Origin of the sequence: Stenotrophomonas chelatiphaga (assembly GCF_001431535.1) — a bacterium.
Lineage (GTDB): Bacteria > Pseudomonadota > Gammaproteobacteria > Xanthomonadales > Xanthomonadaceae > Stenotrophomonas > Stenotrophomonas chelatiphaga.
This window is the reverse complement of record NZ_LDJK01000011.1, coordinates 1-50,570: the sequence shown is the minus strand read 5'-3', so window position 1 is coordinate 50,570 and position 50,570 is coordinate 1. Positions and strand designations below refer to the sequence as shown.

Below are 50,570 nucleotides of genomic sequence, written 5' to 3'. Positions count from 1 at the left end.
AAAGATATTCCCGCGTTGGCAATCGCGAGTTGCGCCGGAGCTCTTTCTCCCGGCCCCCGGCCCCCCGGCCCCCCGGCCCCGATAGACAATCGATAATGAAACGGAATCAGCCGCGACGCGGGGAGTTCTTCCTGCTGCAACCGGACACAACCCGCGACGGTTGATCGCCATCTGCGCGATGCCATCATGGACGCAGGCATGGGGACAGCAAAGCAAACACATGGGGTGTGGTTTACCGATGCGGCGGACATCTGAAGTCACAAAGTCCAAGCTGCAGCATGGTTCAGGCGCTACTAGAGGAGGTCGACCGCATGAAGCGAAAAGCAACGCCCCCGCGGGCTGACAGCGAGTTCTTCATGTTTGGCCCAGAATCAGAGAGCAATAGACGCTTTCGTGGTGCGTACCTTGAGAACATCCAGCAACTACTGACATCCCCACGGCTGATCCTGCGTCCAGACGCGGGGGGATTTCCGCCGCTCAGTGAAGTACCGCGTGTGGTGTTTGATCCATCTGCGGGCCCTGCGCCGCGAGACTTGGAAGGTGGCTTCAGCGGCTACTGGCTGGTGTCCGAGCGACTTCAGCGGGCGATGTCAGCCGTGGATCCTGAAGCGTTCGCTTTTGTTGAATGTGAAGTTCGCCTGGCTGACGGATCAGCCGGACCGCCACGTTTCATGTGCGATGTCGTGCGCGAAGTGGACGCACTCGACGAAGACGCATCTCATCTCAGGATCAAGGTTGATGATGACTACGTCCGGGGGAAGTTCTACTCCCTGGGAGGTGGTGCGAGGCTGGTGTTCAAGCGCGACATGCTGGCGGGTGCGCATGTGTTCTTGACGCCCTTCAATCCGTCCGCGTTCTGCGACAGGAGCTTCCGAAATGCTGTCCAAGCCGCTGGCATCTCGAAGAACGCAGGAGTCAGTGGCATATCCTTCGTGGACGCACTTGATATCTGATTAAACGATCAACGCCCAGCCGTGTCTGGCCGAGGTCCATCGGGGCGTCCGGGGATAAACAGCTCGGCCAATATCGGCGTGTCACCCCCGGGCAATAGGGCTTGATCAGACGGCGATATGCCAATCTCGTTGAGTGCAGCCTGAGAGGTAAAGATGATCACGCACATGTCATCAAGGCGGCGGGATCCTTCAGTGATCGTATGGAGTACAGCCAGCGAGAACCTACGCAGGAAGGAGAGATCGTCTTCGTCGCTGTGCAGATCCTTCTTGAATTTGAGCACGTGCTTCAGCGTCACTGCATGGGACATATCGATGGTATCGATCCACTCGCGCTTGCCGTTCTCCTGCGCAAGTCGGTTGGAGCCGCCGCTCAATCCCATGGCACCGAACCTGTCTTCTCCGCGGTAGAGGAGGAGCTCGTACTGCGCCGGATCACTGCCGTCCGGCAACGGACCCTGCACCCTCATCAGATGAATCCCGATGCCTTGACCATCAGCCGGCTCGCGCAGGCATCGCGGTTTGAAATAGGTGGGCATGGATATTTTTGCCAGAGAGGACTGCCTGATGATCTCATCAAACTCCTTGGAGCGTAGTCAGGGCTGGATTCCCAAAGTGGCCACCCACCGGCAGCCGGCGAGCTGGCGCACCTGCGTGGCCTCAGACGCAGCCGCCCACGCCGGCTGCGTGGGCGCCGTGACAGACACTCAAATCACCTCTATCCGCAACCGGATACCCAGCGCCCGCATCGCGCCCAGCACGCTGTCCAGGTACAGCGGCCGGTTGCCGCTCAACTGCCGGCGCATGACTTCGCTGCTGTGCCCGCATTCGCGCGCGATATGGCTCATGCCATGCAGTTCGGACACCAGCAGAAGGGAGCGCGCGAACGTGGTTTCATCGTAGTTGGCCATGTTCAAGCGGGCATCCAGGTACTCGGCCATCTCGGCTGCACGCAGGTTGCTGACACGCGCATTGGCGAAGCCGCCGTCCGGCCCGCTCAAGACCGGCTCCACATGGCATCCGCCGATGACCGCACCAGTTCCCGTCCGGTGATGATCAGCCCTTCGACGAGGTATTCGCCGAAGCCATTATCGGGCTGGCCCTGCTGCCGGCCGACATGCACCGAGTGCAGCACTTCGAAGATCGAGGCCAGCGCCTGCAGGGTGCGGATCGGCACGGCGACGTCCGCGGTGCGCTGAGGCTCCTGGTGGCAACCGCTGCCTTCTTTAGGTGCATCCGCTGCGGGTTCTGGCTCCACGCGCAGGTGCATCACGCGGTGCTCGTTCGTGCGTGAGGTTTCAAACGCTTCAAGCCTCCGCTCAAGGCGCTCGATGAAGTAGGGCGGGAAGTCGATCATCCGATCGCCCATCAGGGCGTACAGACGCTTTGCGCTAAGAGGGTAGTGCGAATCCATCGGCGTACCTCGCAAGGCTTGAGGCCACCTGCGCCAAGGCGCAAGGTGGCGGGCGATGCGGGTTGGCATACCGGGCTACTGAACCAAAAACCGGCGGATCAGGGATCCCCACGCACCGCCCACCGTAAGATCGATAAGCGATGCAGTGCATTCTCCGCCGTGCCCAGAGGGCAAAACAGAGCAAATAGTCCAAATAGCAACAGGATGCCAATCCCGGCTGGCGCTCTTCGTCGCCAGCGCGTCCATACCATCAGCCATAGGCCATTGCGTACATGGGCGAATCTGCAAAAGTGACACGGCATCGACCCGCGACAAATATGCAGGCGTGTGGCGATCCCGTCACCGACACGGGCGCCACGCGCCCACTGCGAAGGCCTGCAGCGACCGTGAACGCGGCCCTTCGCGACACCCGGCCTCACACTATTTTTGCAACTCATCCCCCGGCCATTGCTAAGTTCGCCTGATAAACCCCCAAGGAACCTGCCATGACCCGGACGTCCCCTCTTGCCCTGATCGCCCCTTGCCTCAGCCCCGCCTTGGCCTTCGCCCAGGCCGACCGCGAGGTGGCCGCTAACATGGTCACCCGTGCCGCCAACGTCTGCCCCGGCCACAGCGCTGAGCGCACCACGCCGACAGTGAAGAAGGTGCCGGTTGGCGCACTGCGCGTCATGATCGACCGCGGCCTGGTGATGTGCCCGGACCGCCGCCTGGATGCCTCCGCCCCGGCCGTGTTCTATGGCCGCGTGGGCGTGTTCGCCTGGAACCCGGAGGCCGCTGACGCAGCGGCAGTGATCGTCAGCAAGATCGATGAGATGACGCGTAAGGACGACTACCCGGTCCAGACGCTGGTATGGGATGCCAAGGGCAACGCGTTGAGCCAGCAGACCTTGCCGGCATTTGAAGCCAGGCCGGGCGCGGCGGTGCTTTACAAGCTGCGTTGAGGTATCAATGCAGACCAGCATCCTGATTTTCTGCTGATGGTGCAGGCTCTTGAAGCCTTCATGGAAGAGCAGGGGGTCGCGCCCTTCCATGAAAAGTACGCCGGTGCGCTCCATGACATGATGTGGAACGCCGGGTGTGCGGAGTACTTCATCAACGCCGTGGCTGCCGGGGGATCACTGCTGGCATTGGTTGAGAACGCTCCGCGTGACGGAAGCTTCAACAGGTTTGAGCTGGTGACGCTGCTGGAATATCCGCAGGGCGTGATCACTGGCTATCCTGTCAGCGCCATTGCGGCCGCCTCTCCTGGCTGATGGAGGCAATGACAGTACTCGCGGGTGAAGTGTCTTGGTGAACGTAAGAAGTCTGAAATTGCCTCAAGGTGCTCGCTAACGATAATGGAAATAGGAGGCCGAAATGCCCGTCTTCTTTCGGGCGCTTTCAAACTCTTCATATGATCCAATCAGCAGGATATCAATACCTCGGCCACGCGTACTCCCTGCGGACCTCGAAGACGGTCGTCCGGGTAGGGAATACCAATACTCTCTCATTCGGGATGGAGAGCTTCTTGTTGGCCTGGGTTGTTATGGCTCTGAGACGATGCTTGGGGAAGGTGTGGATCGCGAATGGGCATACACCATTGATCTGGGGCATGAGCGCCTGATCAAAACCGTCGTCGGATTCAAAAAGCTGTTTGTAGATGAAGCTGAGGATGACTACGCCTTCCTGTGTGAATTTGCTTGGGGATTGGTGCTCGCTTACGCCGGCCGAACAGATAACGACGAAGGCATGAAGTACGCCGCCACGACGACTGCGGAAGCGCTGGCAAACGCAGGCGTCCTCATTTCTGATCAAAAGGCGATAGCCGCTGATGGCGTGTTGATTCTTGCGGAAGCGTCCATTCCAGCGCACGTGCCTGAGGAATAAGCGCCATGAGCAGTCCGGCCTTCGGCGATTATGTATTCACGACTTTAAGCCGCGCAAGGAACTCCGCGGATGGCAGTCCGCTGTCGCTGCAGCAGACGAGTGACGTGGCCGCTTACTTGAGGTCTTCCGGTTCGGGCCAGACGCTGTCACCAGCATCGAGGTCTATTTATCCAAGGCTATGCAAGCCTCGCCTGCTGAACTCCCCGTAGGCACTGAGTACCCAAGTTTGAGCTGGTTACCCTGCTGACGCTTCCCAATGGAGTCATCAATGGGTATCCAGTGAGTGCGATGACGAAAAATGCCAACTAGTGAAGGATGCATGGCACTTAATTTTCAAGCGCGTGAAGGGTCTTCATATGACCCTGGCAGCGGGATAAGCATCCCTGAGCCTCGGACTCTACCGGTCGAGCTGCCAGACGGTACGCAAGGAACTGAGTACCAGTTCGGGCTCTATCAAAATGGCGAGCGCATAGGCGAGCTGGGCTTCTCAGGTCCTGATGAAATCATAGAGTCAGATGGTTGGCGTGAGCATGTCTTCGATGTCTCCATCCCGGCGCGCTTTGCCAGGTGATACAGGTATGCGGATCAGCTTTGAAACAGGGAGGGCTTGCGCTACAGGAAACCCTGCAGATACAGCAGGGCCAGGCACAGCATCAGGACGCGCAGGCGCGCGCGATGGGAATGCGTTAGCGCGCCGTTCCGATCAGAGTGACTCCACCACCGCTTCCACACGGTCAAACCGCCGCTCAGCCAAGTCGCTGCGGCGGATCCAGAACGTCGCTTGCCCGCAATCGCCCAGCTTGAGATCAATCGCGTCGTCGTTGGCCAGCTGCAGCAGGCACACCGGTTCTTCGTCGATCATCGCGCCGGTATTCTGCAGAAGCACTGCATGGCCCAGCATCTGGTGAATCGTAGCCCTGCTGCGCGATCCATAGCCTGCGGCGCGATGTCGGGTATCCTGTTCGAAGGGCAGATGATTCGATTCCATCGCCTGGTAGAGCTCTCGTGGAACCCGCTCGGCGAGCGCGTCTGAACTCGCTGCAAGTGCCACGATCGACAGGGCGCCTCGGGTGAATGCAGACGCCGCGACGTCGCCCATCACGGGCCCTTCGCCGTCCTCTCCGACCAGCCCCACGATCCATTCGCGGAAGGCCAGCGCCTCGTCGGCAGGGCAAGGTTGGTCCGCTCCAATCTCTGCGCCGCGTTGCACCCATTGCGTCGCCTCGCGGATCAGCATCCCGCCATCATCCACATGCTTGCAGCGACACGCCAGAGTGCGGGCGATTTCTTCCATCATGATGCCTGCGTACGGGAAATCCTCCTGTCTGCGAAGCCAGCCCACGGGAAAGATCCAAGGCATGAGCGCGGGGCGCTCCCACGGCTTGGCTGACTGAGCGCCGGGCACCTGCCCGAGTGCTGCGGCAGCGGCCCCCAGCCTGAGCGCGTTGACCCTGCGGCTGTACGCGTCGTAGTCCGGGTCGTTGTCGTCCTCTGGAATCATGTCCCACTCTGGCCAGGTGTCCAGACGATGCGCGACGAGCGGCCACTCGGTGTGCAGGCGTGGTCCGTCCTCGCCTGCCAGTTGCGGCCGCGGATAGGTCGACGACCTGTCGCTGGCCACGGCCGACAGGATGGGCTGCAGTGCGGTGGGGTGGTCCGTCAGCGGGGTGTCGTCCGGCACATCTTCCGCGTAAAGCACCCGCACGCTGGCTCCAGCCTCGTCGCTGTCCCAGATCTGCTCCTCTGCGTTGACGGCGAAGAAGAACAGCATGCCTCTGTCAGGCATTGCGTCATCCACGCGCGGCAGTTCAGCGCAATCGATCTGCGCAAGGAAGTGCATGGGCGTCTGCTCGCCGTAATGCATGCCCCACGGCCAGTCCAATGTCGCTGGTAATTGTGGCCTTCCGCCTAATCGGCTTCGCACCTTGGGGAAGGCGCTGGGAGGGTAGGGGCGCTGCAGCAGGATGCCGGAAGCGCGGTGACCGGCGAGCAGGCTATCGAGGGCTCCTTCACCGCGGAAATCGCGTGTGTCGGCGTCAAATGGTGAGGGTGAGATAGCGGTCATGAAACAGCCTCCTGGCGTTTTCGTGCGAATCTTCGGTGTGATCAGCCGCTGCCCCACCTGGGCAGGGGGGCGACGCCTCACAAGCGGTTGTCCGGTTGGAAATCGTGGCCACGCGGGATACCCAACACGCCCCTCAGCACCCAGCCCAAGCCGAAGACGAAGGCCCAGAATGCAGCCAGGTATGAGACGAGACGGAGGCCTTGGCGCTTTAGCGCAGTCAGGCGTGCCGCGTCGTAGATCCTGTCGATTTCGGCACCGTCGGCAGCGGGCAGCTTGAAGTCTGCGTGGATCGCCTTCTTGTAGGCGCTGATCTCTGCACGGTAGTTGGTCGCGCTACGCACGCGTCCATCAGGGTCGCGCTTGAACGGGACCGCGGCTTCGTTGGTGCCATTCGCATTGACGATGTTGACCGGCATCAGACAGACATGCACATGCGTGGTGCGACCTTTGGGGGTCTGCGTGTTGAAGTACGTGGACACAGCATCCTTGATCGGGCAGTCCGCCGTGGTGCGCACGAACGGCTCGCCGGGTCCGGCGAGGCGATAATGCGTGGCCACGTAGGGCTTGCTGGACAGCACGCTTGCCACCGCAACCACGACGGCTACTGCCGTGACCAGCAGTGCGATGCGTCGCCCGCCTTCGAACAGGTTGAACTTCACGCCATTCCCTGGATGAGGAGCCTGTGGGAATCCTAGCATCGTGGATTCACAGCGCGCCTTGGTGAGGGAAGGCTGCGTTCCTCACCTTCCCCTGAGCCACTTCCCTTATGCTCGGCTCAGCAAGGAAACCAGACCGCCCGCCAGCCCTTGCGGGTATGCCTCGAACAGGGATGCATCATGCTGAATCCGACACCGGGACGTCTCCGAAATGCCGCGCTGGCTGTGGCATTGGCAGCGCTCGCTGGCTGCAGCGATCCTGCCCCTGCGCCGCCGACCGTGGCGCCGCTTGATGCCGCGCAGGCCGCCGCACGTACGCAGGTGCCGCTGACACGGCCCGTGGCGCTGGACAAACCGGGTGTGATCGCGGATCTGGAGTTTGATCTGCCACCGCCGGGACCCTCTGCGGATTCGACGCTGATCGTAGGGGTCAGGATCGAAGAGCAGAAGGCCAAGGCCATGCTCGCTCGTTCTGGCATGATCGCGAAAGGCGGGCTTCCCGCAAGGATCAGGCTGCAGAATCTGAGCGGCACGCATCTATCGGACATCATGCTTACGCGGATTGGCGATGATCTGAACGAACGAGTCCCTTTAGGTCCCGACGGTCTTACGCCCGGTGTGCGGCAGGAGAGCGTAAATGGCGCAATGTTGCGGGACGTTGGACTGATCAAGCCGGGGACCATCTACAACGTCCTTGCATTCGGATTCGCGGTAGCTCCTCCGCCCGGGAGATATCAGCTGAGTGTTGAGTTGCTGGAGAAGCGACCCCAGCTGAAGGGCCAGCAGGCCGAACTGGTCATCGCCTATAACGGGAAGTCGAAATAGTCATGGACAAGAACCAGCCCTATACCGTGACCATCTACGTAGCTGCCCCAGGAACAAAGCTGCTCGATCCGAAGCAGCCGGATGTCGTTCGAGGAACTTCGATGACAGGCCACATGTACCTGGAGACGGCGCACGGCAATGATCGAGCAAGTGCCGGCTGGCAGCCGGACGGCCCCATCCCGGGTGGCGGCTTCTCTGGGGCTCCTGTCACAAGCGATGTGCGTACCTACGCCGATCCCTACTACGCCCGAACGATCGAGGTGACACAGGAGCAGTTCGACAAGATACGGGAGTTCTCGGCTTCCCCTCAGGAGCATGGATTCGATCCTTCGTATAACGCTTTCACGAACAGCTGCGCCGATTTCGCATGGGGCGCTCTGAACCACGCAGGACTTCACGCAAATGTGGGTCCTGTTTCCTTCGAAAAATTCGAGGGCGTCATGCAGCCCACGAAGAACATCCCCGCCATCGAAAGCATCAAGGCGCCGTTCCCGGAGAGCGACCTGAACAAGGTCGAGCGCAACCCGATGCCGGAACGCGACTGGAAGCAGTTCCTGCTGTCCGACAACGACCGCGCAATGATGGACCAGGTGAGCCGCGGCGTGGCGTCTCTGGATGCTGCCCACGGGCGCACCCCCGACGAAACCAGCGAGCGCATGTGCGGCAGCCTTTTCTGCCTGGCCAAGGAGAATGGCCTGTCCCGCGTGGACCACGTGCTGCTCAGCCAAGCCAATGAGCAGGGTCATGCCGGCACCAATGTGTTCGTGGTTCAGGGCGATCCATCAGACCCTGCCCACCTGCGTGCCAGCATGCCCACGGCGGTCGCTGCGCAGACGCCGGTAAGTGAATCGATGGAGCAGGCGCAGCAGATCAGCCAGTCACAGCAGCAGGTGGCCGTGCAGGAACAGAGCCAGGTGCAGGAACAGCAGGCGGTAGTGCAGCGGATGGGGTGATCCTGTAGAGCCAACTGGAAGCGACAACGTTTGCCCTGTCGGGGACAGCCCTGCAGAAGCCAGTTCCGATAGCTCTATTTTTCGCCCTTGCCGGTCTTGCTGAAGCGCCCGGAGACCCATGGGACGCACACCAGCGCGGCCAACGTCAGCAGGATCAGTAGGCCGTATAGGTACGGCGCGTACGGTTGGAGCTGGGGAGCGCGAGAGGCCCACGTGGCACCGATACCGACCGCGATCATCGAGATGATCAGGACGGCGAACAATCCAGCCGGTGATGTTCGGCGGTTTCCGGAAGCCAAGGCGTATCTCCAAGGGAACTGATGGGCCTAATGTAAGCCATGAATCGACTTTCATCACGGCTGCGCCTCAGCGCTGTGGCATGAAGCGCGACGCTCATCACCCTCCGCTGAGTCGCTTCCCTTATGCTCGGCAAGACAGGACACCTACCCCGCCCGTCCTACAGCGACGGCACACCACGTATAGGTATGCATCATGCTGACATCGGCACCAGGCCGCCTTCGAACTACGGCGCTCTTTGTCGCACTGGCCGCCCTTGCTGCCTGCAGTGGATCAGCGCCCGATGCACCTGATGTGGCGCCGCTTGATGCCGCGCAGGCCGCCGCACGCACGCAGGTGCCGCTGACGCGGCCCGTGGCGCTGGACAAGCCGGGTGTGATCGCGGATCTGGAGTTTGATCTGCCGCCGCCGGGGGAACTGGCGTGGTCGTCGCTGATTATCGGGGTACGAATCGAGGGAACGGAGGTGAAATCCTTCATTGCCTACTCTGACCTGATCGTCCGCGGCGGTCTGCCGGCTCGGGTCCATCTTCAGCGTATCGAGGGTGAGCAGAGGAATGATGTTCCACTGCTGCGTATTGGGCCTGATCTGCGGGAGCGCATCGCCATTGGCGAAGACGGATTCACGCCCGGTGTCAGGGCGGCGGGTCTGGACGGGACGATGCTGTACGAGGCGGGTTTGGAGCGCGAGGGGATGCTATCTGACGTCCTTTCGTTTGCCCGTGCTTCGGCGCCCGCACCCGGCAGGTATCACCTGCGCGTGGAACTTCTGGAGCCGAGACCCCTGTTGCAGGGGAAACCTGCCGAGTTGATCATCGGCTACAACGCAAGAGCGAAGTGAGTAATGGACCAGAGCGATCGCTACACCGTAACCATCTACGCTGCCGCGCCCGGTACGCCGCTGATTAATCCCGAGCGTCCGGATGCGCCGCGCGAGACGTCGTTGACGGGCCACATGTACCTTGAGGTGTCCCACGGCGAAGAGGCTCGCAGCATGGGCTGGCAGCCGGGTCTCCGTACGCCGGACGGTTACCTCGGGAAGGTCTCTCCTGACGACGTGGCGAGCTACGCAGATCCTTATTACGCACGCACCATCGAGATCACGCAGGAGCAGTACGAGAAGCTTCAGGCGTTTGGCAGGGCGCCTACCCGCTTCGGCTTCGACCCGAAATACGACGCCTTCTCCAACGGCTGCACCGATTTCACCTGGGGTGCGTTGAACCATGCCGGACTGCACATGCAGGTCGGGCCGATCCCGATCGAGCGACACGAGGGCGCACTGAAGCCCTTGAACAACATCCCCGCCATCGAAAGCATCAAGGCGCCGTTCCCGGAGAGCGATCTGAACAAGGTCGAGCGCAACCCGATGCCCGAACGCAACTGGAAGCAGTTCCTGCTGTCCGACAATGACCGCGCAATGATGGACCAGGTGAACCGCAGCGTGGCGTCTCTGGATGCTGCCCACGGGCGCGCTGCGGACGAAACCAGTGAGCGCATGTGCGGCAGCCTGTTCTGCCTGGCCAAGGAGAATGGCCTGTCCCGCGTGGACCACGTGCTGCTCAGCCAAGCCAATGAGCAGGGCCACGCCGGCACCAATGTGTTCGTGGTCCAGGGCGATCCATCAGATCCTGCCCACCTGCGTGCCAGCATGCCCACGGCGGTCGCTGCGCAGACGCCGGTAAGTGAATCGATGGAGCAGGCGCAGCAGATCAGCCATTCGCAGCAGCAGGTGGCCGTGCAGGAACAGAGCCAGGTGCAGCAACAGCAGGCGGCCGTGCAGCGGATGGGGTGAGCGGGCCGCGCCTTTCGGCTGTCGCTACGCGTTCTATCGCACCTCATACCGCTCGATCAGTGCATGCACCCCATCTTCCATGTGCTTCCAATCTTTGAGCCACGACCGCTGGTAGCTCATCTGGATGAACAGCTTGCGGCCTGGATCGATGAAATAGTGGATGCAGTTGGCGAGCTGGGCGGCATCGCTCGGTGCAGGATCGCCAGCGGGCTGACCGCCGGATACTGGCAGGGCGGTACGCGTTCGGTCGCAGGAAATGAACGTGCCAACCCGACCATTGGCGGCACGCGCGATGTACCAGTCGGGCTCGAAGGCCGGCAAGCGCGGCAGCGCTTTTCCGTAGCGGGTAAGGTAGTCGCGCGCATAAGCGTCCATCAGCTGCTCATCGATGGTGGACGGTGAAAGCCCCCACTGTTCGGGCTGTTGCACCCGCAGCTCCAGGCGCTCGCGAGGATCACGGCGCTCCAGCGATCCGACCACACTGCGATCGTCATTGACCAGCTTGCGTTCCAGCATCGCGTTCACCGTGATGGCCTCGGGTGATTCGATGGTGATGGGCACATCGTGCAGCATCGCCTGCATGCTTGACTCGCCCCGCGTGCGAATGCCTTCGGTGCGCGGCGTCATAGAGGGTGCCAGCAGGCTCAACTCCACCGGTCCGCGTGGGGGCGGCCCGTCGGGTCCATCAAGCTCGATCAATGGCCAGCGGTAGACGTGCGCGCCGAGGGTTACCTCGGCGGTGCCAGGCGGGCTTGCCGCATAGGTCATGGGACTCAATCCAGCCACCAGGATCGGGGCGAGCAGCAGGCAGGAACTGACCGATGGTGTAGCCATGAAGAATCTCCGCTCAGGTTGGGCGGTCGGACTATGGTCATCCCTGCATGGACGGGAACCTGACTGATCGTCTGGCGAGCCGGAAGCGGGTGGGGAGCGTCGCAGTCGCCATTGGCCTTGCGCGAGCGGCTGTGCGGATGCCGCGAGCAGGGAGCTGGGTTACCATGTCATCCTCAGCCAGCCTGCCCACGCCGTCGTCGTGTGGCCGGCCGCTTCGGTGTTTCTGCACTGCATACGCGGCCGCGCGAGCCAAGGATCTCTCCTGACTCACACAAGGACGCTGGAATGAATTCGACCTTCTCCAAGACTCCGGGCATGGCCCGGCGCTGCACCGTCGCTGCTCTGGCCGTGGCGATTGCCATCGGCATGGCCGCACCCGCCGCCTACGCCGCCACGCCGACCGCCAGCAGTGCCGCCGCCGTACAGCGCAATGCCGTGGCGCAGGGCCTCTACGAGCTGGCCTACAGCGCCAGGCAGAACGCGGTGTATGTGGCCTCCTCCGGTGGCTTTGGTGATGGCGCCGGCCCGGCCCAGGTGCTGAAGCTGGAGCCGGACACGCTGGCCGTGCAGGCCACCATCCCGCTCGAGCGCAAGGGCTTCGGCGTGGTGCTGGACGATGCCAACGACCGCCTGTATGTGGGCAACACCGTGGACACGTCGGTGACGGTGGTCGACACCGCGCAGGGCAAGGCGATCGGCATCGTGCAGCTGATGGAAAAGAAGGTCGGCAAGGACGGCAAGGCCAGCTACACCCATGACCTGCGCGAGCTCGTGGTGGACGGCGCCAACCATCGCCTGTACGTCACCGGGCACTCCGGCGAGGGCAGCGTGTTGTTCGCGGTGGATACGCAGTCGTTGAAGCTGCTGGATACCATTCCCGGCCTGGGCAATGCAAAGGCCCCGGGCCTGGCGCTGGACGCGGCCAGCAAGCGCGTTTACACCAGCAACCTGCTCGGCGAAGTGGTAGTGGTGGGCACCGATACCGGCAAGGTGGAACAGCGCTACAAGGTCACCGCCGAGCAGCCGATGAACATCGCACTGGATCCGGCTGGCCCGCGCCTTTTCATCACCGACCAGGGATCGGAGATGATCCGCAAGTACCAGGGCAGCAGCATCGAAGGCTTCGCGTCCACGCACCCCGGCAAGCGCGTGCTGGTACTGGACCGCAGCACCGGCAAGGAACTGGCCAGCATCCCGGCCGACGCCGGCACCCTGGGCATCCTGCTGGACGCACCGCGCAAGCGCCTGTACGTGACCAACCGCGAAGCCGGCACCGTGACCGGCTACGACAGTGACAGCTACCAGAAGATCGGCGAGTGGTCGGTGCCCACGCACCCGAACAGCCTGGCACTGGATGCCAGGAACAACGTGCTGTACGTAAGCATCAAGAACGGCGACAAGGAAGAAAAAGGCGCGCAGGAAAGCGTAGCGCGCATCGCCCTGTAACCCGGTAGTGACGGCCGTTGGCCGTCAGGCTTCCGCGCGTGATGCTCGAAGAGGGGTGGGTGACGACCGTTGGTCGTCACTTATTCCGGATCCCACAACGGCAACGGCCGCATCATACTTCGCGCGAAGTGTCCGAAAAAGAAAGCCAGCTACGGGTAGACTTCAACGGACAGCTCAAGTGACAGCTCGGCCAGACGCTTAATATCGGCCCCTGTGAGCGTGAAACCGCTTGATCCTTCAACAAAAACACCCACGTAGAGTTCGCTGCGTCCGCCTGTACTAGCGATCTGGCGGAATGCGTCCTCTTTCCCATCCAGCTGATCGAGTAGCGGCGCGAGTGCTTCCGTGAAATCGCCGAAGCCCTCCCTTACCATGTCAAAACAGCAATAGCTTGTTGGATAGAATCCGTCGAGAAGCTCTCCTGATGGATTCGCTCTCCTTGATCCTACGCTGCAAGCTATTTCCGGCTGCAATCCAATTTTCTGAATAAGGGCGTCGGCGGACATGGCGGGATGCCATGTACGTAGAGAAATTGAGAAAGATTCATTATTCATCGTCCACCCGGTAAGTAAGGGCCATAGTGGCCGTGATTTTCGTCTTCTCCACCAATGCCGCCGGTCCAGACACTCCCATCCGGGTCAATCCCAGTCCAAGTCCTAGCACCAGCGCGAATGGGCCGCCCCAGATGGTCGTTGCGGATGTTGATCACGTTGCCGTTGCGCACCCGGTATCAACGGTCACAACGGGTGGGTGACGACCGTTGGTCGTCACTGATCCCTCCGGCGCCCGTTCAGCAGCTTGTACACCTCACCCTCACCATAGAGGGGCCCTCATTGATCCTTGATGGATCAACTGCGTGAATCGCCGCATCTGATCTCTGAATAGTTCGCATGCAGGTGAGCGGCAACCGGCCAGCATAGCGAAAGGAAAGCTGCCAGTGAGAATGCGACGACAAGCCAGTCCTTCGCGACTGTACCTAGAACTATCGGAACGCCTAAGACGGCAACTGAAATGTGGACGTAAACTATGAGTAAAACGTATCTCCCGTAGTACACTTCCGAAACAATTTTCTCACCGCAGGCCGAGCAACTCGTGACCTGGGATCGATTGATCGCCAACAATACGCCGAACCGCTGCTTACGTGTTCCGCACGACGGGCAGGTGGTTTTGAAAAGCGAACTCATTGGCAGATATCCTCACCGACAACACTGCAGGAGTAATTGCATCTGGCGGTCGACTGGCAGCTAACGGTCATGCTGCGTGCACCGCTGGGCGCTGCACCATGGTGGTCTAGCCCCCACGCCTATTGAGAAAGTTAACCAGAGAGAGAACCGAGAGAAGAAGGGAAAAGAAGCCCAGATAGCCTAGTAAGTAGTGCCGGAAGAACAGTTCCTCTCCTTCCACAACCTTGACGGCCATCACTGCGGCGCATACGGCGAAGATTGCGAAAGTCACCATCGCGTTTACGAGATGAATGCTGTTCTTATTCACTGCTATCACCTTCATGTGCAGGTCTGGGGCTGTGTGAAGTTGAAGCTGTCGATCCAGCCACCTACGGATAGAACTCTGGAGTCACCCGTCTTGCGCTGACGCTATGTACGGCTTGCGCTTCCAGGCCTATTGCTTCGATCAGCTCCTGGGCAGTCATCACTGGATGCCAAGTGGGCAAAGAGATCGAGTGGGTTTCCTCAAGGTGCATCAGAGATCATTGGTTGCCGCTGCGGCCCTATCGTCAGCAAGTTGATGAGCCCGGTAGTGACGGCCGCTGGCCGTCAAGCTGGGGAGCGCGTGCAGGGTGGCCTCTCAAGATCACTTGGCCAAAAAAGGTGCGGTAGATGGTAGTAGCCGCTACGAGCCCAAACAGCGCGGCAGCAATGCCCATGGCGTCTTCGGCCACCAGAGGAACGTCGTAAGCCAATTTGTAAGCAAAGCTGAGAGCGACGTTGATGGGAAGTAAGCTCATTCCAACTATTGCCATCCAAAATACAATTTTTAGAAAGCGTCTCCTGATCATATGGTAGGCATTGCTCTAGGGCTCCAATTAGATAGCAATACGGCCGCTGGCAAGGCACGCAATCTCGGCTCCTGCCGATACCTGAATCAGGATCACCGTCCTGGAATCTGCAAAAGTTGAAGCATTTGCGCTGTCGATGTCAAGGAGCTGGCAGGCGCGCTGATACTCAAATGACGTGCTCTTTTCATGGAAAACGGATGCGTCGAGGATGATGTTCTGTAGAGAGAAGCCGTCCACATACAGGTCGACAATGTTCACCAGCACGAGGTCAGCACCCCGCTGGCCTTCAGCGTCGGTCAGGCTCACTGTCAGCGTGTTACTTGATTCGTTCAAGTGCAGCCCCGTGATGCGGTGATCGTGCAAATCACGCATTGGTGTTCTCCAGTCCGGTCATTCATGTGCACTCCAGTTGCGTGCGTTCCCTCGCCCCTAGGTGCGTATGTCGCGTCCCTTGGCCGTGCTTACGGCCTCTATCGCCCGCCAGTGTTGCGCTGCTCTACTCGAAGATATGCTTGTACCAATATCCCCGCCTGTCGCGAAGGAACTCGAACTGAGATCCATCGGAAAAAACGCTGAGCTGCTTCATATCTATCCCATACCTGTAGAACAGGGCGAGAAGTTCACGCAGGTCATACTCGTTCATGGCTGCGGGATTCATCACAATATCTAGGCATCTGCCGCTCCCACGTACCGAATGAACAAAGGTCATGGCTTTCAGCCAAGTGAAAAACGCTGACTCGTCGCCTGGAGAATAAAATACGGTTGCCTCAGCTGTCAGTGTGATCTTTTCGTCTTTCATCTAGTTCTTTCACCGGAAGGATAGGTGTCTGCGCTTGAGAGGCTCCAGCCCATTCGGGAGTTCCCGACCTGTGCCACCGCTCTTTCCTCAAGGTCCACAGCTTGCCCAGTTCGGTCAGGACTAGCGCCGCGACCATGATCTGGACGGAGCCTGTCGTGGACCCGAGGTAACCGAGGAGCGGCACCGAAGGAATGACCAGTGCAATCCGGAACGGTGCCTGTGCAATGGCCAGGTAGCGCCCTGCAGGTCGGTTGCATACAAGCAGATAGCCTGTTGCCAACAACGAAAGCACGATGGCAGTGTGGATGCAGGAGACGACCAGTGGTAGCGAACTTCCGTACCACTGGAATGTCGTCAGGGCGTCTGCAACGTCATCCCAGAGCGGAAACCTGCCGTTCACCACGCTGGCCATCATGAGCAGCACAACGGCGACGAGATCCAGTGCGCCCCACGCACGTGTCCAGAGTGTTGCTCGGTCACTGCGCTTCGTAGCGTCGATCACGTAAGACATCCTCAGACGCCGCCGCTTGTGAGGAAAACGATGAGCACGAGAAGCATCGACTGCAGCGCACAGGAGAGGATGGCAAGGATTATGGGAACCCGTCTCGGCGCAAAAGCAGATAGCAGGTTCAACCCGACAAAGAGACCCGGCGCTATGACGCGGAACTCAAGATCGGTGAGGTACGGATATGGGAAGCTCCTTGCGGCGTCTGGATAGCTGTGCTCGGGTACGATGAAGAAGCCGATGATTCCCAGGGTCAGCACCCCCAGCCATGCAAGCGTCAGCAGGGAGAATGTGAGCCTTCTACGCCCGCCCGCACTGAGACGAGGGGAACGTACGTCGACGCATTCCTCTTTCCAGTTCCATTTCTTCAACTTCAACAGAAGTCCGGGAGCATCTGCCGAAAGGAGGAGCACCAGGAACCCAGACATCATCCAGTACAGATCTGCGTCAATGGACCCGGGCAAGGTGGCGCAACTCGATACCACCTCCCCTGATCCGGCCAGTTCGTAGCACTGCCGCGATAGACGATAGTTCGCCGCCGCGGACAGCTTCCCGTGGATGAGCATGCCGACGCCACAGGCAGACAACGTGCGTATCAGGGCCGGCCGCATTGCGTATCCTTGCAGAATGAGTGGCACGAGGCAGATTGTGTGCCCCAGCAGAAGCTACCAAGCTTCGATTGCTCGTTCGCCGCGCCCCTGCATTGAAAGCCGATTAGTTCCATTCGTCTCGTCCCCCGAGTGATACGCCTGACGCGCACTGCCTTCCACGCTACAGAAGGCGTCAATCCAAACCTGCTTCGGCGCGCCTCCAATGGGTGCTCACGGTGGCAGGGGATGCTGCCGTTCAATTAGTCGAGATACAGCAGGTAGGCGCTCGTCCTGCTCGCGCCTTTTGTCGGGCTGTAAGCATGGATGATTCCAACTCAAGCGCCATCCACGGGTCGGTCGATCGTAGTCTGATGGTGTGGAGGATGATCAACTTCTTGCGAGCCAGGATCTAACGGAGCGAGCGCAAACTTTTAAGTTGACTTGACCTAGAAAAACCAGGAAGAACCCAAACATAATCATTCTAAGTTCGCCGTCTATAGATGCGTCTAATTGCTTGCACACTTCGGCTACTGATTCTCTGCTTGCCTTCTCGACGCATGTTCTCAGGTGCGTGTAGCTTCTTGAGGCGGCGCTGCATGAGCCCAGTGCACAGGCCAGCCCAAGTGCGCGAGCTAGAAATTGAAAATTCTTGGCAAATTTTGTATTCATCATAAAATGCTTATTCGCATTTTTGAATGGAGTCTTCAGAGATGATTTCTCCATCAAAGTCTCTCAATGTGTAATCGACAGAGTACCCGCCCTGCGGTAGGACTTCGCTCCCACGAGGAAAACGTCGCCGCGAGTCAGGCGAAGTCCGTTCACTGTCAGTCTTGGGGCCGTCGGATTTCTTCCGCCATTTCCGTCAAGCCGTGAGCGCGTTCGAATTCCCTTTGCAGTATCCATATCAGGCGATGCGCCCAAGGCTTGGCGTGCCAATGACAACATTGGTCCTGGCACGGTCACGCGCGCGGACATCCACGCTCTCTTTCCAGACTCCATTCGTCTCGTCCCCCGAGTGATACGCATGGCGCGTACTGCGCCTTCCCTGCGCTGTTGAGTGCCTGAATATTATGTGAACTTCTGGCGAACTCCAACCCCGTGTCAGTTTGTCTAGCTTTGAAGGTCGTGAGCAGCGTCAAAAGCGACACATGGAACGGTCGCGCTTGCGTATGAGTGAAATCTGCCAACTCTTCCGCCTCTGATCTAAGGCTTCAGTTGTCCACTTAATACCGGAAGGAGCTATCAGGTTGGGTAGAGCCGACTTCAGGTCGGCTCGGCTGGGAACGTGCGAACCCGCAGCCGCTCCTGTCCCGCATGACGGCCAGCGGCCGTCACTACCGTTCCCGGACAATGGGCTGCTAAGCCATCACCCGCGGCTTGTGCTCGCACCGCGGATACCCCGAGCACGAATGGAAGTCACCGTACTTCCCGGTCTTCTTCACGATGACGCCCGTCCCGCACGCCGGGCACCGACGCTCCTTTACCGGCTGTCCATCCAGCGTGGTGACCTGCACCGCGCCGTCCCGCTCCAGCTCATCCAGGAACGCCGAGCGCTTTCCGGAAACGGTGAACATCGCCACCGACCGCCGGGCACGGGTGAGTGCCACATAGAACAGTCGGCGCTCTTCTCCCAGCGGATACGTATCGCCATCGGGCATCGCCAGCGACAGCACGTCATCGTCCGCGCGCAGGTTGGGGAAGGCGCGGTCCAGCAGCGCCGGCAGGATCACCACGTCCGCCTCCATGCCCTTGCTGCGGTGGGCGGTTAGAAAGCTGACCTCCAGTGTCGCGCCGAAGCGTGCGCGCCAGTTGCCGGGCAGGTAGGCGCGGTCGGCGTTGTAGCGGCCCAGCACGAACACGCTGAGCTTGCCGTCGCGGCCCGCCGGCATCGCACCGCACAGCTTCGCTTCGTGCAGCTGCTGCAGGTACTGGCTTACGGCATCGGTGAGCTGATCACGCGCGGCGACCTGGAACCCCTGCAGCACCGGCCCATGGCTCGGGGTGCTGGACCATACGCGCTTGCGGATCTGCGCCGGGTTGGCGCTGATGAAGCGGCTGGAGACATCGCACAGGGCCTGCGGGCAGCGGAAGGTCTGCTCCAGTCGCAGCACCTGTCCATGACCAAACCATTCGTTGAAGCGGGTCATCACCGAGACGTCGGCACCGGCGAAGCGGTTGATCGACTGCCAGTCGTCACCCACCGCGAAGAAGTACGTGCCCGGCTGCTGCACCAGCGCACGGCACAGGCGTGCCCGTGCCCGTGATGCATCCTGGAATTCGTCCGCCATCACCAGCGTATAAGGCGCTGCATGGCGGCCTTGTTCCAGATGCTCGGCGGCCTGGTTGAGCATGTCCTCGAAGTCGATGGCGTGCTCGGCATCCAGTGCATCGTCCCAGGCCTGTAGTACCGGTCCGGCGATCTCCAGGAAGCGACGGTAGCGCTCCTTGAACTGGTCCTCGGGCAGGTCGCGCAGCCGCGCGGCCATGTCATCCAGGCCCAGGCAGTTGCTCTTGGCATGGCTGATGAAGGTGCGCATCAGGCTGATCAGCTCGGCGTCGGGCATCGGCTTCTGGCCGTCGTCCGGGATGTCGCGGTCCGGATTGGGATCCACCGCCACGCCACCGGCGGCGAGTGCCTGCTCGAGGTCTTCGAACGCCCAGCCCATGCGCAGGTCGTACGAGCTGGTATGCAGATGGCGGCCGTCCTTGTGCGGGAGCGGATCGGTGTCCGCGCCGCCATGCCGATGATGCAGTCCGGCATCGGGGTAATGGAACTGCGTGGACTGTGCGTGGAAGGCGTCCTCGCCGGCGTCGAAGCGCTGGCTGCGGTCGTACGCATAGCGCACGCCGTTGTAGAACAGCCAATCGGCCAGGATGCAGTCTTCCACGCTGCGCACGCGCTCGCCCTGCAGGGTGCGCACGTAGCCGCTGCCGTCCTTGTCCCAGCCGTCGGCATCCATCGCGCCGCCCTGCGCCGGCAGGTCGCGGCCGAACACCAGCCGGAACATGTCCCAGCGCGTGCGGAAGGCGTGCGAGCGGTCCTTCAGCTGGTCGATCAGGTCGGCCAGCCGATGCAGGCCGAGGCTGGCATCCACCGCCCAGTCGGGCACCTGCGGACGGCGTCCGGTGACGCTGGCGATGATCGCCAGGCCTAGCGCGTGGAACGTGCGCGCCTGCACCACGCCCTCGCCCATGCCGAGGCGGGCGAACGCGCGATCGGTGCGCTGCTGCAGTTCGCCGGCCGCTTCCTTGTTGAAGGCCAGCATGACGATCTGGCGGGGATCGGCGTAACCGCGCTGGATGGCATAGGCGGCCTTGGCCACCATGGTGGAGGTCTTGCCGGATCCGGCAGCGGCGACGACCTGCACGCGGTTGTCGAAGCAGATCACCGCGTGCGCCTGTTCGTCGGTGAGCGGGCGGCTTTCCACGCGGTCCAGCAGGGCGCGCGATGCGCTGCGTTCGGCGGCGAGGATCTGCGCGTTGACGGCGTCGCAGGCGGCGCTCCAGTCCTGTTCCCACAGCTCCAGTTCGATCAGCGCCGATTCGCGTTCGTCTTCATCCAGCGGCAGGCCGGTGTCATGGAACAGGGCGTGCAGGGCAGCGGACGCCATGTCCAGCGCGGGGCGCGCATCCAGCAGCGCCTGCAGGTCGTCGTGGCTGATCCAGTGCCGTTGCGCGCGGCGTTCAGTCAGCAGTTCCTCCGCTTCGCCATTCCATTGGCGCATCAGGTCAAGGATATGCAGGAAGACGGGGCCGCGCTCGCGCTGGTCCTGCGCCTGTTCGGCCGTGTGCAGGGCCTTGGTGAGGGTGCTGGCGTCGGCGTGGGACAGGCCGTCCAGGGTGATGGTCGGGCCTTCGCGGCGCTGTACCACCACGCTGGCCCACAGCAGGCCGCGCTTCACGGTCAATCGCGCATCGAAGCCGAGGGTGAGCCGGTGGATGGCGTCGCCGAGGTGGATCACCACGTCCTCGCCGTCCAGGTGCAGTTCCCATGCGGCAGAGCGGGGCAGGGCGAGGGCCAGGCGCGAAGGTGTCCAGTGCTGCGTCATGCGTACTGCGGTCCTGCGGGATCGGTGTTTCAACGGTGTTGTCATGATAGGGCAGCGTGGGGGCATGCGCGCGATGCGGGCCATCCGGGGCGCCGAACCGCGCCGTGCAGGCCATGTCACGACCGCGCCGCGATCTTTCACGACGAGCCAAGCCCCGGCCCCTTAGCGTTGACCCTCCTTCCCCTTCCATGGAGTTGCCATGACTGCGTCCCGCGTCCGTCTGCACGTTGAAGATTCCGGTGGCACTGGCCGCCCGGTTGTCCTGATCCACGGCTGGCCGTTGTCGGCTGAATCCTGGAAGGCCCAGGTGCCGGTGCTGCGCGATGCCGGCTACCGGGTGATCGCCTATGACCGTCGCGGCTTCGGCCGTTCGGACAAGCCGGCTGACGGCTACGAGTACGACACGTTGGCCGCTGACCTGGCCGGTGTCATCGAAGACCTGGACCTGAAGGATGTCTCGCTGGTCGGCTTTTCGATGGGCGGTGGCGAGGTGGCGCGTTACATCGCCAACCACGGTGAGGAGCGCCTGCACAGCGTGGTGTTCGCCGCTGCGGTGCCGCCGTACTTGCTGAAGACCAGTGACAACCCGGACGGCCCGCTGACCCAGGAAGCCGCCGATGAGATGGCCGGCGCCTTGGCCAAGGACCGTGAAGCCTTCTTCGATGACTTCACCAAGAAGTTCTTCAGTGCCAATGGCAAGCTGAAGGTGACCGAGGCACAGCGTCTGGAAGCGGTGGCGCTGGCCCACCAGTCCGACCAGACTGCTGCACTGGGTTGCCAGAAGGCCTTCGGTACCACGGACTTCCGCGAGGACCTGAAGAAGGTCACCGTGCCGACGTTGGTGCTGCACGGTGACAGCGATGGCACGGTGCCGTTCGAAGGCTCCGGCAAGCGTACCCACGAGGCGATCGCGGGCAGCGAAGTAGTGGTGCTGAAGGATGCGCCGCACGGCTGCAATGTCAGCCATGCCGATGATTTCAACCTGACCCTGCTGAACTTCCTCAAGAAGTAAGCTGCGCCAGTTGCCTGCAACGACGCCCGGCTGCCCTGCCGGGCGTTGTTGCGTCCACGCTACGGGAATCTTTCATGCGCAAGTCGACCACGCCGCCCTGGAAAAAGCCCAATCCCAAGGGGCAGGCATCGCGCCCGCTGACTGACGCGCAGAAGGCGGACGCGCGGCAGCGGGCGGAGGAGAACGGGCGACCGTATCCGAACCTGGTGGACAACATGTGGGCGGCCAAACAGCGGTAGAGTCACGGGCTGCTCGACTACCCGTGCGCCGTGGCCCCGATGACCTTGATGACCTCACGTTTCTTTGCGTTGCTGTTGCTTGCCATCGCCGGTGTCGGCCATGCGGCCGGGATCGACCGCCGTATCGCGGTCACCATCGATGACCTGCCATGGGCGCGGCTGGACGAGATCCAGCCGGCGGACCTGCAGGCGCGCCATCAGGCGTTGCTGGGCCAGTTGAAGCAGGCGAACGTGCCAGTGGTCGGCTTCGTCAACGAGAACAAGCTGGAAGTGGACGGCGTGGTGCAGCCGCAGCGGGTGCAGATGCTGCGCGACTGGCTGGATGCGGGCTATGCGCTGGGCAACCATACGTGGTCACACATGGATTTGAATGCCGAGGGCGTGGAGGCGTTCCAGCAGGATTTCCTGCGCGGTGAGCGGGTGCTGCGCCCGCTGCTGGCCGAGCGCGGGCAGGTGCCGACGTGGATGCGCCACCCGTACCTGCGCGCCGGCCGCACGGCGGAAGACCGTGCGCGCATGGACGTGTTCTTGGCCGAACATGGCTACCGCATCGCGCCGGTCACGGTGGACAACGGAGAATGGGTATGGGCCTTCGCCTATGCCAATGTGCTCAACGAGCAGGCCGACACGCCGGCGCGCGAGGCCCTGCTGCGGCAGCTGCGCCGCGGCTACGTGCCGTACATGTTGAACAAGCTGGATTACTACGAGGCGCAGTCGGTGGCGCTGCTGGGCTATGCGCTGCCGCAGGTATGGCTGATGCATGCCAACGAGCTCAACGCGGCGACCTTCGCCGAGCTGGTGGCGGCGACGCAGCGGCGTGGTTATCGCTTCGTCAGCCTGGACGAGGCGATGCAGGATGCTGCGTACGCGCGCGGCACCACCGGGTATGACGGCCGCTACGGGCCGAGCTGGCTGCACCGCTGGGCGATGGCCGAGAAGCAGCCGAAGACCTTCTACGCGGGTGAGCCGGAAGTGCCGGCGTGGGTGAAGACGTTGGCGAAGGTAAATTACGAGTAACCGCCGAGCCGGGCAGCGTGGCTCTGGTAGCGCCGAGCCACGCTCGGCGAGCGCGCAGCGCGGCATGTGTCAGGCATCGCGTTGACGGCACGAAGAGCCGCCGCGCATGGCGCGGCGCTACCGGGATGCAGCATCAGGACGCCACCGCCACGCTGTCCTTCGCCGCGCTCAGCGCCTTGTCCGCGCGCAGGAACACCGCCGACGTAGGCTCGCCGCTGTCGGTGCCCGCGCTGCCCATCAGCAGCGATGCGCCCAGCGTGTGGCGCAGGTCCTGGGCCACCTTCTGCAGCGCGGCCAGCGTATCGGCGTCCTGCTCCACGCCCAGCACCGCGATGAACTCGCCACTGCCGGTGACCCGGTTGATGCTGTCGCCGCGTGCGGGCTGCAGGCACTGCTCCAGCTGCTGATCCAACTGCTGCAGCTGGCGTTCCAGTGCGCGTTCGCCCAGCCGCGCCGACAGCGCATCCAGATCCTGCAGCTCCAGGATCACCACCGAATACCGGCCCGCCGTTTCCGGTGCCGAGCCCGCTTCGATCTCCAGGCCCTGGTTGAGGATTTCCGCCACTGCCTGTTCGCGCTCGCGGCTGCGCGCTTCCATCAGCGCCATCGTCAGCCGCGCCAGCGCCTTCAACGCCTCGCGCTGGGTTTCGTTGAGCTCGCGCGGGTTCAGGTCGACCACGCACACGCTGCCCACCGCAGCGCCGTCGTCGGTGACCAGCGGCATGCCCGCGTAGAACCGCGCACCCATTTCCTTCAGCACGGGGTTGTCGGCGAAGCGCGCGTCCTGCTGCAGGTCGCCGATCTCCATCAGGTGTTCGGGCTGGCGGATGGCATGGTCGCAGACGGCGACGTTGCGCTCGGTCTGGTGGCCCTCCACGCCGGTGCGCGCCTTGAACCACTGGCGGTCGCGATCGATCAGGGTAACCAGCGCCATCGGCGTGCCGCACACCGCCGCCGCGACCTTGACGATGTCTTCGTAGGCCGGTTCGGGCAGGCTGCCGACGATGTGCAGCGCGTCCAGCGCGCGCTGGCGTTCGGCTTCATCGGCGGGCTGGGCATGGGCGTCGGTCATGGCGTGCTCTGTAGCGATGGTGTCCTGCCAAGATTACGGCAGGATCCGACAGCGAGGTTAACGCGGCCCAAGCGGGATGCGGCGCAAGCGTGTTCGTGATCGGCCGCAGGGACCGCGGAAGCCTTGATGGACAGCGACGCCGGCTGACGCAGGTGGCACGTGCTGATCGGTTTTCGGCGTGCAGACGCACCGCGATCCTAGAGTAGGCGGCTGTTGGCGCACGACGGCGGAGTCGGGATGCTGCACCGGACGCTGTGGCGATCCATCGTGAAGGGCGGCTGGGTGCTGCTGGCGCTTGCCTGGCCGGTGCTGGTCGGCGCGGCGCATCCATCGGCCTGCAGCGGACTTTCCACGAACCGCATGTTGCCGGATGCGCGGCTGTGCCGCAGCCGCCTGTTGCCCGCCACCAGCGGCACGCCGGCGGAGGGCGTGGCGGCATTGCTGGCAAGCGCCGGCGAGGCGATGCAGGGCGCGCGCGATGCGGAGGCCGAGCGGCTGCTGGACTGTGCCGACGCGGTCGTCGACGACATGGGGAGCGGCGCGGAGGTATTGCGTGCAGCGGTGTCCCGCCAGCGCGGTGTGCTGGACTATCGTCGCGAGCGGTTGCCGCAGGCAATGCGTCGGTTTGAATGTGCCGCCGCGTGGTCGCGGGCGGCCCAGGACACGGACGGTACCGCCCGCGCGCTCAACAACCTGGGCTCGGCGCAGCGTCGGATCGGTGACTTCCGTGGGGCGCTGGGCAGCCTGACCGAAAGCCTTGCGTTGCGGCGTGCGCAGGGAGGGTCGAGCAACGCGGTGCTCAACAACATCGCCGATGTGTACCGGGCGCTGGGTGAACGCGAGACCGCGCTGCGTTACTACCAGCAGGCGTTGCAGGCAAGCCGTGCGACCGGCGACGGCGTCGAAGCAGCACACGTGCTGGAATCGATGGCGGAGGTGACGCTGGACGCCGGGCATCCCGTACAGGCCGCGGCCTGGCTGCGCCAGGCGCTGCACGATTACCAGCAGGCGGGCAACCGGGTGTATGCATTGCGCGTGCACGATGGGCTGATCCGGGTGGCCCTGGCGCAGGGGGATGTGGGCGCCGCGCGCGATTGGCAGGAAGCGGCGCTGGCGCTGGCCCATTCCTGGTCGCTGCCACTGCCGGCGGCCCTGCAGTTGCAGGTGGCCCGCGTGCAGCGGGCAGACGGTCGGCTTGCGCAGGCCAGGATGCAGCTGGAATCGGCATTGGCGGCGCTGGCTGACCGCGACCCGGTGGAAGTGGATCTGCTCAAGGAACTGGCTGCGGTGCAGGGCGCCAGCGGCGAGGTAACGGCGGCGAACGCGACGTTGGAGCGTGCCAACGAACGTGCGCTGGCGCAGGCGCGTGCCCAGCACGACCAACGACTGGACTGGATGCGCGTGCGCTTCGAAGCGGAAGAGGAGCGTCGGCTGCAGGCAGCTGCGCCGCCCTCGCAAGGGCGCGCAGTTGGCCCCGTTGCTGCGCTGCTGGCGATCACGCTGGCGGTGCTGGTCGCGTTCGTGCTGCGGCGTCGCCTGCGTCGCCGGCGTGCGCCAACGTGCCCGACGCCGGTGAAACCGCCGCTGCCAGCTGCGCCCCGGCCGGCGGTCGCACCGCCGCCGCCACCCGAAGCGCCTGTGGGCGTGCCAAGGCAGGCCGATCCGCAGGCGTTCCGCAGCGAGCTGGTGGCGTTGATGCTGGCATCGGTGGAGGCCTGGGAGCGTTGTACCGGCAGCAGCCGGCTGGAGCTGGCAGAGCGCAGCCGGCTGTGGCGGGTGAACGTGGATGACGGGCGCCTGCGCGCACGCGCGCTGGAACGCTACCTGTCCGTGGCGCGGTTGCCGCGGCAGCCGCGATGGCGCAGCGTGGTGCGCACGGCCTACTACGTGCTGGCGCAGTGTCCGGCCCTGGACGCGGCCAGCCGGCAGCAGCTGCAGGCTGGCGTGGACGGGGTGCTGGCCCATGCGCGCAGTACGGCGCTGCAGGCGGAAGCCGGTGCGTGATCAGCGCGACGGGCGCACGCAGACCGCGCAGATGCCCGTGATGCCGTCGTCGATGCGGTAGCGCGCATGGTGGTCCTTGTCGATGAAGCTGGACGGCCCTGAAATAAAGGGCATGGCGTCCTGGCGCGGCGCCACGATCCTGCACCATTCGCCCATTGCGTTGGCGACGGTGTGGAAGTGGTCCTCGCCTTCGAGGATGCCGCACTTGGCCATGACATCGCGGATCTGGCCGCCATCGAACTTGAACGAGGCCACGCGTTCGGGCTTTGCGTTTTCATCCACGCACCAGTCCGCGGGGACGATGTCGTGGGCGACGGCAGTGCGGGCGCAGGCGGTGAGGGCAAGGCACAGCAGGAAGCAGCGGATGGGTGACATGGCAGGAACCTGCGGGGATGGGATGGACGTCCATGCTGGCGCTGGTGGCCGCAGCAGGACAGGACGCGGCCGGGAACAAACCGGGAACGAATCGCGCCAACCCGTTGATTCTTCGAAGCCGGCCCGTGCCAGGGTGAGTCCGTTGCAGCGCCGGGCCCTGCGCCGCAGGAGCCTGCAGGCAACGTCTGCGAAAGCGTCCCGGCGTGGCCCGGTTCGACCCTTGAGCGGCGGCAGGGCGCTGCCTAGCGTGGAGACGGTGCAGCGGACATGGCGTGGCAGCCAAGGCCTGGCGTGGTTCCTGCACCTTCCAACCACTGACTGAAGGATCCACCATGCGTTACAAGACCCTGATCGCGTCCGCCCTGCTGCTGGCCGCTGGCTGCGGCGGCAGTGCATTCGCCGCCGGCAACCCGCAGGACCGCGTCGGCGTGCAGCACAACATGTACCTGGACTGCCTGCGCAGCAACCGCGTACCGATCGAAGACATGCTGGACTACCTGGTCGGCCAGTGCGGCTACAAGCCGGAGATGTCGATGGAGCAGTTCCGCAAGACCTTCGAATGGACCTACGATCTGGATCCGACGCTGCCGCTGGCCAAGCACATGGACCCGTACCGCACGCAGTTCAGCGAACGCGAGTACCGCTTCTTCCAGCGCATCGACGAAGTGAACGCCAAGGCCGGCAGCCTGGAGAACGCGGCGGCGCTGTACGAGCGGCTGGAGCAGGAAGCGGTGGCCACCCTCGACCCGCGTTCGAAGGGTGCGGCCAACGTGCTGGCCAGCCTGAGCGTGGGCCGCCATTCGCTGGCCTATTGGACCAAGGTGGAGGGCGAGAGTGGCGCTGCCGGCAATGGCCTGGTGACCACCGCACGCTGGGGCTGGGGCAAGGTGCTGGCGGTGGTGGGGGCCGATATCGCCGGCGCGGCGATCACCACCGGAATGGGGCTGGCACCGGCAGCCGGCGCGGTGGCGGCCGGCGCATCCAACGCGGTGTCGCAGGCGATGTAAGGCCATGCGGACAGGTGTTGGCCAAGCGCCGGCACCTGTGCCGTGGCAGCAACCGGCTCAGCCGCGATAGGTCGCCAGCACGCCGTCCAGCGCGAGTTCGGCCTTGAAACCTGCTTTTTCCAGCCGCTTGGCGACTTCGCGCGGCACATCGCGGCCGCTGGTCAGCTTGTTCGGCGCGCCGGTGTAATGGAACAGCTTGCCACCGCTGCGGATCACCCGTGCAAGCTGGTCGTAGAACACCTGCGAATACAGTTCGCCGGCGATGCCGAAGCGCGGTGGGTCGTGCAGGATGGCGTCCACGCTGTTGCCCGGCAGCGCAGCGATTTCTTCGGACACGTCGCCCTGCGCCAACTGCAGCCGGCCACCGGCACTGTCCGCGTCCGGATCCGGTGACCACGGGTTGAGCGTGCGCAGCCACAGCACGTCCGGGTTCTTTTCGAACGAGCGAACCTGCGCCACGCCGGCATCCAGGCAGCAGGCAGCGAAGTACCCCAGTCCGCCGCAGGTATCGAGTACGGTCTTGCCCGCCGGGGCGATCAGGTCCACCTTGCGGCGCGCATCGTCGAACGGCGACAGCTTGGCGCTGGGCAGCATCTTGATACCGTCTATTTCGAAGGTCGGCGCGCCCCATTCGGTGGGCACCAGCTTGATCAGTGATGCGCTGAAGCGCGAGATCGGCAGGAACTCCTCGCCATCCCAGTAGTACAACGTGCGGTCCTTGACCTTGCCCGGCCACGGGTAGGACTGGCCGCGGAAGACGAAGCCATCCGTAGACAGGCCGACGGCTTCTTCGCTGCGTCCCAGGTCCAGCGAACCGGTCCAGCTGGATACGCCGGCAGCGGCCGCGCGCTGCAGGGCAGTGGCGGATTCGCGGGTCAACAGGGGGCCGGAATAATGGGGCACGGGTGCGGTCGCGTGGCAATCAGGGGCCGCTAGTGTAGGACGCAGCGGCGGATCGCGTTACCGGTGCGGGGCTCAGTGCAGGATCATCGACACCAGGAACAGCGCCAGCGGCACTGCGGAAAAGGCCGCACCGGCCAGTGCCAGCCACGGCCAGCGCTCATCGCGCACGCGCGAGGCCAGCACCGCGCAGAATCCACACATGGCCGCGGCCAACACGCCCACGGCGGTTGCGCTGTTGCCGCTGGCACCCAGCGCGCGGGCCGCCTGTTCGACCAGCACGCCGATCACCATGCCCAGCCAGCTGCACAGCCCGAACCAGGGCACCACGCCGCGTTTGATCGCACGTCCTCTTGCTGACATTGCCTGCGCTCCGTTGCCTGCACGGCCAGATGGCCGCCGCCTACAGTAACCGCTTGCTCAGCACTGGCGGTGACGACGGCGCGCGTTCCACAGGTGGGTGGCCGCCAGCAGCAGGCTGCCGGCCACCGTAACCACCGTTTCGCTGTCGTGGCTGGGGAGCTCCAGCGCGCCCGCCAGCAGCAGGGCCAACCCGGCTGCAGCGGCCAGCCAGGTCGGCGCCGGCAGCGGGTGCTGGCGGTGGGCGCGCCACAGCGCGAAGCCGGTGATCGGCAGCGCGATGGCCACGAACACGGCGTGCACCCACTCCGCTTCGGCCCAGGCGCCGAACAGCGGAAGCGCAGCGGCCAGCAGCGGCAGGGCCAGGCAATGCAGCAGGCACAGGCTGGACAGGGCGACGGCGCTGGCGTCGAGCAGGGCGGCTTGGCTGGATTTCATCGAATGCGGATCAGGAACGTGGTGTTACATAGTAACACTATGCGCGTGGGCGTCCTTTCACCACGGCCGCAGCGTCCAGTCGGTTTCGTTCATCAGCAGCACGTGGGTGGGCTGCATGGCCTGCAGCAGTGCCGGGTCATGGCTGGCCATGACCAGCGTGCCGGTGAACTGGCCGAGCAGGGTTTCCAGTGCATGCAGCGCGTCCAGGTCCAGCGCGTTGCCGGGTTCGTCCAGCAGCAGCAGGCCCGGGGCGGGGTCGGCATACAGGGTGCACGCCAGCGCTGCCTTCAGCCGTTCGCCGGCGCTCAACGTGGCGCTGGGCCGTTCGATGCGCGCGGCATCCAGGCCCAGCAGGGCCAGCCGGGTGCGCAGGTCGGCCACCGGTATGGCCGGGCAGGCCGCCTGCAGCGTCGCCAGCGCGCTGCTGCCCGCGTGCAGCGTGGCCAGCGCCTGGTCCAGCAGGGCGGCCGGTACGCCGATGTCACAGCTGCCGGCACGCGGCGCCAGCTGACCGGCCAGCACCCGCAGCAGGGTCGATTTGCCGCTGCCGTTGTCGCCCATCACGGCCAGCCGCTGGCCGCGCTGCAGGATGAGGTCCAGCGGTGCACGGCAGCCGTGCGGCAGCTGCAGGCCCTGCAGCCGCACGACCCGCTGGCTGGCGTGCGGGCTGGGTGGTGCGAAGGCCACCAGCTGGGCGCTGGCGGTGACGCCGGCGCTGGCATCGCGCAGGCGGCCCGCACTGTCGGCAAGGCGCTGCGCCTGCAGCTGCGCAGTGCGACCGGCGCTGGCTTGTGCGCGCTGTTTCTGCAGTCCCAGCAGGATCGGTGCCTGGTTGGCATCGCGTGCGCTGCGGGCACCGCGCGACTGCCGTTGCTGGGCGCGTTCGTGCAGTTCGCGCGCGTGCCGTTGCTGCTGCCGGTGCTGCTGCCGCGCATGGTCCAGCTGCGCCTGCGCGGCGGATTCGTGCACCGCCTTGGCGTGGACGTAATCCGTGTAGCCGCCGCCGAAGCGCTGCAGCCCCTGTGCGTCCAGTTCCACGATGCAGGCCATCTGGCCCAGCAGCTCGCGGTCATGGCTGATCACCAGCAGCCCGCCGCGCCAGCGCTGCAGGGCGTCGCGCAGCTGGGCACGCCGTCGTGCGTCCAGGTGGTTGCTGGGTTCGTCCAGGATCAGCCAGTCCGCGCCACTGGCCCACGCGCCGGACAACGCCACCTGCATCGCCTGCCCACCACTCAGGCGCGCGGCCGGATCTTCCGGTTGCAGGTCGGCGGGCAGTCCGCTGTGCTGCCACTGCAGGCGCAACTGTTCGCGCAGGTCCCAGCGCTCCCCGACGCAGTTGAAATCCTCGTCGTGGACCTGCCCTGCGGCAATCCGGTCCAGCGCATCCAGCACCTCGCCTACGCCGGCCAGGTCGGCCACGCGGCCCTGTGGCAGGCCACTCAGCGCGGGCAGCAGGAACACCCGTCCGCCGCCGTGGCAGCGCCCGGACGTGGGCGGCAGCGTGCCGGCCAGCAGCCGCGCGAGCACGCTCTTGCCGACCCCGTTGGCGCCCACCAGTCCGGTGGCGATGGGGTCGAAGGTGAAGGACAGATCGGAAAACAGCGCGCGCCCATCGGGCAGGCGGAAGGTCACGCGTTCAAGCGTGAGCGGATGCGTGGTCATGCAGACCTCCAACAGATGCCATCGACTCCCCCTGCGCGCAGGGGCGGGAGAAGAATCAGGCCGTCGACGAAGACGGCGGCATCAGTGGCGCATTGGCGTAAGCCTCCAGGTGGATGGGCCCAGTATAAGCGGGCCGCATGAACCGCACGACGACGATCAATGGCCCGCCTGCCGCCGCGTGTTCTGCATGTCTTCGCGTGCCGCGCCGTACAGTTCCTGGCGGCGCCGATGGAAGGCGATGAATTCTTCGCGTGGCAGCGCCTTGGCGAACAGCCAGCCCTGGCCGAACTCCACGTGGCGGCTGTGCAGGTAGGCCAGCTGGTCTTCGGTTTCCACCCCTTCGGCCACCACGAACAGCCCCAGGGTCTTGGCCATGTCGATGATGTGGCCGGTAACCGGGCTGGTGGCGCTGTCGGTGCCGATCGCATCGATGAACGACTTGTCGATCTTCAGTGCATCCAGCGGCAGCTGCTGCAGGTACTGCAGGTTGGAATACCCCACGCCGAAATCATCGATGGCCACCGCGTGCCCGGAATGCCGCGCGGCCGAGATCACGGCGCGGGCCTTTTCGATGTCCATGAAGCCGCGTTCGGTGGCCTCCAGCCAGATCTGCTGGTTGGCGATGCCGGTGCCGGCCAGCTTGGCGGCGATCACCTTCAGCGCGCGGCCGCTGATCATGTCTTCCGGTGCAAGGTTGATGGCGATATGCGCGCTGCGGTCGCCGACCAGCAGGTCGCGCATGTCCACGATCACCCGTTCGATCACTTCATCGGTGATCGCCCCGATCAGTCCGCTGGCTTCGGCCAGGGGAATGAACAGGTCCGGCCGCACCTCGCTGCCATCGGCACGACGCCAGCGCACCAGTGCTTCGGCACCCACGCAGATCCCGGTTTCCAGTTCGATGATCGGCTGGTAGACCACGTACAGTTCGTTGCGGCGGATCGCATGGCTCAGTTCGCCCTTCAGCGAATAACGCCGCCGCGACAGCCCCAGGGTGCCGGCCATCGCCGCCGCGCCCAGCAGCAGGCTGACCGGCACCAGCAGCCAGGCCTGCTGCAGGAAGATCCCGCTGATGCCGGTGCGTGGCGTGGTCACCACCGCCAGCCACGCTTCGCTGCGTGCACTGGCGAACAGCAGCGTGCCGTCATCACCGGTGCGTGGGTCGCGCAGCAGCGATTGCAGCAGCGCCTGGTCGGGCAGCGACTGCTGGGCGATCAGCCGGCCATCCGGGGTGGCGATGGCGATGCGGATGTCGCGCGCGCCGATCAGGTCGACGAAGTGGTATGGGTCCGTCAACGCTTCGTAATCGTCCAACCGCAGGGACAACATGCATCGCCCGTACGGTGCGCGCGGTTCAAGGTCCAGCTGCAGGATGGCGCCATCGGCGGTGGTGTGGTCGGGCTGGCTGGGCGCGGGCACGTCGACCGGACGGCCCCACGAGGTGCAGCGCACGCGGCCCTGCTGGAAGTAGCTGATCTGGTCCACCGACGAGGTGGTGACCACCCGGGTCTGCATCAGCTGGATGTGCTCGGGGCTGCAGGGCGCCAGCGGGCTGTGCTGCATGGCCTGCAGCGCGGACAACGCCTGCTGGTAGGAGCGGTCGGCGCGCTCCAGGGCGCGTTCTGCGGTCTCGCGCAGCTGGGCCTGTGCGGTGTTGGCGGCGTGGTGCCAGCTGAGCCAGGTCATCATCGCCAACGGCAACGCAGCGGCGAGCAGGCCCACCAGGGCCATCAGCAGCTGCATGCGGATGCGATTCATCGACGGCTCCGTGTCCGGGGGCAAGGCGTTCGGCCGCGCGCTGCCTGCCGGCGTGCCTTGCCCAACAGCGTAGCTGAACGCTGTGCTGGATGGGGGCGCGGCCGGCGCGGGCGCCCCACGCGTGGACCGCCTGCTACGCAGGGCAGCGGCGCAGGCGGCCAGAAACGTCAGCCGGCGTCTTCACCGGGGATTCCGCGCCCGCGGCACACCATGCCGCCGACCTCCCTGCCGATGCTCCTGCCGATGCGCGTGCCCGCCTGCTTCTGTGTACTGTTGCTGGCCGTGGCCTGGGGGTCGGCGCAGGCGCGCACGGTGTACCGCTGCGTGCAGGGCAACACGGTCAGCATGGCGACCGCGCCGGAGCCGGGATCGCGCTGCACGGCAAAGGAAATCGATGACAGCGCGGTGCAGGCGCCCAACCTGTGGGGGAACATGGGGGTGTTCAGCGGCACCCTGTACGAACGCGAGCAGGACGGCAGGCTGGTCTATTCCACCCGCAACCTGCCCGGATCGCGGGTGTACCTGAAGTTCACCGTGGCCACCCCGCCGGGGGAGCCTGCGCATGCCGGGCTGGGCCGCGTCGGCGCCGCGCAGCTGGCACCGCATGCGAAACAGTTCAAGGCGGCGGCCAAGGCCACCGGCGTGGAAGACGCCTGGCTGCGCGCGATCGCCCATGCAGAGAGCGGCTTCGATGCGGCCGCGGTGTCGCCGAAGGGCGCGCAGGGGGTGATGCAGCTGATGCCCGATACCGCCAGCGACTACGGCGTGCAGGACCCGCTGTCGGCCGCGCAGTCCATTGACGGCGGCGCCCGCCACATGCGCGCCCTGCTGCGGCGCTACAAGGGCGACCACGTGCTGGCGGCAGCCGCCTACAACGCGGGCATCGGCGCGGTGAGCCGCTACAACGGCGTGCCGCCGTATGCCGAAACGCTGGCCTACGTGGAGAAAGTGATGGCCTTGTACGCGCGTTACCGCGAGGCGATGGGCATCCGCAGCGAAGTGCCCGCGCGCTGAGCCTGCCGCGGCGCGCTGCCTTGGCGCGCGTTGCGGCAACGGCTATCGTCCTCGCTGCGAAAAGAACGAAGGGATGCAGATGGTGCGTGTGCGATGGATCATCGGGGTGGCCGTGGCAACGGGGTTGGCGGTGGCAGCGACCTTCCTGCCACGAACGGTCACCGAGGCCGTACCTGCAGGACCGGCACCGACCACGCTGGGCTGGACCGCGCAGCTGCAGCCGCTGGCCGGCGATGGCGTGCCGGGCCTGCGTGATGGGGCCGCAGCACAGGCGCGTTTCTCCGATCCGTACGCCCTGCTTGCGCTGGACGATGGCAGCCTGCTGGTGGCCGACGCCGGGGAAAACAACCGCATCCGCCGCGTGGCCGCCGATGGCCGTGTGTCCACGCTGGCCGGCAGCGCTGAAGGACTGGCCGATGGGCCGGCGCTGCAGGCCCGCTTCCATACGCCTTCCGGGTTGGCGCGCGATGCGGCCGGGGTGGTGTACGTGGCCGACACCGGCAACCATGCGATCCGCCGCATAGGGCTGGACGGCCAGGTCACCACGCTGGCGGGCGGAACCCGCGGCTTCGCCGATGGCCCTGCCGCGCAGGCGCGCTTCGACGGCCCGATGGGCGTGGCGGTGGATGCGCAGGGGCGTGTCTACGTGGCCGATACCTGGAACGACCGCATCCGGGTGATCAGCCCGGATGGCACGGTGCGCACCCTGGCCGGCGGCGGCGAGCCGGCGCACATCGATGGTTTCGCCGGCGTGGCCCGCTTCGATACGCCGGTGGCGCTGGCGTGGGACGGCGACGGCGCGCTGCTGGTGGCGGACTTCCATAACAATGCGATCCGCCGGGTGGGCATGGACGGGCAGGTGGATACGCCGGTGCCGTCTTCCAGCGTGATCAACGGTCCGCTGTCGCTGGCGCGCAGTCATGACGGCGTGCTGTACGTGGGCGACCGCAGCGGGCGCATCGTGCAGGTGTCCGCGCAGGGCCACCAGATCGCCCTGGTTGGCACCGGGCAGGTACCGCGGCTTGCCCGCCCCAGCGGCGTGGCGGTGGCCGCCGATGGCAGCCTGCGCGTGGCCGATGCCGCGGCGTGGCGCCTGCACCGGGTGGTTGCGCTGGATCCGGGCCAGGCACCGGCACCGGCGCTGGTGGGACCGGCCGTGGATGCGCCGCTGCCGCGCACGGAAGGCCGCTGGCCGCTGGCGCCGCAGTTGGGCTGGCACGAGGTGGTGGGCACGCTGGGCGAGGTGCGCGGCAACTTCAAGGGCGAGAGTCGGCACCACCTGCATGATGGGTTCGACGTGCGCGGCGATGTCGGCCAGACCGTGCTGGCGATCGCCGATGGCAAGATCGACAGCCCGTTGTCCAGTTGGACCGTGGGCGGACAGGCCGAAGGCCTGGAGGTCGGGCCGCTGCGTTACCTGCACATGCGGGTGGGCCGCGATCCGCGCGGGGTAGCCTTCGACGAACGCTGGCAGCAGCTGTTCGATGCGGATGGCAAGCTGGAGCGCATCCGCCTGCGCCGCGGAACGCGGATCCAGGCCGGCGACCGGCTGGGCAGCATCAACAGCCAGGCGCACGTGCACCTGAGCGTGGGCAGCAGCGGCTTCCAGCGCAACGCCGCGCTGCTTGGGTTCAACGGTTTCGTGGATACCGTGGCTCCGCGCATCACCGACGTGGCGCTGCTGGATGATGCCGACCAGCCGCTGCGCGCCGATGCCCAAGGGCGCGTGCCGGTATCACGTAGCGGGCGCGGCGTGCAGATCGTGGTGGAGGCCTGGGACCAGGTGGACGGCAACCTGCCGCGGCGCCGGCTGGGGCTGTACCAGGTGGGTTACCAGATACAGGATGCGGCCGGGCAGCCGCTGGCCGGCTACGAGCAGCCGCGCTGGAACATCGTGTTCAACCGCATGCCGCCACAGCAGCAGGCGGTGCGCGTGGCGTATGCGCCGGACAGCGGCATCACCGTGCACGGCAGCGCGGTCACCCGCTTCCGTTACCTGGCGACCAACACCGTGCGCGATGGACTGATGGCGGTGGGGCGCTGGCAGCCCGCCGCCTTGCCCCCGGGGGAGTATGTGATCCGTGCGCACGCGCGCGATCACAGTGGCAATGAAGCCCTGGGCGTGCGCGACCTGCGCGTGCTGCTGGTCGACTGAGCCGCTGCAGGCGGCAGGTGGGGCGGCGCCGGTTCAGGCGCCGACGCGCAGGCGCTCGGCATCCAGGTCTTCCAGGGGCCGCACTTCGATGCTGCCGAAGCGTGCCCAGGGGAAGCCGCGGGCGATGCGCAGGGCGCTGTCATGGTCGGGTGCCTGGATCAGGTTGAACCCGGCCAGCAGTTCGCGGGTTTCAGCGAAGGGACCGTCCAGTACGCGCTCCTGGCCGCTGCGTACCCGCAAGGTGCGGGCCTGTTCGATCGGCTGCAGTTTCTGCGATGCCAGCAGGGTGCCTTCGGCCTGCAGGGCATCGGCATGCTGCAGGCACGCGCGCATCAGCGCATCGAACTCCGCGCCGGGCAGCGCGCCGAGCAGGGCGGGGTCGATATAGATCAGCAGGGCGTACTGCGGCATGGGAGTGTCCGTTGGCGGCAGGTGCCCATGATGGCGCAGCGCGGCGCTGGGCCGTGCTGCGGCGCCGCATCAGGCGGCCCTGCGCGGTGCCTGCCAGTGACCGGATCGCCGGCGATCCCCCGTTTGCAGGAGCTGTCGATTTCCCTGCCCGTGGTTCGTCGACATCATGAAGGCCGGGCAGGACCGGCCGCTTTGGGAGCGCAGACATGAAGGTGATGGTTTTCGTCAAATCCAACGCCAGGATCGAGGCGGGCACCCTGCCCAGCACCGATGACATCATCGCAATGGGCAACTTCAACGAAGCACTGGTGCGGGCCGGGATCCTGCTGGCGGGCGAGGGGCTGCATGCCAGTGCCCGCGGCAAACGCGTGCACTTCGGCGAGGCCACGCCGCCGCAGGTCGAAGCCGGTCCGTTTGCCGATCCCGGATCGCTGGTGGCCGGCTTCTGGCTGTGGCAGGTGCGCTCGCTGGACGAGGCGCTGGAGTGGGCGCAGCGCGCCCCGTTCGCACCGGGCGATGTGCTGGAACTGCGGCCGCTGATGGCCGAAGAAGATTTCGGCGAGGCCTTCACCGCCGAACTGCGCGAGAAGGAACAGCGCCTGCGCGAACAGAGCGCCGCGCGCTGATGGGTCAGAGTCCGGATTCTGCCCCCTCCTTGCTGGACGTTCGTAACCACCTCTGCACGGGAGTACCGAAGATGAAACTGATTCCATTCCTTGGCTTCAAAGGCCAGGCACACGACGCGATGGCGTTCTACGCCCAGGCGCTGGGCGGCAAGGTCACTGCGGAAATGCGCTACCGCGACATGCCCCCGACCGACGGCTCGCCAGGCTGCAATGAGATGCCGCCGGAGACCCTGGACCACGTGGCGCATTCGCAGCTGGAAGTGGGCACGGCGGTGCTGATGGCCGCGGATGGCCCGGGCGAGGACGGCGGGGGAAGCACCACCATCAATGTGGACGTGGACACGCCGGAGGAGGCCGAGCGGGTGTTCGCCGCGCTGGCCGAAGGCGGGGTGGTGCACATGCCGATCGGCGAAACCTTCTGGGCGCATCGCTGGGGCATGCTGCAGGACCGCTATGGCAAGCCGTGGATGGTGAACTGCATGAAGTCGCCCTGAGCATGCAGGAGCGGCTGCACGCACTGTGGCGGATGGAGTCGCCGGGATTGATCGCGCGCCTGGCACGGATGCTGGGCGGTGATGTCGGCCGTGCCGAGGAGCTTGTGCAGGACTGCTGGGTGGCCGCGCTGGAGCGCTGGCCGCTGGAGGGCATGCCGGACAATCCAGGAGCCTGGCTGATGACCGCTGCGCGCAACCGTGCCATCGATGTGCTGCGCCAGCGCCAGCGGATTGCCGGGCAGCATGCGCAATGGGGCGAGGTGCTGCATCCGGCCGCGCCGGCGCCGCCGGACGACAGCGAGGCACTGGGCGATGACATCGGCGATGACCTGCTGCGGTTGGTGTTCGTGGCCTGCCATCCGGTGCTGCCGGCCGATGCACGGGTAGCATTGACCCTGCGCCTGCTGGGCGGGCTGACCACGCAGGAAATCGCCCGTGCGTTCCTGCAGCCCGAGCCGACCATCGCCCAGCGCATCGTGCGTGCCAAGCGTACCTTGGAGCGCAGCAACGTGGCGTTCGAGGTGCCGCGCAGCGCCGAGCTGCCGGCGCGGCTGCAGTCGGTGCTGGAAGTGGTCTACCTGGTGTTCAACGAAGGCTACGCGGCCAGCCATGGCGAAGACTGGATGCGCCCGGCGCTGTGCGAAGAAGCGTTGCGGCTGGGGCGGATACTCGCGGTGCGGTTGCCCGCGCATGCCGCGGTGCACGGGCTGCTGGCCTTGATGGAACTGCAGGCCTCGCGCGGTGCGGCGCGCACCGGGGCAGGCGGGCGTGCGGTGCTGCTGGAGCAGCAGGATCGCGCGCGCTGGGACTGGCTGCAGATCGAGCGCGGACTGGCCGCACTGCAGCGTGCGAAGGAACTGCGCGGCGACGACGACCGTTATGTGCTTCAGGCCGGTATCGCCGCCTGCCATGCACGAGCGCGCGTCGCTACGGACACCGACTGGGCCGCGATCGCGGCGCTGTACGACCGCCTGCTGCGGGTGCAGCCGGGTCCGGTGGTGGCCTTGAACCGGGTGGTGGCGTTGCTGCGCGCGGAGGGTGCGCTGGTGGCCTGGGGACAGTTGCAACCGCTGTTGCTCGAGCCGCGGCTGCAGGCGCACGCGCCGCTGTGGGTGGTGCAGGGGGAGGTACTGGCGCGGCTGGGGCGCACAGCGGATGCGCGCGCTGCGTTCGTGCACGCCGCTGGGTTGAGTGGAAACGCGCGCGAACGCGAGGCGTTGCTGGCGCGGGCGGATGCGTTGCGGGGACGCGATGATTGACGGCCAGCGGCCGTCACTACCGGTGCGCGGGGCAGGAGCTGACGGCCAGCGGCCGTCACTACCGGGGCATGCAGCGGCTACACTCGACGTCTTGTCGCAGTCCCTGCTGGAGAGAGCAATGAAGCGAGTGGTAATGAGCGTGTTGGCCCTGTCGGTGTCCACCGCGGTGATGGCGGCAACGCCGAAGTTCGATGGCGCGCGGATCTCCGCCGACGTCAAGGAACTGGCCTCCGATGCCTACGAAGGCCGTTCCCCGGCCACCGCCGGCGAAGCGAAGACCATCGCCTTCCTGAGCCAGCAGTTCGCTGCCGCCGGCCTGCAGCCCGGGGGTGATGTGCAGGACGGCAAGCGCCTGTGGACCCAGGCCGTGCCGCTGCTGAAGGGCGACATCGTCGGCACCCCGCAGTTGGCGCTGCAGCAGGGCGGCACGTCGCTGCCGCTGGAACAGGGCAAGCAGATCGCGGTGCGCGCGGCGATGAACGGTGCCGACCAGGTCGACATCAGCAAGGCACCGCTGGTGTTCCTCGGCTACGGGGTGAAGGCACCGGAAAAGAACTGGGATGACTTCAAGGGCGTGGACCTGAAGGGCAAGATCGCCGTGGTGCTGATCAACGACCCGGACTTCGAAACCGGCCAGGGCGACTTCGATGGCAAGGGCATGACCTACTACGGTCGCTGGACCTACAAGTACGAAGAAGGCGCACGCCAGGGCGCGCTCGGTGTGCTGATCGTGCACGAGACGGCACCGGCGTCCTATGGCTGGGCCACCGTGGCCGGGTCCAATACCAACACCATGTTCGACGTGGTGCGTGACAGGCCGGCCGACAGCCACCCGCTGCTGGAGGGCTGGATCCAGCGCGACCTGGCCGTGGACCTGTTCCGCTCGGCCGGCCTGGATTTCGAGGCGTTGAAGCGCCAGGCGCAGCAGCGTGATTTCAAGCCGGTGCCGCTGACCGGCGCCAGCCTGGATGCGAAGTACGCAGTGAAGACCGAGGTGATCACCTCGCACAACGTGGCCGCGCGCTTGGAAGGCAGCACGCACGCTGATGAGACGGTGGTGTACAGCGCGCACTGGGACCACATCGGTGTGGGTGAGCCGGATGCGCGCGGTGACCGCATCTTCAACGGCGCGCTGGACAACGCCAGCGGCACGGCGTCGCTGGTGGAACTGGCGCGTGGCTTCGCCAAGGCGCCGAAGCCGCAGCGTTCGCTGCTGTTCCTGGCCGTGACTGCCGAAGAGAAGGGGCTGCTGGGTTCGGAGTACTACGCTACCCATCCGCTGTATCCGCTGGAAAAGACCGTGGCGGTGATCAACATGGATGGCATGGCGCCGTTCAGTCCGTCGCGCGATTTCGGCATCTACGGCACTGCACGCTTCGAGCTGCTGGACCAGCTGAAGGCCGTGGCGCAGCGTTGGGACATCCGCTACACGCCGGATCCGAAGCCGGAGGCGGGCCTGTTCTTCCGCTCCGACCACTTCCCGTTTGCCAAGCGCGGCGTGCCGGCGTTGTCCTGGTCGGCCGGGCAGGATTGGGTGGACGGTGGCATCGCGGCGGGCAAGAAGGCATCGGACGATTACACCGCCAAGCGCTACCACCAGCAGGGCGACGAATGGCAGCCGGACTGGAAATTCGCCGGCGCCGCGCGTGACCTGGAGGTGCTGTACACCTTGGGCAGCGAGCTGGCGAACTCCCGGGCGTGGCCGAACTGGAACGCGGAAGAAGCGTTTCGTGCGGTGCGCGACCAGAGCGCTGCGGAGCGTCGCTGAGGCGGGGCGTGACGACCAACGGTCGTCACCCACCGGGGCTGGGTTGACGGCCAGCGGTCGTCACTGCCGGGGCGGGGTTGGTCGGCGGATTCAGGGCTTTCGTCGCCCGGTGCTTGCGGTGGTGGGCTGGCGCACTATGCTCGGCCCATCCTTTCGTGAAGGCGGTTCCCGTGTTTCCCAGCGTCTCCCTGATCTTCCGACACCTGTTGGCCTGGACGGCGGCGCTGATCGTGGCCGGCATGGTCTGGAGCGGGCTCTTCAGCGGCATGAACGATGGCCCGGGCTGGGTGTTCGGGCTGCTGGCGATGTTCCTGATGCTGTCGGCGCTGGGCAGTGCGATCACCCACGTGCGGCGGGTCTGGCTGGTGGCCGGCAAGCTGGACGGCAGCACGCTGTCCAGCCGCCAGCGGCGGCAGATCGAGCTGCCGATGGACGCCGGCCCGGCGTTCGCGCTGCTGGAATCGGCCATCGCCGAACTGCCGCGGGTGGAGGATATCGAAAGCGCATCGGGCAGCCTGCAGGTGCGTGCCTACGTGCGCCGGGTGGATCCCTGGAATGGCCGCCAGCCTTCGCGCTGGAACCTGCCGGCGCGGCTGGCGATCAAGCGCAACAGCATCCTGGCCACGATCACCCCGGGGCAGGGCACCAGCACGGTGACCCTGTTGTTCGAACCCGATGCCGGCTGGTGGGCCGACCTGCTGGCGCTGGACGAGGGCAGCAACTACGAGAACGCCGAGGCGGTGACGCGTGCCGTCAGCCGCCGCGTGGCCGACCAGCGTCGCGACGAACAGGCCGCCGCCGAACAGACCCACGTGGAAAAGGAGCTGTCGGTCGCACGCTTGAACCTGCTGCACGCGCAGGTCGAACCGCACTTCCTGTACAACACGCTGGCCAATGCGCAGGTGCTGACGCGCACCGATCCCGCACGTGCCGACGTGATGCTGGGCCACCTGATCCAGTACCTGCGCAGCTCGCTGCCGAGCATGGACGAGTCGGTGTCCACGCTGGGCGTGGAGCTGGAGCGCACCCGTGCCTACCTGGAAATCCTGCGCATCCGCATGGGTGCCCGGCTGGGCGTGGAAGTGCAGGTGCCCGATGCACTCCATGGCGTGCGGCTGCCTTCGATGGCGCTGCAGACGCTGGTGGAAAACGCGGTCAAGCATGGCCTGGAACCCAAGCCCGGTGGCGGCACGATCTGGATCATCGCGCGGGCCTTCGATGACCACGTCACCGTGACCGTGGCCGATGACGGCCTGGGCTTCGGCCATGGCACCAGCGGCACCGGCATCGGCCTGAAGAACCTGCGCGAGCGTCTGCGTCTGACCTGCGGTGAGCAGGCCGGCGTAGCGATCGTGGCCAATTTCCCCAGCGGCGTGGCCGCCACCATGACCCTGCCGCAGGCCGCCAAGGAGCCCCGTCATGCCGCTTGATGCGTTGATCGCCGAAGACGAAGAGCTGCTGCGCAGCGCGTTGGTGGAGCAGCTGCGCCGGCTGTGGCCGGAGCTGCGCATCGTGGCCGAGTGCGAGGACGGCGCCAGCGCGCTGGAGCAGCTGGCCGAGAAACAACCGGACATCGCCTTCCTGGACATCCGCATGCCCGGCATCAGCGGCATCCAGGTGGCACGCGCGCTGGGCGAGCTGAGCCCACGCACCCAGGTGGTGTTCGTCACTGCCTACGACCAGTACGCCATCGATGCCTTCGAACAGGGTGCCATGGACTACCTGCTGAAGCCGGTCAGCGACGAGCGCCTGCTGGCCACGCGCGAGCGCCTGCTGGCGCGCCTGCCGGCGGCGCGCAACGACGATGCGGTGCTGGAGCGCCTGCTGCAGCGACTGGGCACCGGGCAACCGCGTGCCGACACCCCGCCGCTGGCCTGGATCACCGCAAGCAATGGACGCGATACCGTGCTGATCATGCTCGAAGACGTGGTGTATTTCCGCGCGGACAACAAGTACACCACGGTGGTGACTGCGGCCGGCGAAAGCCTGTTGCGCACGCCGTTGCGCGAGCTGCTGGAGGCACTGGATGCGCGCCAGTTCCGGCAGGTTCATCGCTCCACCATCGTCAACATGAAGGCCGTGGCGGCGGTCAGCCGCGATGACACCGGACGCGGCGTACTGCGCCTGCGCGACCGGCCTGAAACGCTCTCCGTCAGTCAACCGTTCATGAGCCTGTTCCGCGGCATGTAACACCGCGCCGGGCCAACCAGGAAGGACCGTGCCATGCGTTATCTCACCACCGTGCTCAGCTGCCTGCTGTCGTTGTTCGGTTGCCAGGACAAGGTCACCAGCACCTCGATCACCCGCATCAGCGAACAGGGCATCGACCAGCTGTTCAGCCGCACCTCGGTGCATGCGGAAAGTGCGTCGTTCGAATGCGTGCGCAGTGCCAGCGGGCGCTGCTATTACCAGGTCTTCAAGGAGACCTGCGACGGCCAGCACCACTGCGAACGCGGCCTGCTGCAGGCGTTCGACATCCGTGCCGGCCACACCCAGAAGCGCGCAGGCCTGCCCACCGGCTTCAAGACCTGCGTCAGCAACAGCACCACCGCGCCCTGCCAGTAACCGTGAGGAAGGGACGGAGGGGATCCGTCCCGTTCCTGGTCAGAAGGCGGGCTGCAGGGTGAGGTCGCGGTGACTGCTGGTTTCGCCGACATGGTTGAGGCGGCCGACCAGCTCGCTGTGCTGCCGCATGCGCCCGATCTCGGTCATGATGCGGATGTCTTCGTGGCGCAGTTCGCGCTTTTCGGTGACGGCCTGCTTGTAATCCAGCACTTCCGGATAGTGTTCGGCCATGCCCAGCGCATCGGCCACGCATTCCACGCTGTCGGCACTGGAGGTGATGCGCGCGCGGCTGTTGAAGGCTTTCATCCAGCGTTCGAAGCCGGCCTGCTGGTCGAACATGTTGGCCATGAACCAGATCACGAACAGGATGGAAACCCACGAACCGATGATGATCACCACACGGGTGAAGGTGATATGGAAGTCGTCGCGCCACAGGTAGTTGGCGATCAGCCCCAGGATCAGCAGCGAGGCGGCCTGCCAGCCGACGATGGACGCCATCAGCCATTGGCACTTCGCCTGCGCCAGTACAGCCACCTCGTCGCGGATCTGCTGCTCGCTCATGCCGCGCCAATGGGCCACCTGTTTTTCGAACGGGCTGTGGTACAGCTCGTTGTCGCGCAACAACAATCCTAGACCTTTGAACAAAGCAATCATGGCGGGCTCCCTGTTGGAACGTGCGGCGATGCGTTGGACCGGTGAGGCGGATTCAGTTCTAGCACTTCCAGCGGGCGGCGCAATAAGGGCGGTGCGAAGACCGCGTGTGCGCCCGGGATGAATACGCCGGCGGTGGAATCGTGTGATGCGACGCAGCATCCGCTGGACGCCCTGCGACAAGATGTCGCAGTGTGAATCGTGCTGCGGCCGCACATCCGTGATCGCGGTGATGCAAGTGAGGTGCCCGGTCATCGCCGATGACCCACAATGGGCCGGAAACGCGCAATCTGCGCCAATCCAGAATCCAGGTCCGCCGCATGCCTTCACCGTTGAATCCGCTGACCGCTCCGATCCGGCGCTGGGTGCTGGACGCCTTTCCGCGCGGCCAGAGTGGCATCGACTATGACCACCCGGCCGGCGATCCCGGCTGGTTCGGACCGGACAGCATGACCTGGCGGGTGCATGCGGAACTGCCATCGATGCTGGCCGGCGGGCTGTGTGCGTTGATGCTGCAGCTGCTGCATCCGCGTGCGCTGGCCGGGGTGTATGACCATTCCAACTTCCGCGAGGACCTGGTCGGCCGGCTGCGCCGCACCACCGCCTTCGTGGCCGGCACCACCTATGCGCCTGCGGCCGAGGTGGAAAAGCTGGTGGCGCGGGTGCGGCGCATCCATGCCAGCGTGCGCGGCAGCGTGGATGGGGTGGCCTATGCGGCGGATGATCCGGAGCTGCTGACGTGGGTGCACGTGACCGAGGCCTACGGGTTCCTGCAGGGTTTCCGCCGTTACGGGCGTGCGGTGCCCGGGCCGCTGGCCGACCGTTACTACGATGAATACCGGCGCGTGGCCGAGGCGCTGGGTGCCACCGGCGTGCCACGCAGCGAGGCGGAAGTGGATGCGTGGTTTGCCCGGCAGCAGCCACAGCTGCGGCTGGACGGGCGGGCCCGCGAGGTGCTGCAGGTCCTGCAGTCGGTGCGGCTGCCGGTACCGGTGCCGGGCGTGTCGCGCGACGTGTTCCTGGGCGCGGCGGCGGCACTGCTGCCGCCGTGGGCAGGGGAGATGCTGGAGCAGGGCACGCGGCAACGGCTGCAGGCACGCGCGTCGATGCGGCTGCTGCAGGGCGCAGCGCCGCTGTTCCGGCGTGCGCTGCCGGATGGCCTGGCCAGCCGCGCGTGTGCGCGGATGGGGGTTGGGGTGGGGGTGTTGAAAGCATGGCCGCAGGGCAGTGACGACTGACAGTCGTCACCGACCTGCGCCCGCGTGTTACCAGACCTTGACGCGTTTTTCCGGTGCCAGGTACAGCTTCTGGCCTTCCTTGACCTCGAAGGCCGGGTACCACGCATCGAGGTTGCGCACGGTCAGCGCACGGAACTGGCCGGGTGCGTGCACGTCGGTCAGCAGCGAATTGCGCAGTGCCTGCTCGCGGCTCTTGCTGCGCCACGCCTGCGCAAAGCCGAGGAAGAAGCGCTGGTCCGGCGTGAAGCCTTCCAGCGTCTGGCCGGGCTTGCCCTGCAGCGACAGCTGGTAGGCATCGTAGGCGGTGCCGAGGCCGGCCACGTCGGCGATGTTCTCGCCCAGCGACAGGCGTCCATTGACGTGCACGCCGGGGAACGGCTCGTAGCTGCTGAACTGCGCTGCCAGCGCGTCACCGGCCGCGTTGAACTTCTCCAGGTCCTGCGGCGTCCACCAGTTGTGCAGGCGGCCGGTGTCATCGAACAGGGCGCCGGCGTTGTCGAAGCCGTGGCTGATCTCATGGCCGATCACCGCGCCGATGGCACCGTAGTTCACCGCATCGTCGGCCGCACCGTCGAAGAACGGCGGCTGCAGGATGGCGGCCGGGAACACCAGGCGGTTTTCCAGCGGCACGTTCATCGCATTGATGGTCTGCGGCAGCATCGCCCACTCACCATGGTCCGGCGCCTTGCCCAGCTTGGCCAGGTTGCGCTGGTATTCGAACTGTTCGGCGCGTTGTGCATTGCCCAGCGGGTCGTCGCGCTTGATCTCCAGGCCGCTGTAGTCGCGCCAGCTGTCCGGGTAACCCATGCCGACCTTCAGCCCGGCGACCTTGGCCTTGGCGCTGGCCTTGGTCTGCGGCGACATCCAGTCCAGCGCATCGATGCGCTTGCCGAACGCGGCGATGATGTTCTTCGCCATCTCGTCGGCGCGCTCCTTTGTCCTGGCATCGAAGTGCTTTTCCACGTAACGCTTGCCGATGGCCTCGCCGATGGCATGGTTGGCATCGTCCACCGCGCGCTTCCAGCGATCACTCTGCTGCGGGGTGCCGCTCAGCGTGGTGCCGTGGAAGGCGAAGCGCGCATCGGCGAACTTCTTCGGCAGGTACGGCGCGGCGCGGTCGAGGGCGTGGAAGGTCAGGTAGTCCTTCCAGGCGTCCAGCGGCTCGGTGGCGACCAGCCGCGACAGGCCGGCGACGGCCTTGGGCTGCCAGACGATGAAGTCCTGCTGCTGCGACAGTCCCGAGGCCTCCAGGAAGGCCGCCCAGTCCATGCCGGGTGCCTTGGCGCTGAAGTCGTCGCGCGTCCACGGGTTGGCGCCCTTGGCCACGTCGTTGGTTTCTTCCTGGGTGGCGTGCGCCTTGGCGATCTTGGTTTCAAGCGCGACGATGCGCTGCGCCTTGGCGCCGGCATCGGCAACGCCGGCCAGCGTCAGCACCTGGCCGATGTATTCCTGGTACTGCCTGCGCAGCTCGGCCATGCGGCCATCGCCCAGGTAGAAGTCACGGTCGGGCAGGCCCAGGCCACCCTGCACCAGGTAGGGCGCGGTGCGTGCCGGCTGCAGCAGGTCCACCGATACCCACAGGCCGAACAGGCGGTCGGTATAGAAATTGGTGGCGTTGAGCAGGTCCACGTCGGCGCGCACGTCGGCGCCCAGCGCGCGGGCCAGGGCAGCCTTGTCGGCCAGCGCGTCGATCGCCTGCAGCTGCGGCTGCACCGGTGCCAGCCCACGCTGCTCAATCCCGGCTTCGTCCATGAAGGCGGCGTAGTAATCGCCGATCAGCTTGTCTTCGCCGCTGGCCTGTGCGTTGTTGGCCGCGCCTTCCAGGATGGCGCGGGTGTCGGCCTGGGTCTTTTCGGCGATCACGTTGAAGCTGCCGAAGCGCGAGCGGTCGGCCGGGATTTCGGTGTTCTTGACCCAGCTGCCGTTGGCGAAATCAAAGAAGTTGTCACCGGCGGCGATGCTGCGGTCCATGCCGTCGGCGTCGAAACCGAAGCTGCCCAGCTGCGGCTTGGGCGCCTGCGCGGCTTCTGCCTGCGGGGGGGCCTCGGGCGTGGCCGGGGGAGCATCGCCGCCACAGGCCGCCAGGGAAAGGGACAGGCTGGCGGTGATCGCCAGCAGCAGGGGAGCGCGACGCAACGTAGGCATGGAGTACTCGGGCGACGGGAAACGGTCAGTCTAATCCCTGCCGGCGGGGCTGGTTGCAACGGCAACCGTACCGAAAGCGGGGGTCGCCTGTGCCGGATGTGGCTGAACAGGGGCGGACACTCTTCCTGTCGTCATCGGCGTGATGCATGCTGCACGAGGGGGCCGGGAGGAAGCGCGTTCGACGCGGAACCGCCGGCGAGAAGACAGCACGGTCAAGAAAGTCGATCCGCGGCCGCTTAGGTGTGGATCACAGGAAAACGTTCGCGCATGAGAGCACCTGGCCACCACCGCCGACGTTGCCATCGATGGCCGCACTGAGCCGCATGCTGGTTCGGCCGCAGCGGGCCCTGTTGTGGGGGGGAATGCTGCTGGGCCTGCTGTTCGCCGCCGGGCTGGCGACGATGCTGGCCAGTGACTTCCAGCGCCGCCTTGACGTTGCCCAGCGCCAGAGCCGCACGTTGGCGGTGGGCAGCCAGCGCCTGCTGTGGCTGGAAATGCGCAACCTGGAACGGGCGATGCAGGGCGTCGGCGCGGACGCTGCACAACTGTTCCGCAGCGTGCCCGCACAGGCACCGGACCTGCTGGACCAGAACATCGCCGGCGTGCTGCACCGGCATGCCGAACTGGACAGCATCGTGGTGGTGGACCAGCACGGCCGCGCGCTGACCAGTGGCGTCGGCGACCTGCAGCTGCCGCTGTGGGTGGACGGGCAACGACGTGGCCGCGGCAGTGACCTGTACCTGGGGCCGCCGCAGCGACGCGATGGCCTGAACTGGGTGCTGCCGCTGGCCCTGCAGCTGGAACAGGACCGCTGGCTGCTGGTGCGCCTGCATACCAGTGAACTGCAGCGGATCATCGGCGGGCTGGATATCGGTACGCGTGGGGTGGTGTCGATCAGCGATGTGGAAGGCCACGTGCTGGCGCGATCTCCGATGGACGGCAACGTGGTGGGGCAGCAGTTTCCGTTGGCCCACCGACAGGCGCTGGGCAGTGACGCGGTGCGTTCGCTGGGCGTGGAAACGAGCCCGGTCGACGGGGTCGCGCGCATATCGGCGATGAGCACGCTGCATCAGTATCCGCTTGCGGTGTATGCCGGGCTGGGCCGTCGCGAAGTGCTGGCCGCATGGTGGCCCTACGTGTACGCCTCGGTGGCGATGTTCCTGCTGTACTGCGGGCTGCTGGCCGGCCTGGTGTGGGGCATCGGCCGCGCGGCGCGGCGGCAGCATGTGCTGGCCGAAGAACTGCGCACGGGCCACGCCGAACTGCTGCTGGCCCATCAGGTAGGCCATGTCTGCACCTGGCACGTGGACGAAGACGCCTGCCAGTTGCACTGGTCGCCGCTGGCACGCGAGATTTTCGGCGTTGACGTCGATGCGCTGCCCTTGTCCGAGTTCTTCCACCGTGTGCACCGCGAGGACGGCGTGCGCATGCAGGCGGCCTTCGACCGGGCCTTCGCCGGCGATGCCGTGCTGGACGAGGTGTTCCGCATCGTGCTGCCGGGCGGCGACGTCCGTTGGGTGTCCGCGCGCGGTCGGCGCGTGGTGATCGGTGATCGCCAGCGGCGGATGATCGGTGCGATGACCGACATCAGCGAGCGCTACCTGGCGCGCGAGCGGGCGGACCAGGCCGAGCGCCAGTTCCGCCTGCTGTTCGACCGCAATCCGGCGCCGTTCTGGGTGTTCGACCCGGACACCTTGCAGTTCCTGGAGGTCAACCAGGCCGCGATAAGCCAGTACGGCTACACACGCGAAGAATTCCTGGCGATGAGCATCCTCGATATCCGGCCGCGCGAAGGCTGGGACGAGATCCGCGGGGCGATCGCCGAAGCCCGCGTCGGCGAGTCCCAGGATGCCAAGATCCGGCTGCACCAGCGCAAGGATGGAACGGTGTTCGAGGTGCGTGCGCATCTGTCGCGGCTGGATTTCGACGGCCATCCGGCCTGCCTGGTGCTGGCCGAGGATGTCAGCGAGCGCCTGGCCTACGAGCGCGAACTGGCCTACCACGCCAGCCACCACCCGCAGACCGGCCTGCTCAATACGCGCGCGTTGGCCGAGGCGCTGGACGAATGTGCCGGCAGCTACACGGTGGCGTTCATCCAGCTGCGGGGCCTGCGGCTGATCTCCGATGCGCTGGGCAGCGACATCGGTGATGCCGTGCTGCAGGCGATGGCCACGCGCCTGGGGGGACTGGGCGCGCGGTTCGGCTGGCTGGCGTTCCAGCCGGCGGAAGATTTCGTGTTCGCCTTCAGCGATGCGCACGATGCGAAGAACGCTTTGGATGCACTGGTGCAGATCGTGTCCGAGCCGGTGCGCGGGCAGGATTCGCTGCACCAGTTCGAGCCGAGCATCGGCGTGGCCGTGCACGCGCCCGGCGACGGGCTGCTGGCCGCGCAGGTGATCGGCATGGCGGCGCAGGCGGCGCACAGTGCGCGTGCCGAAGGCGATGTACTGGCGCGCTTCGACCCCAGCGTCAACGCACGCCTGGCCGAGCGGTTGCGCCTGGCCGGCCGAATCCACAACGCCATCGATGCCGAATTCGAGCTGTATTTCCAGCCGATCTGCCATGCCAGCGATGGCACGCCGGCCGCGCTCGAGGCGCTGCTGCGCTGGCCGCAGGCCGATGGCAGCTTCATCCCGCCGGGCGATTTCATCCAGCTGTGCGAAGACACCGGCCTGATCCTGGCGCTGGGGCGCTGGGTGATCCGCGCGGCCGCGCAGGCCCAGCGGCAACTGGTGGATGCAGGCTGGGCCGACCTGCCGATCGCGGTGAACGTGTCTGCAGTGCAGTTCTTCAACAGCGACCTGGTCGGCGAGTTCGGCCGCGCGATGGAGGAGTTCGGACTGGCACGCGGTGCGTTGCAGGTCGAGCTCACCGAAAGCAGCCTGATGCGCAAGCCGGCCCAGGCGATGCAGACCATGCAGCGCCTGCACGAACAGGGCATCTGCGTGTCGCTGGACGACTTCGGCACGGGGTTCTCCAGCATGTCCTACCTGCAGCATCTGCCGCTGGACATCCTGAAGATCGACCGCAGCTTCGTGGCCGATGTGGAGATCAACCCGCGCAACGCTTCGATCTGCCGGGCGCTGCTGTCGCTGGGTCACAGCATGGGCCTGACCATCATCGCCGAAGGCGTGGAGACGCCGGGACAGCTGCAGTGGCTGGCCGCGCATGGCTGCGACCAGGTGCAGGGCTACCTGCTGGGCCGGCCGGCCCCGTTGAAGACGGTGATCGAGCAGTTGGACGCGGTGGAAGTGGTGCTGTAGCGCCGGCAGTCTTCAGCGCGCGCCCCGCGTGCTCGACCTGTCTCTCTACCCATCTCCCAGGCCACGAGACGGCCTCCTACGTC

General features: G+C 65.5%; 49 protein-coding genes. 26 read left to right on the top strand and 23 right to left on the bottom strand.

Going from position 1 to position 50,570, the window contains the following annotated elements:
* The first annotated feature begins 311 nt into the window (after positions 1 to 311).
* Positions 312 to 953, top strand: coding sequence for a DUF1629 domain-containing protein (locus ABB28_RS04040; RefSeq protein ID WP_057507405.1), 642 nt, complete (start codon positions 312 to 314; stop codon positions 951 to 953).
* An 8-nt stretch (positions 954 to 961) separates the two neighbouring features.
* On the opposite strand, the gene ABB28_RS04035 is transcribed toward ABB28_RS04040, so the two are convergent.
* From ABB28_RS04035 to ABB28_RS04025, 3 genes are all read right to left on the bottom strand, one after another.
* Positions 962 to 1,489: a hypothetical protein gene (locus ABB28_RS04035; RefSeq protein ID WP_152983387.1), complete on the bottom strand. Its 528-nt coding sequence runs from the start codon at positions 1,487 to 1,489 to the stop codon at positions 962 to 964.
* Between the two features lie 168 nt (positions 1,490 to 1,657).
* The gene (locus tag ABB28_RS04030) at positions 1,658 to 1,951 is read right to left on the bottom strand and encodes a helix-turn-helix domain-containing transcriptional regulator (protein WP_057507395.1); all 294 of its coding nucleotides are present in this window, start codon (positions 1,949 to 1,951) and stop codon (positions 1,658 to 1,660) included.
* Positions 1,948 to 2,364, bottom strand: a complete 417-nt coding sequence (locus ABB28_RS04025) for a hypothetical protein (RefSeq protein ID WP_152983386.1) — start codon at positions 2,362 to 2,364, stop codon at positions 1,948 to 1,950. Before ABB28_RS04025 ends, ABB28_RS04030 begins: the two co-directional genes overlap by 4 nt.
* A gap of 485 nt (positions 2,365 to 2,849) precedes the next feature.
* Between ABB28_RS04025 and ABB28_RS04020 the strand changes: the two genes are divergently transcribed.
* The 4 genes from ABB28_RS04020 to ABB28_RS18105 all read left to right on the top strand — a co-directional run bounded on the left by ABB28_RS04020 (position 2,850) and on the right by ABB28_RS18105 (position 4,801).
* On the top strand, positions 2,850 to 3,305 hold the full coding sequence (locus ABB28_RS04020) for a hypothetical protein (protein ID WP_057507393.1): 456 nt from the start codon (positions 2,850 to 2,852) through the stop codon (positions 3,303 to 3,305).
* 36 nt (positions 3,306 to 3,341) lie between these two features.
* The gene (locus ABB28_RS04015; protein ID WP_057507392.1) at positions 3,342 to 3,617 is read left to right on the top strand and encodes a hypothetical protein; all 276 of its coding nucleotides are present in this window, start codon (positions 3,342 to 3,344) and stop codon (positions 3,615 to 3,617) included.
* Between the two features lie 103 nt (positions 3,618 to 3,720).
* Positions 3,721 to 4,230, top strand: coding sequence for a hypothetical protein (locus ABB28_RS17950; protein ID WP_152983385.1), 510 nt, complete (start codon positions 3,721 to 3,723; stop codon positions 4,228 to 4,230).
* A gap of 319 nt (positions 4,231 to 4,549) precedes the next feature.
* The gene (locus tag ABB28_RS18105) at positions 4,550 to 4,801 is read left to right on the top strand and encodes a hypothetical protein (protein ID WP_161809852.1); all 252 of its coding nucleotides are present in this window, start codon (positions 4,550 to 4,552) and stop codon (positions 4,799 to 4,801) included.
* Between the two features lie 132 nt (positions 4,802 to 4,933).
* On the opposite strand, the gene ABB28_RS04005 is transcribed toward ABB28_RS18105, so the two are convergent.
* Together ABB28_RS04005 and ABB28_RS04000 are read right to left on the bottom strand one after the other, a co-directional pair.
* Positions 4,934 to 6,295, bottom strand: coding sequence for a DUF1963 domain-containing protein (locus tag ABB28_RS04005; protein ID WP_083491914.1), 1,362 nt, complete (start codon positions 6,293 to 6,295; stop codon positions 4,934 to 4,936).
* Between the two features lie 77 nt (positions 6,296 to 6,372).
* Entirely contained in the window at positions 6,373 to 6,954 is a 582-nt protein-coding gene (locus ABB28_RS04000; RefSeq protein WP_057507389.1) for a hypothetical protein, read from the bottom strand.
* A 177-nt stretch (positions 6,955 to 7,131) separates the two neighbouring features.
* Between ABB28_RS04000 and ABB28_RS03995 the strand changes: the two genes are divergently transcribed.
* The 4 genes from ABB28_RS03995 (at position 7,132) to ABB28_RS03975 (ending at position 10,817) form a co-directional block, all read left to right on the top strand.
* Positions 7,132 to 7,776, top strand: coding sequence for a hypothetical protein (locus ABB28_RS03995; RefSeq protein ID WP_152983384.1), 645 nt, complete (start codon positions 7,132 to 7,134; stop codon positions 7,774 to 7,776).
* 2 nt (positions 7,777 to 7,778) lie between these two features.
* A complete protein-coding gene (locus tag ABB28_RS17945; protein ID WP_152983383.1) occupies positions 7,779 to 8,729 on the top strand; it encodes an XVIPCD domain-containing protein in 951 nt (316 codons plus the stop codon).
* Between the two features lie 492 nt (positions 8,730 to 9,221).
* Positions 9,222 to 9,866 carry a hypothetical protein gene (locus ABB28_RS03980; RefSeq protein WP_152983382.1) on the top strand — a complete coding sequence of 215 codons (645 nt, stop codon included), beginning with the start codon at positions 9,222 to 9,224 and terminating at the stop codon, positions 9,864 to 9,866.
* Positions 9,867 to 9,869: 3 nt separating this feature from the next.
* Positions 9,870 to 10,817, top strand: coding sequence for an XVIPCD domain-containing protein (locus tag ABB28_RS03975; RefSeq protein WP_057507385.1), 948 nt, complete (start codon positions 9,870 to 9,872; stop codon positions 10,815 to 10,817).
* 33 nt (positions 10,818 to 10,850) lie between these two features.
* Here ABB28_RS03975 and ABB28_RS03970 read toward each other — a convergent pair whose 3' ends face one another.
* Positions 10,851 to 11,585: a hypothetical protein gene (locus tag ABB28_RS03970; RefSeq protein ID WP_152983381.1), complete on the bottom strand. Its 735-nt coding sequence runs from the start codon at positions 11,583 to 11,585 to the stop codon at positions 10,851 to 10,853.
* A 351-nt stretch (positions 11,586 to 11,936) separates the two neighbouring features.
* Between ABB28_RS03970 and ABB28_RS03965 the strand changes: the two genes are divergently transcribed.
* Positions 11,937 to 13,097: a YncE family protein gene (locus ABB28_RS03965; RefSeq protein ID WP_245625275.1), complete on the top strand. Its 1,161-nt coding sequence runs from the start codon at positions 11,937 to 11,939 to the stop codon at positions 13,095 to 13,097.
* A 149-nt stretch (positions 13,098 to 13,246) separates the two neighbouring features.
* Here ABB28_RS03965 and ABB28_RS17685 read toward each other — a convergent pair whose 3' ends face one another.
* The 7 genes from ABB28_RS17685 to ABB28_RS03935 form a co-directional block, all read right to left on the bottom strand.
* Positions 13,247 to 13,603, bottom strand: coding sequence for a DUF4279 domain-containing protein (locus ABB28_RS17685; RefSeq protein WP_161809851.1), 357 nt, complete (start codon positions 13,601 to 13,603; stop codon positions 13,247 to 13,249).
* Between the two features lie 784 nt (positions 13,604 to 14,387).
* Positions 14,388 to 14,588, bottom strand: coding sequence for a hypothetical protein (locus ABB28_RS03955; RefSeq protein WP_152983380.1), 201 nt, complete (start codon positions 14,586 to 14,588; stop codon positions 14,388 to 14,390).
* A 550-nt stretch (positions 14,589 to 15,138) separates the two neighbouring features.
* Complete coding sequence (locus ABB28_RS03950) at positions 15,139 to 15,483, bottom strand: hypothetical protein (protein WP_057507381.1); 345 nt, start codon at positions 15,481 to 15,483, stop codon at positions 15,139 to 15,141.
* Positions 15,484 to 15,607: 124 nt separating this feature from the next.
* Positions 15,608 to 15,910: a hypothetical protein gene (locus ABB28_RS17940; RefSeq protein WP_148049467.1), complete on the bottom strand. Its 303-nt coding sequence runs from the start codon at positions 15,908 to 15,910 to the stop codon at positions 15,608 to 15,610.
* Entirely contained in the window at positions 15,879 to 16,412 is a 534-nt protein-coding gene (locus tag ABB28_RS03945; RefSeq protein ID WP_148049468.1) for a hypothetical protein, read from the bottom strand. Before ABB28_RS03945 ends, ABB28_RS17940 begins: the two co-directional genes overlap by 32 nt.
* Positions 16,413 to 16,423: 11 nt before the next feature.
* A complete protein-coding gene (locus tag ABB28_RS03940; RefSeq protein WP_057507379.1) occupies positions 16,424 to 17,026 on the bottom strand; it encodes a hypothetical protein in 603 nt (200 codons plus the stop codon).
* Between the two features lie 1,337 nt (positions 17,027 to 18,363).
* Positions 18,364 to 21,054, bottom strand: coding sequence for a UvrD-helicase domain-containing protein (locus tag ABB28_RS03935; RefSeq protein WP_057507378.1), 2,691 nt, complete (start codon positions 21,052 to 21,054; stop codon positions 18,364 to 18,366).
* A gap of 199 nt (positions 21,055 to 21,253) precedes the next feature.
* Between ABB28_RS03935 and ABB28_RS03930 the strand changes: the two genes are divergently transcribed.
* The 3 genes from ABB28_RS03930 to ABB28_RS03925 all read left to right on the top strand — a co-directional run bounded on the left by ABB28_RS03930 (position 21,254) and on the right by ABB28_RS03925 (position 23,322).
* The gene (locus ABB28_RS03930) at positions 21,254 to 22,066 is read left to right on the top strand and encodes an alpha/beta fold hydrolase (RefSeq protein ID WP_057507377.1); all 813 of its coding nucleotides are present in this window, start codon (positions 21,254 to 21,256) and stop codon (positions 22,064 to 22,066) included.
* 74 nt (positions 22,067 to 22,140) lie between these two features.
* Complete coding sequence (locus tag ABB28_RS18165) at positions 22,141 to 22,305, top strand: hypothetical protein (protein ID WP_170183997.1); 165 nt, start codon at positions 22,141 to 22,143, stop codon at positions 22,303 to 22,305.
* Between the two features lie 48 nt (positions 22,306 to 22,353).
* A complete protein-coding gene (locus ABB28_RS03925) occupies positions 22,354 to 23,322 on the top strand; it encodes a polysaccharide deacetylase family protein (RefSeq protein WP_057507376.1) in 969 nt (322 codons plus the stop codon).
* A gap of 133 nt (positions 23,323 to 23,455) precedes the next feature.
* Here ABB28_RS03925 and ABB28_RS03920 read toward each other — a convergent pair whose 3' ends face one another.
* Complete coding sequence (locus tag ABB28_RS03920; RefSeq protein WP_057507375.1) at positions 23,456 to 24,394, bottom strand: GAF domain-containing protein; 939 nt, start codon at positions 24,392 to 24,394, stop codon at positions 23,456 to 23,458.
* Positions 24,395 to 24,631: 237 nt separating this feature from the next.
* Here ABB28_RS03920 and ABB28_RS03915 point away from each other — a divergent pair, with 237 nt between their 5' ends.
* Positions 24,632 to 26,398 carry a tetratricopeptide repeat protein gene (locus ABB28_RS03915; protein WP_057507374.1) on the top strand — a complete coding sequence of 589 codons (1,767 nt, stop codon included), beginning with the start codon at positions 24,632 to 24,634 and terminating at the stop codon, positions 26,396 to 26,398.
* Here ABB28_RS03915 and ABB28_RS03910 read toward each other — a convergent pair whose 3' ends face one another.
* Positions 26,399 to 26,773 carry a hypothetical protein gene (locus ABB28_RS03910; protein ID WP_057507373.1) on the bottom strand — a complete coding sequence of 125 codons (375 nt, stop codon included), beginning with the start codon at positions 26,771 to 26,773 and terminating at the stop codon, positions 26,399 to 26,401.
* A 332-nt stretch (positions 26,774 to 27,105) separates the two neighbouring features.
* Here ABB28_RS03910 and ABB28_RS03905 point away from each other — a divergent pair, with 332 nt between their 5' ends.
* On the top strand, positions 27,106 to 27,780 hold the full coding sequence (locus ABB28_RS03905) for a hypothetical protein (RefSeq protein ID WP_057507372.1): 675 nt from the start codon (positions 27,106 to 27,108) through the stop codon (positions 27,778 to 27,780).
* Between the two features lie 57 nt (positions 27,781 to 27,837).
* Here ABB28_RS03905 and ABB28_RS03900 read toward each other — a convergent pair whose 3' ends face one another.
* The 5 genes from ABB28_RS03900 to ABB28_RS03880 all read right to left on the bottom strand — a co-directional run bounded on the left by ABB28_RS03900 (position 27,838) and on the right by ABB28_RS03880 (position 32,898).
* Positions 27,838 to 28,683: a class I SAM-dependent methyltransferase gene (locus ABB28_RS03900; protein ID WP_057507371.1), complete on the bottom strand. Its 846-nt coding sequence runs from the start codon at positions 28,681 to 28,683 to the stop codon at positions 27,838 to 27,840.
* A gap of 72 nt (positions 28,684 to 28,755) precedes the next feature.
* Entirely contained in the window at positions 28,756 to 29,043 is a 288-nt protein-coding gene (locus ABB28_RS03895) for a hypothetical protein (protein WP_245625274.1), read from the bottom strand.
* A 57-nt stretch (positions 29,044 to 29,100) separates the two neighbouring features.
* Positions 29,101 to 29,478 carry a MerC domain-containing protein gene (locus tag ABB28_RS03890; protein WP_057507370.1) on the bottom strand — a complete coding sequence of 126 codons (378 nt, stop codon included), beginning with the start codon at positions 29,476 to 29,478 and terminating at the stop codon, positions 29,101 to 29,103.
* 57 nt (positions 29,479 to 29,535) lie between these two features.
* Positions 29,536 to 31,140 carry an ATP-binding cassette domain-containing protein gene (locus ABB28_RS03885; RefSeq protein ID WP_057507369.1) on the bottom strand — a complete coding sequence of 535 codons (1,605 nt, stop codon included), beginning with the start codon at positions 31,138 to 31,140 and terminating at the stop codon, positions 29,536 to 29,538.
* A gap of 156 nt (positions 31,141 to 31,296) precedes the next feature.
* A complete protein-coding gene (locus ABB28_RS03880) occupies positions 31,297 to 32,898 on the bottom strand; it encodes an EAL domain-containing protein (protein WP_057507368.1) in 1,602 nt (533 codons plus the stop codon).
* A 243-nt stretch (positions 32,899 to 33,141) separates the two neighbouring features.
* Here ABB28_RS03880 and ABB28_RS03875 point away from each other — a divergent pair, with 243 nt between their 5' ends.
* Positions 33,142 to 33,912, top strand: coding sequence for a lytic transglycosylase domain-containing protein (locus ABB28_RS03875; RefSeq protein ID WP_057507401.1), 771 nt, complete (start codon positions 33,142 to 33,144; stop codon positions 33,910 to 33,912).
* A 79-nt stretch (positions 33,913 to 33,991) separates the two neighbouring features.
* A complete protein-coding gene (locus ABB28_RS03870; protein WP_057507400.1) occupies positions 33,992 to 36,067 on the top strand; it encodes an SMP-30/gluconolactonase/LRE family protein in 2,076 nt (691 codons plus the stop codon).
* 33 nt (positions 36,068 to 36,100) lie between these two features.
* On the opposite strand, the gene ABB28_RS03865 is transcribed toward ABB28_RS03870, so the two are convergent.
* Positions 36,101 to 36,478 (bottom strand): YciI family protein, encoded by a 378-nt coding sequence (locus ABB28_RS03865; RefSeq protein ID WP_057507367.1) that lies wholly within the window; start codon positions 36,476 to 36,478, stop codon positions 36,101 to 36,103.
* Positions 36,479 to 36,684: 206 nt separating this feature from the next.
* Between ABB28_RS03865 and ABB28_RS03860 the strand changes: the two genes are divergently transcribed.
* The 7 genes from ABB28_RS03860 to ABB28_RS03830 all read left to right on the top strand — a co-directional run bounded on the left by ABB28_RS03860 (position 36,685) and on the right by ABB28_RS03830 (position 43,190).
* The gene (locus ABB28_RS03860) at positions 36,685 to 37,104 is read left to right on the top strand and encodes a YciI family protein (protein WP_057507366.1); all 420 of its coding nucleotides are present in this window, start codon (positions 36,685 to 36,687) and stop codon (positions 37,102 to 37,104) included.
* 71 nt (positions 37,105 to 37,175) lie between these two features.
* A complete protein-coding gene (locus ABB28_RS03855) occupies positions 37,176 to 37,598 on the top strand; it encodes a VOC family protein (protein ID WP_057507365.1) in 423 nt (140 codons plus the stop codon).
* Between the two features lie 2 nt (positions 37,599 to 37,600).
* On the top strand, positions 37,601 to 38,857 hold the full coding sequence (locus ABB28_RS03850) for an RNA polymerase sigma factor (RefSeq protein ID WP_425479518.1): 1,257 nt from the start codon (positions 37,601 to 37,603) through the stop codon (positions 38,855 to 38,857).
* A 118-nt stretch (positions 38,858 to 38,975) separates the two neighbouring features.
* A complete protein-coding gene (locus ABB28_RS03845) occupies positions 38,976 to 40,625 on the top strand; it encodes a M28 family metallopeptidase (protein WP_057507364.1) in 1,650 nt (549 codons plus the stop codon).
* Positions 40,626 to 40,795: 170 nt separating this feature from the next.
* Entirely contained in the window at positions 40,796 to 42,055 is a 1,260-nt protein-coding gene (locus tag ABB28_RS03840; RefSeq protein ID WP_057507363.1) for a sensor histidine kinase, read from the top strand.
* A complete protein-coding gene (locus ABB28_RS03835) occupies positions 42,045 to 42,815 on the top strand; it encodes a LytR/AlgR family response regulator transcription factor (protein WP_057507362.1) in 771 nt (256 codons plus the stop codon). The genes ABB28_RS03840 and ABB28_RS03835 overlap by 11 nt, the downstream gene beginning before the upstream one ends.
* Positions 42,816 to 42,848: 33 nt before the next feature.
* Positions 42,849 to 43,190, top strand: coding sequence for a hypothetical protein (locus ABB28_RS03830; RefSeq protein WP_057507361.1), 342 nt, complete (start codon positions 42,849 to 42,851; stop codon positions 43,188 to 43,190).
* Between the two features lie 39 nt (positions 43,191 to 43,229).
* Here the strand turns inward: ABB28_RS03830 and ABB28_RS03825 are convergent, their stop codons facing one another.
* Positions 43,230 to 43,844 carry a hypothetical protein gene (locus ABB28_RS03825; protein ID WP_057507360.1) on the bottom strand — a complete coding sequence of 205 codons (615 nt, stop codon included), beginning with the start codon at positions 43,842 to 43,844 and terminating at the stop codon, positions 43,230 to 43,232.
* A 317-nt stretch (positions 43,845 to 44,161) separates the two neighbouring features.
* On the opposite strand from ABB28_RS03825, the gene ABB28_RS03820 reads away from it, so the two are divergent.
* Entirely contained in the window at positions 44,162 to 45,079 is a 918-nt protein-coding gene (locus tag ABB28_RS03820; RefSeq protein ID WP_057507398.1) for an oxygenase MpaB family protein, read from the top strand.
* A gap of 27 nt (positions 45,080 to 45,106) precedes the next feature.
* Here the strand turns inward: ABB28_RS03820 and ABB28_RS03815 are convergent, their stop codons facing one another.
* Entirely contained in the window at positions 45,107 to 47,224 is a 2,118-nt protein-coding gene (locus tag ABB28_RS03815) for a M13 family metallopeptidase (RefSeq protein ID WP_057507359.1), read from the bottom strand.
* A gap of 305 nt (positions 47,225 to 47,529) precedes the next feature.
* On the opposite strand from ABB28_RS03815, the gene ABB28_RS03810 reads away from it, so the two are divergent.
* Positions 47,530 to 50,487 (top strand): bifunctional diguanylate cyclase/phosphodiesterase, encoded by a 2,958-nt coding sequence (locus ABB28_RS03810; RefSeq protein WP_083491911.1) that lies wholly within the window; start codon positions 47,530 to 47,532, stop codon positions 50,485 to 50,487.
* Positions 50,488 to 50,570: the final 83 nt, after the last annotated feature.

Bases quoted from the DNA above. Each gene is read 5' to 3' on its own strand.
- ABB28_RS04040 (WP_057507405.1), top strand. From the start codon at position 312: ATGAAGCGAAAAGCAACGCCCCCGCGGGCTGACAGCGAGTTCTTCATG.
- ABB28_RS04035 (WP_152983387.1), bottom strand. From the start codon at position 1,489: ATGCCCACCTATTTCAAACCGCGATGCCTGCGCGAGCCGGCTGATGGT.
- ABB28_RS04025 (WP_152983386.1), bottom strand. From the start codon at position 2,364: ATGGATTCGCACTACCCTCTTAGCGCAAAGCGTCTGTACGCCCTGATG.
- ABB28_RS04020 (WP_057507393.1), top strand. From the start codon at position 2,850: ATGACCCGGACGTCCCCTCTTGCCCTGATCGCCCCTTGCCTCAGCCCC.
- ABB28_RS04015 (WP_057507392.1), top strand. From the start codon at position 3,342: ATGGTGCAGGCTCTTGAAGCCTTCATGGAAGAGCAGGGGGTCGCGCCC.
- ABB28_RS17950 (WP_152983385.1), top strand. From the start codon at position 3,721: ATGCCCGTCTTCTTTCGGGCGCTTTCAAACTCTTCATATGATCCAATC.
- ABB28_RS18105 (WP_161809852.1), top strand. From the start codon at position 4,550: ATGGCACTTAATTTTCAAGCGCGTGAAGGGTCTTCATATGACCCTGGC.
- ABB28_RS04005 (WP_083491914.1), bottom strand. From the start codon at position 6,295: ATGACCGCTATCTCACCCTCACCATTTGACGCCGACACACGCGATTTC.
- ABB28_RS03995 (WP_152983384.1), top strand. From the start codon at position 7,132: ATGCTGAATCCGACACCGGGACGTCTCCGAAATGCCGCGCTGGCTGTG.
- ABB28_RS17945 (WP_152983383.1), top strand. From the start codon at position 7,779: ATGGACAAGAACCAGCCCTATACCGTGACCATCTACGTAGCTGCCCCA.
- ABB28_RS03980 (WP_152983382.1), top strand. From the start codon at position 9,222: ATGCTGACATCGGCACCAGGCCGCCTTCGAACTACGGCGCTCTTTGTC.
- ABB28_RS03975 (WP_057507385.1), top strand. From the start codon at position 9,870: ATGGACCAGAGCGATCGCTACACCGTAACCATCTACGCTGCCGCGCCC.
- ABB28_RS03970 (WP_152983381.1), bottom strand. From the start codon at position 11,585: ATGACCTATGCGGCAAGCCCGCCTGGCACCGCCGAGGTAACCCTCGGC.
- ABB28_RS03965 (WP_245625275.1), top strand. From the start codon at position 11,937: ATGAATTCGACCTTCTCCAAGACTCCGGGCATGGCCCGGCGCTGCACC.
- ABB28_RS17685 (WP_161809851.1), bottom strand. From the start codon at position 13,603: ATGTCCGCCGACGCCCTTATTCAGAAAATTGGATTGCAGCCGGAAATA.
- ABB28_RS03950 (WP_057507381.1), bottom strand. From the start codon at position 15,483: ATGCGTGATTTGCACGATCACCGCATCACGGGGCTGCACTTGAACGAA.
- ABB28_RS17940 (WP_148049467.1), bottom strand. From the start codon at position 15,910: ATGAAAGACGAAAAGATCACACTGACAGCTGAGGCAACCGTATTTTAT.
- ABB28_RS03940 (WP_057507379.1), bottom strand. From the start codon at position 17,026: ATGCGGCCGGCCCTGATACGCACGTTGTCTGCCTGTGGCGTCGGCATG.
- ABB28_RS03935 (WP_057507378.1), bottom strand. From the start codon at position 21,054: ATGACGCAGCACTGGACACCTTCGCGCCTGGCCCTCGCCCTGCCCCGC.
- ABB28_RS03930 (WP_057507377.1), top strand. From the start codon at position 21,254: ATGACTGCGTCCCGCGTCCGTCTGCACGTTGAAGATTCCGGTGGCACT.
- ABB28_RS18165 (WP_170183997.1), top strand. From the start codon at position 22,141: ATGCGCAAGTCGACCACGCCGCCCTGGAAAAAGCCCAATCCCAAGGGG.
- ABB28_RS03925 (WP_057507376.1), top strand. From the start codon at position 22,354: ATGACCTCACGTTTCTTTGCGTTGCTGTTGCTTGCCATCGCCGGTGTC.
- ABB28_RS03920 (WP_057507375.1), bottom strand. From the start codon at position 24,394: ATGACCGACGCCCATGCCCAGCCCGCCGATGAAGCCGAACGCCAGCGC.
- ABB28_RS03915 (WP_057507374.1), top strand. From the start codon at position 24,632: ATGCTGCACCGGACGCTGTGGCGATCCATCGTGAAGGGCGGCTGGGTG.
- ABB28_RS03910 (WP_057507373.1), bottom strand. From the start codon at position 26,773: ATGTCACCCATCCGCTGCTTCCTGCTGTGCCTTGCCCTCACCGCCTGC.
- ABB28_RS03905 (WP_057507372.1), top strand. From the start codon at position 27,106: ATGCGTTACAAGACCCTGATCGCGTCCGCCCTGCTGCTGGCCGCTGGC.
- ABB28_RS03895 (WP_245625274.1), bottom strand. From the start codon at position 29,043: ATGTCAGCAAGAGGACGTGCGATCAAACGCGGCGTGGTGCCCTGGTTC.
- ABB28_RS03890 (WP_057507370.1), bottom strand. From the start codon at position 29,478: ATGAAATCCAGCCAAGCCGCCCTGCTCGACGCCAGCGCCGTCGCCCTG.
- ABB28_RS03885 (WP_057507369.1), bottom strand. From the start codon at position 31,140: ATGACCACGCATCCGCTCACGCTTGAACGCGTGACCTTCCGCCTGCCC.
- ABB28_RS03880 (WP_057507368.1), bottom strand. From the start codon at position 32,898: ATGAATCGCATCCGCATGCAGCTGCTGATGGCCCTGGTGGGCCTGCTC.
- ABB28_RS03875 (WP_057507401.1), top strand. From the start codon at position 33,142: ATGCGCGTGCCCGCCTGCTTCTGTGTACTGTTGCTGGCCGTGGCCTGG.
- ABB28_RS03870 (WP_057507400.1), top strand. From the start codon at position 33,992: ATGGTGCGTGTGCGATGGATCATCGGGGTGGCCGTGGCAACGGGGTTG.
- ABB28_RS03865 (WP_057507367.1), bottom strand. From the start codon at position 36,478: ATGCCGCAGTACGCCCTGCTGATCTATATCGACCCCGCCCTGCTCGGC.
- ABB28_RS03860 (WP_057507366.1), top strand. From the start codon at position 36,685: ATGAAGGTGATGGTTTTCGTCAAATCCAACGCCAGGATCGAGGCGGGC.
- ABB28_RS03855 (WP_057507365.1), top strand. From the start codon at position 37,176: ATGAAACTGATTCCATTCCTTGGCTTCAAAGGCCAGGCACACGACGCG.
- ABB28_RS03850 (WP_425479518.1), top strand. From the start codon at position 37,601: ATGCAGGAGCGGCTGCACGCACTGTGGCGGATGGAGTCGCCGGGATTG.
- ABB28_RS03845 (WP_057507364.1), top strand. From the start codon at position 38,976: ATGAAGCGAGTGGTAATGAGCGTGTTGGCCCTGTCGGTGTCCACCGCG.
- ABB28_RS03835 (WP_057507362.1), top strand. From the start codon at position 42,045: ATGCCGCTTGATGCGTTGATCGCCGAAGACGAAGAGCTGCTGCGCAGC.
- ABB28_RS03830 (WP_057507361.1), top strand. From the start codon at position 42,849: ATGCGTTATCTCACCACCGTGCTCAGCTGCCTGCTGTCGTTGTTCGGT.
- ABB28_RS03825 (WP_057507360.1), bottom strand. From the start codon at position 43,844: ATGATTGCTTTGTTCAAAGGTCTAGGATTGTTGTTGCGCGACAACGAG.
- ABB28_RS03820 (WP_057507398.1), top strand. From the start codon at position 44,162: ATGCCTTCACCGTTGAATCCGCTGACCGCTCCGATCCGGCGCTGGGTG.
- ABB28_RS03815 (WP_057507359.1), bottom strand. From the start codon at position 47,224: ATGCCTACGTTGCGTCGCGCTCCCCTGCTGCTGGCGATCACCGCCAGC.
- ABB28_RS03810 (WP_083491911.1), top strand. From the start codon at position 47,530: ATGGCCGCACTGAGCCGCATGCTGGTTCGGCCGCAGCGGGCCCTGTTG.